This is a genomic window from Pedococcus sp. P2_E4 (genome assembly GCF_056403935.1).
In genome coordinates this window covers 56,010-111,262 of sequence record NZ_JBFUEO010000001.1, presented here as the reverse complement: position 1 = coordinate 111,262, position 55,253 = coordinate 56,010, and the positions used below count along the sequence as shown (strand labels likewise).

The 55,253-nt window shown below is 72.1% G+C and carries 54 protein-coding genes and 1 riboswitch (2 of these 55 cut by a window edge); of the genes, 14 read left to right on the top strand and 40 right to left on the bottom strand.

Annotated elements, in window-relative coordinates; translation table 11 throughout:
• On the top strand, positions 1-1,225 hold the 3' portion of the coding sequence (locus AC1DV7_RS00535) for an MFS transporter (protein ID WP_477593504.1). 161 nt of this gene lie to the left of the window's left edge; the window shows 1,225 of its 1,386 coding nt (coding positions 162-1,386); its start codon lies beyond the left edge, outside the window; its stop codon occupies positions 1,223-1,225.
• Between the two features lie 3 nt (positions 1,226-1,228).
• Here the strand turns inward: AC1DV7_RS00535 and purD are convergent, their stop codons facing one another.
• Entirely contained in the window at positions 1,229-2,512 is a 1,284-nt protein-coding gene (purD, locus tag AC1DV7_RS00530; RefSeq protein ID WP_477593502.1) for a phosphoribosylamine--glycine ligase, read from the bottom strand.
• A gap of 273 nt (positions 2,513-2,785) precedes the next feature.
• Here purD and AC1DV7_RS00525 point away from each other — a divergent pair, with 273 nt between their 5' ends.
• The gene (locus AC1DV7_RS00525) at positions 2,786-3,772 is read left to right on the top strand and encodes a helix-turn-helix transcriptional regulator (protein ID WP_477593846.1); all 987 of its coding nucleotides are present in this window, start codon (positions 2,786-2,788) and stop codon (positions 3,770-3,772) included.
• 78 nt (positions 3,773-3,850) lie between these two features.
• Here AC1DV7_RS00525 and AC1DV7_RS00520 read toward each other — a convergent pair whose 3' ends face one another.
• Positions 3,851-4,642: a GNAT family N-acetyltransferase gene (locus tag AC1DV7_RS00520; protein WP_477593500.1), complete on the bottom strand. Its 792-nt coding sequence runs from the start codon at positions 4,640-4,642 to the stop codon at positions 3,851-3,853.
• A 213-nt stretch (positions 4,643-4,855) separates the two neighbouring features.
• On the opposite strand from AC1DV7_RS00520, the gene AC1DV7_RS00515 reads away from it, so the two are divergent.
• On the top strand, positions 4,856-7,075 hold the full coding sequence (locus tag AC1DV7_RS00515; RefSeq protein WP_477593498.1) for a HelD family protein: 2,220 nt from the start codon (positions 4,856-4,858) through the stop codon (positions 7,073-7,075).
• 18 nt (positions 7,076-7,093) lie between these two features.
• Here the strand turns inward: AC1DV7_RS00515 and AC1DV7_RS00510 are convergent, their stop codons facing one another.
• The 8 genes from AC1DV7_RS00510 to AC1DV7_RS00475 form a co-directional block, all read right to left on the bottom strand.
• Complete coding sequence (locus AC1DV7_RS00510; RefSeq protein ID WP_477593496.1) at positions 7,094-8,395, bottom strand: adenylosuccinate synthase; 1,302 nt, start codon at positions 8,393-8,395, stop codon at positions 7,094-7,096.
• Positions 8,396-8,455: 60 nt separating this feature from the next.
• Positions 8,456-9,289, bottom strand: a complete 834-nt coding sequence (locus tag AC1DV7_RS00505) for a helix-turn-helix transcriptional regulator (RefSeq protein WP_477593495.1) — start codon at positions 9,287-9,289, stop codon at positions 8,456-8,458.
• A 252-nt stretch (positions 9,290-9,541) separates the two neighbouring features.
• Positions 9,542-10,591 carry a hypothetical protein gene (locus AC1DV7_RS00500; protein WP_477593493.1) on the bottom strand — a complete coding sequence of 350 codons (1,050 nt, stop codon included), beginning with the start codon at positions 10,589-10,591 and terminating at the stop codon, positions 9,542-9,544.
• A complete protein-coding gene (locus tag AC1DV7_RS00495) occupies positions 10,584-11,075 on the bottom strand; it encodes an RNA polymerase sigma factor (protein ID WP_477593491.1) in 492 nt (163 codons plus the stop codon). The genes AC1DV7_RS00500 and AC1DV7_RS00495 overlap by 8 nt, the downstream gene beginning before the upstream one ends.
• Before the next feature lie 79 nt (positions 11,076-11,154).
• Positions 11,155-11,559, bottom strand: coding sequence for a DUF3151 domain-containing protein (locus AC1DV7_RS00490; RefSeq protein ID WP_477593489.1), 405 nt, complete (start codon positions 11,557-11,559; stop codon positions 11,155-11,157).
• Positions 11,556-12,584, bottom strand: a complete 1,029-nt coding sequence (gene fbaA, locus AC1DV7_RS00485) for a class II fructose-bisphosphate aldolase (RefSeq protein WP_477593487.1) — start codon at positions 12,582-12,584, stop codon at positions 11,556-11,558. The genes AC1DV7_RS00490 and fbaA overlap by 4 nt, the downstream gene beginning before the upstream one ends.
• 106 nt (positions 12,585-12,690) lie before the next feature.
• Positions 12,691-13,377, bottom strand: coding sequence for a TrmH family RNA methyltransferase (locus AC1DV7_RS00480; RefSeq protein WP_477593485.1), 687 nt, complete (start codon positions 13,375-13,377; stop codon positions 12,691-12,693).
• Positions 13,370-13,780 carry a VOC family protein gene (locus AC1DV7_RS00475; RefSeq protein ID WP_477593483.1) on the bottom strand — a complete coding sequence of 137 codons (411 nt, stop codon included), beginning with the start codon at positions 13,778-13,780 and terminating at the stop codon, positions 13,370-13,372. The genes AC1DV7_RS00480 and AC1DV7_RS00475 overlap by 8 nt, the downstream gene beginning before the upstream one ends.
• A 21-nt stretch (positions 13,781-13,801) precedes the next feature.
• Here AC1DV7_RS00475 and AC1DV7_RS00470 point away from each other — a divergent pair, with 21 nt between their 5' ends.
• Both AC1DV7_RS00470 and AC1DV7_RS00465 read left to right on the top strand, forming a co-directional pair.
• Entirely contained in the window at positions 13,802-15,139 is a 1,338-nt protein-coding gene (locus AC1DV7_RS00470; RefSeq protein WP_477593481.1) for an acyltransferase family protein, read from the top strand.
• Between the two features lie 112 nt (positions 15,140-15,251).
• The gene (locus AC1DV7_RS00465) at positions 15,252-15,941 is read left to right on the top strand and encodes a DedA family protein (protein WP_477593844.1); all 690 of its coding nucleotides are present in this window, start codon (positions 15,252-15,254) and stop codon (positions 15,939-15,941) included.
• 37 nt (positions 15,942-15,978) lie between these two features.
• On the opposite strand, the gene AC1DV7_RS00460 is transcribed toward AC1DV7_RS00465, so the two are convergent.
• The 9 genes from AC1DV7_RS00460 to AC1DV7_RS00420 form a co-directional block, all read right to left on the bottom strand.
• Positions 15,979-17,421: a multicopper oxidase family protein gene (locus AC1DV7_RS00460; RefSeq protein WP_477593479.1), complete on the bottom strand. Its 1,443-nt coding sequence runs from the start codon at positions 17,419-17,421 to the stop codon at positions 15,979-15,981.
• Between the two features lie 37 nt (positions 17,422-17,458).
• Positions 17,459-17,944 carry a hypothetical protein gene (locus tag AC1DV7_RS00455; RefSeq protein WP_477593477.1) on the bottom strand — a complete coding sequence of 162 codons (486 nt, stop codon included), beginning with the start codon at positions 17,942-17,944 and terminating at the stop codon, positions 17,459-17,461.
• Positions 17,945-18,114: 170 nt separating this feature from the next.
• On the bottom strand, positions 18,115-18,741 hold the full coding sequence (locus AC1DV7_RS00450) for a response regulator (protein ID WP_477593475.1): 627 nt from the start codon (positions 18,739-18,741) through the stop codon (positions 18,115-18,117).
• On the bottom strand, positions 18,738-19,955 hold the full coding sequence (locus AC1DV7_RS00445; RefSeq protein ID WP_477593473.1) for a sensor histidine kinase: 1,218 nt from the start codon (positions 19,953-19,955) through the stop codon (positions 18,738-18,740). Before AC1DV7_RS00445 ends, AC1DV7_RS00450 begins: the two co-directional genes overlap by 4 nt.
• A gap of 7 nt (positions 19,956-19,962) precedes the next feature.
• Positions 19,963-20,766 (bottom strand): ABC transporter permease, encoded by an 804-nt coding sequence (locus AC1DV7_RS00440; RefSeq protein ID WP_477593471.1) that lies wholly within the window; start codon positions 20,764-20,766, stop codon positions 19,963-19,965.
• Positions 20,763-21,665, bottom strand: coding sequence for an ABC transporter ATP-binding protein (locus tag AC1DV7_RS00435; protein WP_477593469.1), 903 nt, complete (start codon positions 21,663-21,665; stop codon positions 20,763-20,765). The genes AC1DV7_RS00440 and AC1DV7_RS00435 overlap by 4 nt, the downstream gene beginning before the upstream one ends.
• Positions 21,666-21,753: 88 nt before the next feature.
• Positions 21,754-22,419: a LemA family protein gene (locus AC1DV7_RS00430; RefSeq protein WP_477593467.1), complete on the bottom strand. Its 666-nt coding sequence runs from the start codon at positions 22,417-22,419 to the stop codon at positions 21,754-21,756.
• A gap of 33 nt (positions 22,420-22,452) precedes the next feature.
• Positions 22,453-23,007 carry an orotate phosphoribosyltransferase gene (pyrE, locus tag AC1DV7_RS00425; RefSeq protein WP_477593465.1) on the bottom strand — a complete coding sequence of 185 codons (555 nt, stop codon included), beginning with the start codon at positions 23,005-23,007 and terminating at the stop codon, positions 22,453-22,455.
• A 29-nt stretch (positions 23,008-23,036) separates the two neighbouring features.
• A complete protein-coding gene (locus tag AC1DV7_RS00420; protein ID WP_477593464.1) occupies positions 23,037-23,804 on the bottom strand; it encodes an SDR family NAD(P)-dependent oxidoreductase in 768 nt (255 codons plus the stop codon).
• Positions 23,805-23,841: 37 nt separating this feature from the next.
• Between AC1DV7_RS00420 and AC1DV7_RS00415 the strand changes: the two genes are divergently transcribed.
• On the top strand, positions 23,842-24,627 hold the full coding sequence (locus tag AC1DV7_RS00415) for an exodeoxyribonuclease III (protein ID WP_477593462.1): 786 nt from the start codon (positions 23,842-23,844) through the stop codon (positions 24,625-24,627).
• 12 nt (positions 24,628-24,639) lie between these two features.
• On the opposite strand, the gene AC1DV7_RS00410 is transcribed toward AC1DV7_RS00415, so the two are convergent.
• The 6 genes from AC1DV7_RS00410 to clpB form a co-directional block, all read right to left on the bottom strand.
• The gene (locus tag AC1DV7_RS00410) at positions 24,640-25,044 is read right to left on the bottom strand and encodes a hypothetical protein (protein ID WP_477593460.1); all 405 of its coding nucleotides are present in this window, start codon (positions 25,042-25,044) and stop codon (positions 24,640-24,642) included.
• A gap of 12 nt (positions 25,045-25,056) precedes the next feature.
• Positions 25,057-26,706 carry an MFS transporter gene (locus AC1DV7_RS00405; RefSeq protein WP_477593458.1) on the bottom strand — a complete coding sequence of 550 codons (1,650 nt, stop codon included), beginning with the start codon at positions 26,704-26,706 and terminating at the stop codon, positions 25,057-25,059.
• Complete coding sequence (locus tag AC1DV7_RS00400) at positions 26,687-27,376, bottom strand: LppX_LprAFG lipoprotein (protein WP_477593456.1); 690 nt, start codon at positions 27,374-27,376, stop codon at positions 26,687-26,689. The genes AC1DV7_RS00405 and AC1DV7_RS00400 overlap by 20 nt, the downstream gene beginning before the upstream one ends.
• Positions 27,377-27,526: 150 nt before the next feature.
• On the bottom strand, positions 27,527-29,209 hold the full coding sequence (locus AC1DV7_RS00395; protein ID WP_477593454.1) for an alpha-amylase family protein: 1,683 nt from the start codon (positions 29,207-29,209) through the stop codon (positions 27,527-27,529).
• Positions 29,210-29,212: 3 nt separating this feature from the next.
• Positions 29,213-30,172: a TIGR03885 family FMN-dependent LLM class oxidoreductase gene (locus tag AC1DV7_RS00390; RefSeq protein WP_477593452.1), complete on the bottom strand. Its 960-nt coding sequence runs from the start codon at positions 30,170-30,172 to the stop codon at positions 29,213-29,215.
• 126 nt (positions 30,173-30,298) lie between these two features.
• The gene (gene clpB, locus AC1DV7_RS00385; RefSeq protein WP_477593450.1) at positions 30,299-32,896 is read right to left on the bottom strand and encodes an ATP-dependent chaperone ClpB; all 2,598 of its coding nucleotides are present in this window, start codon (positions 32,894-32,896) and stop codon (positions 30,299-30,301) included.
• Between the two features lie 226 nt (positions 32,897-33,122).
• On the opposite strand from clpB, the gene AC1DV7_RS00380 reads away from it, so the two are divergent.
• A complete protein-coding gene (locus AC1DV7_RS00380) occupies positions 33,123-34,646 on the top strand; it encodes a M28 family peptidase (RefSeq protein ID WP_477593448.1) in 1,524 nt (507 codons plus the stop codon).
• Between the two features lie 141 nt (positions 34,647-34,787).
• Complete coding sequence (locus tag AC1DV7_RS00375) at positions 34,788-35,186, top strand: nitroreductase family deazaflavin-dependent oxidoreductase (protein WP_477593446.1); 399 nt, start codon at positions 34,788-34,790, stop codon at positions 35,184-35,186.
• Between the two features lie 55 nt (positions 35,187-35,241).
• Here AC1DV7_RS00375 and AC1DV7_RS00370 read toward each other — a convergent pair whose 3' ends face one another.
• From AC1DV7_RS00370 to AC1DV7_RS00360, 3 genes are all read right to left on the bottom strand, one after another.
• The gene (locus AC1DV7_RS00370; RefSeq protein WP_477593444.1) at positions 35,242-35,508 is read right to left on the bottom strand and encodes a ribonuclease E inhibitor RraB; all 267 of its coding nucleotides are present in this window, start codon (positions 35,506-35,508) and stop codon (positions 35,242-35,244) included.
• A 68-nt stretch (positions 35,509-35,576) separates the two neighbouring features.
• Positions 35,577-36,029: a hypothetical protein gene (locus AC1DV7_RS00365; RefSeq protein ID WP_477593442.1), complete on the bottom strand. Its 453-nt coding sequence runs from the start codon at positions 36,027-36,029 to the stop codon at positions 35,577-35,579.
• Entirely contained in the window at positions 35,995-36,363 is a 369-nt protein-coding gene (locus AC1DV7_RS00360; protein ID WP_477593440.1) for a helix-turn-helix domain-containing protein, read from the bottom strand. Before AC1DV7_RS00360 ends, AC1DV7_RS00365 begins: the two co-directional genes overlap by 35 nt.
• A 168-nt stretch (positions 36,364-36,531) precedes the next feature.
• Here AC1DV7_RS00360 and AC1DV7_RS00355 point away from each other — a divergent pair, with 168 nt between their 5' ends.
• Positions 36,532-36,795 (top strand): helix-turn-helix domain-containing protein, encoded by a 264-nt coding sequence (locus AC1DV7_RS00355; protein WP_477593438.1) that lies wholly within the window; start codon positions 36,532-36,534, stop codon positions 36,793-36,795.
• A gap of 79 nt (positions 36,796-36,874) precedes the next feature.
• On the opposite strand, the gene AC1DV7_RS00350 is transcribed toward AC1DV7_RS00355, so the two are convergent.
• From AC1DV7_RS00350 to dnaK, 4 genes are all read right to left on the bottom strand, one after another.
• Positions 36,875-37,330, bottom strand: coding sequence for a heat shock protein transcriptional repressor HspR (locus tag AC1DV7_RS00350; RefSeq protein ID WP_477593436.1), 456 nt, complete (start codon positions 37,328-37,330; stop codon positions 36,875-36,877).
• Positions 37,331-37,335: 5 nt separating this feature from the next.
• Positions 37,336-38,337, bottom strand: a complete 1,002-nt coding sequence (locus tag AC1DV7_RS00345; RefSeq protein ID WP_477593434.1) for a DnaJ C-terminal domain-containing protein — start codon at positions 38,335-38,337, stop codon at positions 37,336-37,338.
• A 95-nt stretch (positions 38,338-38,432) separates the two neighbouring features.
• On the bottom strand, positions 38,433-39,125 hold the full coding sequence (locus AC1DV7_RS00340) for a nucleotide exchange factor GrpE (RefSeq protein WP_477593432.1): 693 nt from the start codon (positions 39,123-39,125) through the stop codon (positions 38,433-38,435).
• The gene (gene dnaK, locus AC1DV7_RS00335; protein ID WP_477593430.1) at positions 39,122-41,029 is read right to left on the bottom strand and encodes a molecular chaperone DnaK; all 1,908 of its coding nucleotides are present in this window, start codon (positions 41,027-41,029) and stop codon (positions 39,122-39,124) included. Before dnaK ends, AC1DV7_RS00340 begins: the two co-directional genes overlap by 4 nt.
• A 201-nt stretch (positions 41,030-41,230) precedes the next feature.
• Here dnaK and AC1DV7_RS00330 point away from each other — a divergent pair, with 201 nt between their 5' ends.
• Complete coding sequence (locus AC1DV7_RS00330; RefSeq protein WP_477593428.1) at positions 41,231-42,076, top strand: phosphotransferase; 846 nt, start codon at positions 41,231-41,233, stop codon at positions 42,074-42,076.
• 20 nt (positions 42,077-42,096) lie between these two features.
• Here AC1DV7_RS00330 and AC1DV7_RS00325 read toward each other — a convergent pair whose 3' ends face one another.
• The gene (locus AC1DV7_RS00325; RefSeq protein WP_477593427.1) at positions 42,097-42,624 is read right to left on the bottom strand and encodes a hypothetical protein; all 528 of its coding nucleotides are present in this window, start codon (positions 42,622-42,624) and stop codon (positions 42,097-42,099) included.
• A gap of 114 nt (positions 42,625-42,738) precedes the next feature.
• Between AC1DV7_RS00325 and AC1DV7_RS00320 the strand changes: the two genes are divergently transcribed.
• Both AC1DV7_RS00320 and AC1DV7_RS00315 read left to right on the top strand, forming a co-directional pair.
• Positions 42,739-42,879 carry a hypothetical protein gene (locus AC1DV7_RS00320; protein ID WP_477593425.1) on the top strand — a complete coding sequence of 47 codons (141 nt, stop codon included), beginning with the start codon at positions 42,739-42,741 and terminating at the stop codon, positions 42,877-42,879.
• 34 nt (positions 42,880-42,913) lie between these two features.
• Positions 42,914-43,555 carry a DNA-3-methyladenine glycosylase family protein gene (locus AC1DV7_RS00315; RefSeq protein WP_477593423.1) on the top strand — a complete coding sequence of 214 codons (642 nt, stop codon included), beginning with the start codon at positions 42,914-42,916 and terminating at the stop codon, positions 43,553-43,555.
• A gap of 109 nt (positions 43,556-43,664) precedes the next feature.
• On the opposite strand, the gene AC1DV7_RS00310 is transcribed toward AC1DV7_RS00315, so the two are convergent.
• From AC1DV7_RS00310 to AC1DV7_RS00300, 3 genes are read right to left on the bottom strand one after another with little or no spacing between them, the layout of a single operon-like run.
• Positions 43,665-45,761, bottom strand: coding sequence for an elongation factor G-like protein EF-G2 (locus AC1DV7_RS00310; RefSeq protein ID WP_477593421.1), 2,097 nt, complete (start codon positions 45,759-45,761; stop codon positions 43,665-43,667).
• A 44-nt stretch (positions 45,762-45,805) separates the two neighbouring features.
• The gene (locus AC1DV7_RS00305; protein ID WP_477593419.1) at positions 45,806-48,172 is read right to left on the bottom strand and encodes an ATP-binding cassette domain-containing protein; all 2,367 of its coding nucleotides are present in this window, start codon (positions 48,170-48,172) and stop codon (positions 45,806-45,808) included.
• Complete coding sequence (locus tag AC1DV7_RS00300) at positions 48,126-48,791, bottom strand: ECF transporter S component (RefSeq protein ID WP_477593417.1); 666 nt, start codon at positions 48,789-48,791, stop codon at positions 48,126-48,128. The genes AC1DV7_RS00305 and AC1DV7_RS00300 overlap by 47 nt, the downstream gene beginning before the upstream one ends.
• 93 nt (positions 48,792-48,884) lie before the next feature.
• Positions 48,885-48,987: riboswitch (TPP riboswitch) on the bottom strand.
• Positions 48,988-49,077: 90 nt separating this feature from the next.
• On the opposite strand from AC1DV7_RS00300, the gene AC1DV7_RS00295 reads away from it, so the two are divergent.
• The gene (locus AC1DV7_RS00295) at positions 49,078-49,356 is read left to right on the top strand and encodes a DUF4235 domain-containing protein (RefSeq protein ID WP_477593415.1); all 279 of its coding nucleotides are present in this window, start codon (positions 49,078-49,080) and stop codon (positions 49,354-49,356) included.
• A gap of 93 nt (positions 49,357-49,449) precedes the next feature.
• Here the strand turns inward: AC1DV7_RS00295 and hutI are convergent, their stop codons facing one another.
• Genes hutI through AC1DV7_RS00280 form a run of 3 tightly spaced genes read right to left on the bottom strand, consistent with a single transcriptional unit; the run spans position 49,450 to position 53,149 of the window.
• Complete coding sequence (hutI, locus tag AC1DV7_RS00290) at positions 49,450-50,631, bottom strand: imidazolonepropionase (protein WP_477593413.1); 1,182 nt, start codon at positions 50,629-50,631, stop codon at positions 49,450-49,452.
• Positions 50,631-51,959, bottom strand: coding sequence for a formimidoylglutamate deiminase (locus AC1DV7_RS00285; RefSeq protein WP_477593411.1), 1,329 nt, complete (start codon positions 51,957-51,959; stop codon positions 50,631-50,633). Before AC1DV7_RS00285 ends, hutI begins: the two co-directional genes overlap by 1 nt.
• Positions 51,956-53,149 (bottom strand): allantoate amidohydrolase, encoded by a 1,194-nt coding sequence (locus tag AC1DV7_RS00280; protein ID WP_477593842.1) that lies wholly within the window; start codon positions 53,147-53,149, stop codon positions 51,956-51,958. Before AC1DV7_RS00280 ends, AC1DV7_RS00285 begins: the two co-directional genes overlap by 4 nt.
• Before the next feature lie 143 nt (positions 53,150-53,292).
• On the opposite strand from AC1DV7_RS00280, the gene AC1DV7_RS00275 reads away from it, so the two are divergent.
• On the top strand, positions 53,293-53,763 hold the full coding sequence (locus AC1DV7_RS00275) for an aminoacyl-tRNA deacylase (RefSeq protein ID WP_477593409.1): 471 nt from the start codon (positions 53,293-53,295) through the stop codon (positions 53,761-53,763).
• 122 nt (positions 53,764-53,885) lie between these two features.
• Here the strand turns inward: AC1DV7_RS00275 and hutU are convergent, their stop codons facing one another.
• Positions 53,886-55,253: the 3' portion of a urocanate hydratase gene (gene hutU / locus AC1DV7_RS00270; protein WP_477593407.1), read on the bottom strand. 291 nt of this gene lie beyond the right edge of the window; 1,368 of the gene's 1,659 nt are visible here — the last part of the coding sequence; the start codon falls outside the window, past its right edge — the gene reads right to left on this strand; its stop codon occupies positions 53,886-53,888.

Genomic DNA, 55,253 nt, shown 5'->3' with positions numbered 1-55,253 from the left:
GTTCGGCGCCGCGGCCGCCGCGCCGCTGATCTCCTTCGTCGTGTCGACGGCCCTGGGTGGGGTCTGGGCCGACCGCCGCGGCCCGGTGCCGGCGCTGCGTGTGGGGATGCTGGTCTTCGTCCTCAGCCAGCTGGCCCTCGGACTCGCCCCCGGCATGCCGGTGTTCGCCCTGGCCCGCCTGGCCTCCGGCTTCGCCGAGGGACTGCTCGACATCGGGCTGACCGTGCTGCTCGCCCGCACGCTGCCGGTGGAGCTGCGAGCCAAGGTGTTCGCCGCGTTCGCCGCCGCATGGGTGCTGCCCTCGTTGCTCGGGCCGTCGATCGCCGGGGGCCTGACCGAGTGGGTCCACTGGCGGGCCGTCTTCCTGCTGGGGGCCGTGTTGCTCGTCCCCGCCGCCCTCGCGCTCCGCCCGTCGATGCGCCAGGCGCGTCGCTCGACCGCACCTGCCACCGCGTGGACCCCCGACGAGCGCCGCACCCTGCAGACGGCCGTGGCCGTCGCCGTCGCTCTCTCGGTGCTCACGGCCGGCGGCGCCATGCTGGCCGGGGACGGCCTGGTCCCGACCCTCGGGATGTCGCTCGTGGTGCTGTCCAGCATCGCGACCGTCCCCCTGCTACGCGCCCTCCTGCCGGCCGGGACGCTGAGGATCGCACCCGGCATACCGGCAGTGGTGGCCCTGCGCGGGCTGGTGGCAGCCGCGTTCGCGATGGTCGGCGCGTTCATGCCGCTGATGCTGACCACGATCCACCACTACGGGCCGGCGGCCGCCGGCCTGAGCCTCACCGTCACCGGGGTCGCGTGGGCAGCCGGCTCGCAGCTGCACGGCCTGCGGGTGGTGCAAGCGCGCACCGGTCCCGCGACCCGGCTGCGCGTCGGGTTCGCCCTCATCGCCGTCGGTGCAGCCGGGCCTGCGCTGACCTCGCTGGAGGTGCTGCCCGTGTGGGCCGGGCTGGGCCTGTGGGCCGTCGCCGGTGTCGGCATGGGCGTGACGTCGCCGACCCTGTCCACCCAGATGCTGGCGCTGTCGCCGGAGGACTCCCAGGGGCGCAATACGGCGGCATCCAGCCTCACCGGCTCGGTCACGCAGGCGGTCGCCCTCGCGGTCGTCGGCGCGGCGATCGCCTGGCTCGAACCATCGCTGCCGGGCTGGCTGTTCGCCGCCGTCATGCTCGCCGGCGCCGGCGTGGCCTTGTGGGGCACGGCGACCGCCCACCGCGCCGGGTGACGGTCAGCCGACGTGCAGCTCGTTGCGCTCGGCGGCCAGCGCGATGTCGGTGCGGTGCTGTGAACCGTCGAGCTCGATCCGCTCGACCGCGTCGTAGACCCGTTCGCGCGCCTGCGTGAGGCTGTCGCCGAGGGCGACGACCGACAGCACCCGGCCACCCGCCGACACGAGCGTCCCGTCCGCGTCGCGCGCGGTGCCAGCGTGCAGGACGTATGCCGTGGGCACGTCGGCGACGTCGTCGATCCCCCTCACGGGGTCTCCGGTACGAGGGGTGTCGGGGTAGTCCTGCGCGGCCACGACGACCGTGACGGCGTGCTGGTCCGACCAGCGCAGTGGACCCAGGCTGTCGAGGCGACCGAGCGCCGCGGCCCGCAGCAACCCGCCGAGGGGCGTCTCGAGCCTGGCCAGCACCACCTGGGTCTCGGGGTCGCCGAACCGGGCGTTGAACTCGATGACCCGGGGCCCGCGCGGGGTCACGGCCAGCCCGATGAACAGGAGCCCGACGAACGGCGTGCCGCGACGAGCCATCTCGTCGATGGTCGGCTGAGCCACCCGGGACACGATCTCGTCGACCAGTGGGCCCGGCGCCCAGTCGAGCGGGGAGTAGGCGCCCATGCCGCCGGTGTTGGGCCCTTCGTCGTTGTCGTGGATGCGCTTGAAGTCCTGGGCGGGGGCCAGCGGCAGCACGGTAGTGCCGTCGCAGACGCAGAACAGGGAGATCTCCGGCCCGTCGAGGTACTCCTCGACGACGACGGCGGCGCCGTCCTTGTCGAGGCACGCCCGCGCGTGGGCCAGCGCCTCCTCACGGTCCTCGGTGACGACGACGCCCTTGCCGGCCGCGAGCCCGTCGTCCTTGACGACGTGGGGGGCACCGAGGGCGTCGAGGGCGTCGGCCACCTGCTCCACGGTCGTGCAGACGTGGGCCAGCGCGGTGGGGACGTCGGCGCTGGCCATGACCTCCTTCGCGAAGGACTTGCTGCCCTCGAGCCGGGCCGCCTGCGCCGAGGGGCCGAACACCGGGAAGCCCGCCTCGCGCACCACGTCGGCGACCCCGGCCACCAGCGGCGCCTCCGGGCCCACGACGACGAGGTCGACCGCGTGGCGCGCAGCCAGCGCTGCGATGCCAGCGCCGTCGAGCATGCCGTCGGGCAGGGCCTCGCAGAGGGCCACCGTGTCCATGCCCGGGTTGCCCGGTGCGACCACCACGGCGTCCACCTCGGAGTCCGCGGTCAGGGCCTTGACGAGGGCGTGCTCACGGGCGCCGGAGCCGATCACGAGTACCTTCACGCGCCCAGCGTATTGAACCGCGCCGCAATGGAGTGCGCGGCGTCCCGGGGAGGCAGGGGGGACATCTCCCGGGGACGCCGCGCAGCCGACGTGCGGTCGCCTGGCGGGGGAACCTGCAACCATGCACGTGGGTCGACCGAAGTCGACTACGACCAGAGTGGACCATAGGTGGCCTATGGGTAAAGCCCGGACATGGCGGGCTTTCGACATTGACGGATATTCGCCACGCCGCGACGATTGGATCGACGCCGGAGGGAGCGCGGGGTGGATCGCATGGAGGGTCAGGCCCACACGGACGAAGACCGTGACGAGGCCCTGCGGACCAGGGCCTACCTCGCGGTGTTGCACCACCCCCAGCCGTCCCGCTCGCTCCTGGTCGCGCAGGGAATGCCTGCCGAGCACCTCGACCGTGCCCTCGCGACGCTGGAACGCCAGGGGCTGGTGCGACTGCGCACCGGCGGTGGCATCGAGGTGCTGCCGCCCGACATCTCGCTGTCCGCCCTGGCGGCCAGCTACGAGGCGCGGGCGCGCGAGACCCGCTCCGCCGCCCACGAGCTCGCCCAGATCTTCTTCCAGGTGCGCAACGCGACCTCGGTGCCCGACCCGGCGACCGTGCGCATCCTGGCCTCGCTCGACGAGATCGCCGCAGCGACGGCGGAGATCGTCGCGGCCGGCAATGAGCAGGTCCGCACCTTCCGGTCGATGTCGCCACGCACCGTGGCCGTCCTCGACAGCCCGCAGCACAGCCACGAGCAGCCGACGACGGGCGTCCGGGGCGTCACGCTGGTGCCGACCACCGTCTACGACTCCCGGGTGCTGGAGCTCGACGGGGCCCTCGAGACGCTGACCGCGCGCGAGCGCGGGGGCGAGCGGTTCCGGTTCACGAGCGACGTGCCGTTCTCGGCCGTGATCGTCGACGACGTCGCGGCCGTCGTCGACGTCAGTGCCTTCGACGAGAGCGGATTCGGCTCGGCACTGGTGCGGGCGCGGTCGATGGTGCTGGCCCTGATTGCGCTCTACGACCACCTGTGGAGCCTGGGCTCACCCCTGCAGCACGGCAGCGGCCGGACCGCCGGCGAGCGACGGGACCAGACCATCCTGGCGCTGCTGGGGGCGGGGGCGTCGGACGCGACCATCGCCCGGCAGACCGGGGTCTCCCAGCGCACCGTCGAGCGCCGCGTCCGGGCGCTCATGGACCAGCTCGGGGCGGGCACGCGCTTCCAGGCCGGGGTGCAGGCGGCACGGCGGGGCCTGATCTAGGCGGTCCCCACACGACTCGTGGCACTCAACTGGTCACGGCTGCTTCGCGTGCCGCGGCCAGCCCGTCCGACTGCGGGTCTATCGCCCCGTTTCCTCCGATGGAAGCCAGACGTACTGGTGGACGTCGGTGACGTGCTCGAACCCGATCCGCTCGTAGACGGGGTAGCCGAGGGAGCTCGAGTGCAGGATCGCGGAGTGGCAGCCGAGCTCCACCCCCCTCTCGACCAAGGCGCACGTCACCGCGGCCCCCACCCCGCGTCGACGGGCCGCGGGCAGGACCCCCACGTTGTAGACCCCCATCACCCCGTCGAGCGCCACCCCCGCGGCGCAGCCCACGAGCTCACCGTCCAGCTCGGCTGCGAGCTGGACGGTCCCGGCGACCCCGCGCCATACGTCCACGAACGTCGACGCGAGCTCCGCAGGCAGTTCGAAGGCCTCCACGAAGACCTCGTTGGCCCGGAGCCACTCGTCCGGCGTCTGGCACGGACGGACCACCACGCCTTCGACGGGCGGAGGCACGACCCAGTCACGCAGGGGAAGGTGCATGCCGGGCGTGGGGCCGTCGGACACGAGTTCGCGCGCGACGAGCACCTCTGCGACGGGGGCGGAGAGGGTCAGCGGCCCCATCCACCAATGGAACGGCGACCCGTTGGCGAAGAGAAGGTCCAGGACGTCTTCGGTGCGCTCCCGCTCCCCACCAGCCGCGAACCGCGGGGCGATCGCGCCACTGAAGAGCGGCAGCGGCACGTCGGAGGTGAAAGCGATGACGTCCGTCTCGGGCAGGCGGCGGATCAGCGGGCTGTCGACCAGCTCGAACAGGCTGACGAAGTGTCGTTCGACCATCGCGACCCTCGGGTCCGGTGCATCCATGCTGCGATGGTCCACCCCCGAGGGGGTCGGTGTCCGAGGGTCCGGCCAAGTCCGTCGAGGACCCCACGGAGAGGGCGCGCTGACCCGGCGGGGCCGGGCGCCCGTCAGGCGCCGTGACGCAGCCGCGCCCGGTGGTCGGGATCCTGCACCGGAGCACCCCGGCGACTGGCTAGACTCGTGCGTTCTCCGTTGGGGACGAGCAGAGAGATCACCGTGACCGGTCAGGACCACCCGACCAAGGCAGACAGCGCCGAGGTAGCCCGAGAGATCGCCGCCGAGCAGGCGCACGTCGACGTCGTCTACGCCGAGCTGGCCAAGGCCCAGGCCCGGGCCGGACTCGTCGAGGCCGACGGGCTCGCACGGGGTCGCACGGACCGCACGGGCGACGTCCGCGACGAGGAGCTCACCGGCCTCTTCGAGCGCGACGCCCTGGTGTTCAACGCCGCTCGCCGCCGCTCGACGCTCGACACCCAGTTCGAGGGGCTCGTGTTCGGCCGTCTCGACATGGACCACAACCTCGATCGCGAGCCGGCGTCGCCCGACCGGGAGGTCCGCTACATCGGGCGCCTCGGCATCCGCGACGACGACTACGAGCCGCTCGTGGTCGACTGGCGCGCACCCGCAGCCGCGGCCTTCTACCGCGCCACCCCGGTCGAGCCGCTCGGGGTCGTCCGCCGACGGGTGTTGCGCTGCAAGGGATCCGATGTCGTGGGGATCGAGGACGACCTCATGGTGGCCGAGGCTCCCGACGACATGGTGGTCGTCGGTGACGGGGCCCTGCTCGCCGCCCTCACCCGCAGCCGCGGCGCCCAGATGCGCGACATCGTCGCCACCATCCAGCGCCACCAGGACGAGGCGATCCGCGCCTCGGCCCGCGGCGTCACCGAGATCACCGGCGGTCCCGGCACCGGCAAGACCGTCGTCGCACTGCACCGGGCGGCCTACCTGCTGTACTCCGACCGCCGCCGGTTCGAGAGCGGGGGCATCCTCGTGGTCGGCCCCTCGGCGGCCTACACCGCATACATCGAGCGGGTGCTGCCCTCCCTGGGCGAGGAGTCGGTGACGCTGCGCTCGCTCGGGGACGTCATCGACGGCGTCTCGGCGGTCCGCCTCGACACGCCGGACGTGGCGGCGCTCAAGGGGTCCCTGCGGATCCGCCGGGTCCTCGCGCGGGCCGCAGCCGACGCTGCCCCGGACTCCCCCGACAGCTTCCGCGCCTTCGTCGGCGGCCACGCGGTGCGCGTCGACCGACCGGCCCTCGACCGGATCCGGGCCCAGGTGCTGCGCAACCACCAGCGCAACCTTGCCGCGAAGGCGGTCCAGCAGGCGCTGGCCGAGGCTGCGTGGGCCAGCGTGCGCGAGGGGGACCGCGCCGAGTTCATGGACCGCTTCGAGGACCACCTCGAGGTCGACGCCTTCCTCGAGCTCTGGTGGCCCCAGGTCGACCCGCGCGAGGCCCTGTTGTGGCTCACCGACTCCGACCGCACCCGCCGCTACGGACACGGGGTGCTCTCGCCGGCCGAGTGCGACGCCCTCGCGGCATCCCTGCGCACCGCCCTCGAGACGGGCACCTGGTCGGTGGCCGACGCCGCCCTCGTCGACGACCTCGCGGCGCGGCTCGGACCCGTCCAGGAGGGGCCGTCCGAGGAGCGCGGCTTCTACGAGATCGAGGAGCTCGACGACCTCTCGCAGTACGGCGTCACCGAGGTGCAGACCGGCCGCGCGGCCCGCAGCCGCCCTGGCGCCCACTCGCCCCGCACCCCCACCGACGCCCGCGAGCGCCTCCTCCAGGGTCGCATCGAGACCCCCGGCGAGTACGCCCACGTGCTGGTCGACGAGGCCCAGGACCTGTCGCCCATGCAGTGGCGCATGCTGGGCCGCCGCGGCCGCTACTCCTCGTGGACCGTGGTCGGTGACGCCGCCCAGGCCTCGTGGCCCGACGCCTTCGAGGCCGGCCGCGCCCGCGAGGAGGCGTTCGGCTCGCAGGAGCGGCGCCTGTTCCACATGGACACGAACTACCGCAACGCGCGCGAGATCTTCGCGTATGCCGCGCGCGTCGTCCGCGCGCAGGTGCCGGATGCCGACATCCCCGTGGCCGTGCGCGACACCGGCGTCGAGCCGGTCGACCTCACGGCGGCTCCGGGACGGTGGGCCGCAGTGGCAACCGACGCCGTCGAGTCGCTGCTCGCTGAGGTCGAGGGTTCCATCGCCGTCGTGACGCCCGCTCTGCACGCGGCCGAGCTCGCGCGGGTGTCCGAGCTCAGCGACCGGGTCGTCGTCATCGACCCGATGTCGACCAAGGGCCTGGAGTACGACGCCACCGTCATCGTCGACCCGGACGAGATCACCGCGGAGTCGCCGGGCGGGGTACGCGTGCTCTACGTCGCGCTCACCCGTGCCGCGCACCGCATGACGGTGGTCCGCCCGGCCTGACGCCGCTCGAGGGGTCGGTCAGGCTCCGAGCAGCGAGTGGCGGCTGATGATCTCGTCGCGCCCGGGGCCCACACCGATGGCGGAGACGCGCGCACCGATGAGCTCCTCGAGCCGCAGCACGTACGCCTGCGCGTTGGCCGGCAGCTCCTCGAACGTGCGGCAGGTCGAGATGTCCTCCCACCAGCCGGGCAGCTCCTCGTAGATCGGCTTGGCGTGGTGGAAGTCGGTCTGGTTCACCGGCATCTCGTCGTGCCGGACCCCCTCGACGTCGTAGGCCACACAGATCGGGATGGTGTCCAGTCCCGTCAGCACGTCGAGCTTGGTGACGACGAAGTCGGTGACGCCGTTGATCCGCGTGGCGTACCGGCCCACCACGGTGTCGACCCAGCCGCAGCGACGCGGGCGCCCGGTCGTCGTGCCGAACTCGGCACCCGTCTTGCGCAGGAACTCACCGTTGGCGTCGAACAGCTCGGTGGGGAACGGGCCCTCGCCGACGCGGGTCGAGTAGGCCTTGAGGATGGCGATCACGGTGTTGACCCGGGTCGGGGGGATGCCCGACCCGGTGCAGGCCCCACCGGCGGTCGCGTTGGACGACGTGACGAACGGGTAGGTGCCGTGGTCCACGTCGAGCAGGGTGGCCTGCCCGGCCTCGAGCAGCACCGTCTTGCCCTCGTTGAGCGCCTGCTCGAGGACCAGTGAGGTGTCGGCGACCATGGGACGCAACCGCTCGGCATACCCGAGCAGCTCGTCCATCACCTCGTCGACCTCGACGGCACGGCGGTTGTAGATCTTGGCGAGCACCTGGTTCTTGAGCGCGAGGGCGGCCTCGACCTTCTGGCGCAGGATCTTCTCGTCGAACAGGTCCTGGACGCGGATGCCGTTGCGCGCCATCTTGTCGGCGTAGGTCGGGCCGATGCCGCGACCCGTGGTGCCGATCTTGCGCGACCCGAGGAACCGCTCGGTGACCTTGTCGAGCACACGGTTGTAGGGCGCGATGATGTGGGCGTTGGCGCTCACCAGCAGCCGTGAGGTGTCGACGCCACGCGCCTCGAGTCCGTCGAGCTCCTGGAAGAGGACCGCGAGGTCGACGACGACGCCGTTGCCGATCACGGGGGTGCAGGTCGGCGTGAGGATGCCGGAGGGCAGCAGGTGCAGCGCGTACTTCTCGCGCTTGCCGTCCTTCTCGATGACGATCGTGTGGCCGGCGTTGTTGCCGCCGTTGAACTTCACGACGTAGTCGACATCGCTGCCCATAAGGTCGGTCGCCTTGCCCTTGCCCTCGTCGCCCCACTGGGCACCCACGAGCACGATTGCCGGCATACACACACCTCTCCTGGTGGACGCGCTGTGGTGCGGTCCGCTCGAAACGACTCCCGAAGGCTACCGGTCGCCCCGGCCGGTCAAGGCGACGAGATCCTCCCTGGCCGCCGCCACCCCGAGCTGGAACCGCGTCTGTGCACCGTGGGCGACCATCAGCGCGGCGATCCGCCGGCGCACCGTGCGCAGGCTGACCCCGAGGTACCGCGCGATCGACTCGTCCTTGAGCCCGAGGCCCAGCAGCCGGATGAGCGACAGGTCGCCCTCGTCGCTCCCGTCGAACGGCGTCACCGGCAGCGCGCGGGCGTAGGCACGGTCGAACAGGGCGGTGAAGGCGCTGATCAGCATGGGGTCCCGGATGAGGACGTAGTCGGCGGCGGGGTCACCCCAGCGGGCGACCGCGACGACGGCGTGCTGGTCGAAGATCGCGAAGTCGCTCGGCGGCGCCAGGCTGAGCCGCTGCTCCTCGCCGAAGGCTCCCCACGCGGCGACCCACTGGCGTCCCACCTCGGTCTCGAGGACGTCCATCGGGTACAGCGTCCGCTGCCGGATCCTGCGCCGGGCCAGCAGGTCCTGGCTCTTGCGGATGCTCTCCTCGTCGAGCCCGGACCCAGCCTCCAGGCTGACCACACAGGACCGCACCATGCCCACCGTCTCCTCGGTCAGCTGGCGCAGCAACGGCGGCGCGAGGTCGGCCGAGAGGTGCTGCCAGACGGGCACCTGGCCGGTGGGAGCCGGGGCGCTCGAGCGACCCCGCAGCTGGACGAGGGCGTGCCGCACCTCGGCGAGCTCGGCGCGGCGACCCTCCATCGCGGCCTCTCCGTGCTCGAGGATCCGCTGGAGCCGGTCGAGGGGGTCGATGAACAGCCGCTCCGCCTCGGACGGCTGGGGGTGCACGGCGCCTCCTGTCCCCTTCAAGGGGTTGCCTGTCATCATCTGGCCTTTGGCAGCATACTGCCAGAATTCGTGCACCTCCCGGGGCAGAATGACCGGGGTCGGAGGTCATCGATGGCAGGGGACGGTCGGACTGAAGACACATGAGTAGGCCCGCGAGGGTCTGCGCAGGGGGCGCCGCCGGGGGCCGGATTCGCAGGGATCCGGCCCCCGGCAGCACACTGTCCGGGGCCGTCAGCCGCCCCTACGACCCGCTCAGCCGACCGGCCAGGTCGCCCAGTCCGCAGGCAGGCTGCCCCCGGAATCGACGCCGTCCGGGACCCGGCGGACCTGCCAGGTGACCCCGTAGTCCGTGCTGATGTGGGCTACGCGAGGCCGTGCATAGTGCTCGACCACCGCCATGGTGCCGGGGCGCCCAGCCACCAGCATCCCGGACCCACCCTCACTCTCGGGGATCGGCAGGATCCTCACCGCGAACGCACCGTCGGGCCCGCGCCACAACGCCGCCTGGCGCGTGACGGTCACACCCTCCACCAGCGAGGCCGTGCCCCAGAACCACGTGTCCCCTGATCCTCCCCACTCCCAGAGGGCCTCGTTGCCCTCCTGCTGGACCTGGTGCAGAGTCCGGCCCGTCAGGTCGACGAAGGTCAGCCCCATCCGTCCATGGATGAGGGGACCCGAGACGTCGGCCATGGGGACAGGCGCGCCGTACTCCAGGGGGCGCCGCTGTCCGCGCGAGTTCACGAGCCAGGGGCCGTGGAAGTCCTCGGTGAAGAACCAGTCGTCCACGACGTGCGAAGCGTCCCCGGCCGCGTCCAGCTCGTAGAGGGCGCTGGAGGCGAAGCCGTCGTGGCTCACCTCGAGGGCCTTCTGCACCTCGCCGGGGACGTACTCGGTCGCCCGGTTGCAGTCACTCAGACAGGCCGTCCAGACGCGGGCCGTGACCCCAGCCGGTGCGGCGGTCGTCGCGATCAGGGAGTCGGCATCGAGCTTCGCCGTGGGGTGCCGCCGGATCGCCTCGGCGCTGAGCGCCGGGTAGCTCGCACTCGGGTCCGGCTGGGGAGCGGTCCTTGTCGAGGTCGGCGTCGACGACGTCGTGGGCGGCCCGACCGGCAGTGGAGCCGCCCCACGCTGACCGGAGACGCTGCCTGCGACCAACGCCACGACGACCAGGGTCGCGGCCACGGCACCGCCCAGCGCGGCCGCGGCTCGCCGTCGGCGGCCGTCGGCGAGGTCCGCCAGTTCGGCCAGGTCCGGCGTGCGGACCTGTCCGGCGAGCTCGTGGAGCTGGTTCAGGTCAGGCATCTTCGCGCTCCTCCTCGGCGAGCAGGGGGGCGAGCCGGTCGCGGCTCCTCGACAGCCGCGACTTGACGGTGCCCTCGGCGATGCCGAGCGTGGCGGCGATCTCGGACACGGGCAGGTCGACGAGGTAGTGCAGGACCACGACCTCACGGTGCGTCCGGTCGAGCCCGGCTAGCGCGGTCATGATCGCCACGTGGTCGGGGCCCAGCTCGAACGCCGACTGTGGCCCGGGCACCCTGCCGAGCAGCCGCCGCACGGTCTCGTGGTGCCGCCAGCCGTTGCGCAGGTGGTTCAGCGCGACGGTGCGCAGCCAGGCCTCGGGGTGGTCGAGGCCGAGGAACCCCCTCTGGTTGCGCAGGGCCTTCGTGAAGGCCTCCTGCACGGCATCCTCCGCGTCCGCCTGGTTGCCGCACACGGCATACAGGTGCACCACCAGGCGCGGGTAGGCCGCGTGGAAGATGTCCGCGACGGCTGCCGAGACGTCCACGAGCCCCACCTTCCTCTCCGGCCGATCCGAACAGAAGACACCTGAGTGCCCCGGTCGGTTCCCTCGGGGAGGGTGCGGATCAGAACCCGAGCTCGCGCGCCCCGCTCGCCGAGGAGTCGCGCAGGAACTGCGCGCACCGCTGCTGCTCGTCGCCCTCGCCGATCTCGCCCGCCGCCCGGGACAGGGCCGCCAGTGCGCGCAGGAAGCCGCGGTTGGGCGCGTGCTCCCACGGGACGGGGCCCTGGCCGCGCCAGCCGTTCTTGCGCAGCGAGTCCAGGGCGCGGTGGTAGCCCGTGCGTGCGTAGGCGTAGCCCTCGACGGTGCGTCCGTCCGCAAGCGCGTCCTCGGCCAGGGTCGCCCAGGCCAGCGACGACGTGGGGTATGCCGCGGCCACCTGGTCCGCGGCGACGCCCTCCTCGAGCTTGGCGGCAGCGGGGTCGACGGGGAGCTCGGTGGGCGGGATGCCGAGGAGGTTGTCGCTCACGCGTGGGTCCCGGCCGAGCGCAGGTTCTCGCAGGCCTCGACGACGCGCGCCGCCATCCCGGCCTCGGCCTCCTTGCCCCACGCGCGGGGGTCGTACACCTTCTTGTTGCCGACCTCGCCGTCGACCTTGAGGACACCGTCGTAGTTGCCGAACATGAAGCCCGCGACGGGACGGGTGAAGGCGTACTGGGTGTCGGTGTCGACGTTCATCTTGACCACGCCGTAGTCGACGGCTGCCGCGATCTCCTCCGCGGTCGAGCCGGAGCCGCCGTGGAAGACGAGGTCGAACGGTCGCGCGTCGGCGCCGAGCCCGAGCTCGCTGGCAGCGGCCTCCTGGGCGGCCTTGAGGATCTCGGGGCGCAGCTTGACGTTGCCCGGCTTGTAGACGCCGTGCACGTTGCCGAACGTCAGGGCCGTCAGGTAGCGGCCGTTCTCGCCGGCACCGAGCGCCCTGATCGTGGCGACCGCGTCCTCGGGCGTCGTGTAGAGCTGCTCGTTGATCTCGTTGGCGACGCCGTCCTCCTCGCCACCGACCACGCCGACCTCGATCTCGAGGATGACGTTGGCGGCCTTGGACAGGGCCAGCAGCTCACGGGCGATCTCGAGGTTCTCGTCGAGCGGCACGGCCGAGCCGTCCCACATGTGCGACTGGAACCACGGCGTCCCGCCTGCCTTGACGCGCTCGGCGCTCGCCGCGAGCAGTGGGCGGACGAAGCCGTCGAGCTTGTCCTTGGGGCAGTGGTCGGTGTGCAGGGCGATGTTGACGTCGTACTTCTTGGCGACCTCGTGGGCATAGGCCGCGAGCGCGATCGACCCGGTCACCATGTCCTTGACGGTCGGGCCGGAGAGGTACTCCGCGCCACCGGTCGACACCTGCACGATGCCGTCGCTGCCCGCCTCGGCGAAGCCGCGGATGGCGGCGTTGAGGGTCTGGGAGGACGAGATGTTGATGGCGGGGTACGCGAAGGAGCCGGCCTTCGCGCGGTCCAGCATGTCGGCATACACCTCAGGGGTGGCGATGGGCATGGTGTCTCCTTCGAGCACTGCGATCGGGTGACGTCGTCGTCGCGCCCGATCCTTCCACGCCGGTCGCACCCACCGACACCCGCGTCTCGCGCTCGCGCGACTGGCCCTAGTCGGCGGCCGGGCGGGGAACCCGGAGCTGGCCGAGCTCCTGGCCGACGCCCTGGTCGAACACGTGACGGCGCACCCACGCGTGCATCGCCACCGCCGCCGCGGCGCCGGCGTTGATCGAGCGGGTCGACCCGAACTGCTCGATGTGCAGCACCACCTCGCAGGCGGCCCGCATGTCGGGCGAGAGGCCAGGCCCCTCCTGTCCGAAGACGAGGACGCACTCCCTGGGCAGGTCGGTCGTCTCCAGGGGGACCGAGCCGGGCAGGTTGTCGATGCCGAGGAGCGGTATGGCGGTGCCCCCGGTGCCAGCCGTGGCAGCCCAGGCCACGAGGTCCTCCACCGTGGCGTGGTGGTGCTCGTGCTGGTAGCGGTCGGTCACCATCGCGCCGCGACGGTTCCAGCGCCGTTTGCCGACGATGTGGAATGCCTTGGCGTTGAACGCGTTTGCCGTCCGGATGACCGAACCGATGTTGAAGTCGTGACCCCAGTTCTCGACCGCGACGTGGAAGCCGTGCCGACGCGTGTCGAGGTCGGCGACGATGGCCTCGTGCTGCCAGTAGCGGTAGCTGTCGACGACGTTGCGCCGGTCGCCCTCCTGCAGGAGGACCGGGTCCCACTGGTCGCCGACGGGCCACTGCCCCGGCCACGGCCCGACGCCGACCTCCTCGTCGCGGACGTCAGCCATCGAGCTCCTGGAACAGCGTGAGCTGGACCCCCGCCGGTGCGTCGAGCCGTGCGTTGAGCGAACGCCAGGGCGTCTCGGTCGGCGGGGCGATCAGCTCCGCGCCCCCGGCGACCGCCGAGGTCGTGGCCTCCTGGGCGTCGTCGACCTCCAGCGCCACCCGGAAGTGGGGGGCCACCCGACGGCCCACCTCCACCTCGTCGATCATCGCGACCTGCGCGGTGTTGGACAGCTCGAGCGTGGCGCGTCCCGCGTCGAGGATCGCGACGAGCGCACCGCCGTCACCGGCATACGACTCCTGCTCGGGCATCCCGAGGACGTCCCGGTAGAAGCGCAGCGCCTCGTCGTAGTCCTCCGCGTGCACCACCAGCCGCAGCTGGCGGACCCTTCCCTGGTCGGAACCCATGGTGCAAGCCAACCACGCAGCATGGGGGTCCGTACTCAGGTGCACGGGCCCCAGGCTGCGCGACGCTGGGGCATGGACCTGCGCGCCCTCGCCTCAGCCACCCCCGCCGACCGCAACCGGGTCGTCGACCTTCTGCGCGCCGCCGCGATCCTCACCGTCGTCCTCGGCCACTGGCTGATGGCGGCGGTCATGGTGCGCGACGGCGACCTCGTCCCGAATGCCGTCCTCAACATCGCCTCGTGGAGCCACCCGCTGACCTGGGTCTTCCAGGTGATGCCGCTCTTCTTCATCGTGGGCGGCTACGCGAACGGCCTGTCCTGGCGGTCAGCCCGTCGCCGTGACGAGACGTATGCCGTGTGGCTGCGGGCGCGGCTCCAGCGGCTGGCCGCCCCGGTGGTTCCCCTCCTGGTCGTGTGGCTGGGGATCGCGTCGGTCGCGTTCGCTGCGGGCGTGCCCGGGTCCACCCTGCGCACCGCCTCGCAGGTGGCACTCGTGCCGACCTGGTTCCTCGCGGCCTACATCCTCGTCGTCGCCCTCGCGCCCCTCCTGCTGCGCCTGTGGGAGCGGTTCGGCTGGTGGAGTGTCGCCGGTGGGCTGCTCGTGGCGGGGCTCGTCGACGCCATCAGCATCGGCGCGGCCAACCCGTGGGTCGGGTTCCTCAACTACGTCGTGGTGTGGGCGACCGTGCACCAGCTCGGGTTCGCCTGGCTCGACGGGTCCCTCGCCGGCGCGCGTCGTCGGGTGGCCCTGGCTGCGGTCGGCCTCGCTGGCCTCGTGGCACTGGTGTGGGCGGGGCCGTACCCGGTCTCGATGATCGGCGTCGACGGCGCCGCCCTCAACAACTCGTACCCGACGCGGGTCACCCTGGCCTTCCTGGGCATGTTCCAGGCCGGGGTGGTGCTGCTCGCCGAGGGCCGGCTCTCGAGGTGGCTGCAGCGCCCGCGCGTCTGGGGGGCGACCGCCGTCGTGAACCTGCGGATCATGTCGCTGTACCTCTGGCACCTCACGGCCATGGTGCTCGTGATCGGCGGCTCGCTGCTGCTCGGCGGTTTCGGCCTCCGTCCCGCGCCACTGACCACCGCGTGGTGGGCGACCAGGCCGGTGTGGTTCGCGGTTCTCGGTGCCGTCACGCTCGTCCTGGTCCTGGCGTTCGGGCGGTTCGAGAAGCCGATCCGCGACCTGCGCCCCGCCCCGTCCCTCTGGCGGCCGGCTCTCGCGACGCTGACCCTGTGCGGCGGCCTGGGCGCCATGGCCGGCTCCGGGCTCGTGTCGGCCGACGGGGTGCGCTGGGTGTGGCCCCTCGTCCCTCTGGGTGGGTTGCTCGTGACCGGGGTCCTCCCGGCCCGCAGCAACCCGTAGGTCGAGTGCCTGAGGCTGCACCGTGGCCCCGCCTCGGGCACTCGGCCTCCTCAGCGGGCGCTCAGGTGAGGATTAAGGGATACCCGGCACGGCGGCATACCCTTGGCGCGTGATGACCCCCACCCTCGGCCCTGACTGGATGGACCCCCAGTGGCTGCTCGAGCGCTTCGGCTCGCAGTTCTTCTGGGTCAGCGCCGCCATCGTGTTCATCGAGTGCGGCCTGCTGTTCCCGATCCTGCCCGGTGACTCGCTGCTGTTCGCGGTGGGGCTGTTCATCGCCGAGGGCTCCCTCCACGTCAACATCGTCGTGGCCTGCCTCCTGCTCACCGTCGTGGCCTTCGCCGGCAACGTCGTGGGTTACGAGATCGGCCGGGCCGTGGGGGCGCCGCTCTACCAGCGTGAGGGCAGGTTCCTCAAGAAGAAGTACTTCGACCAGACGCACGCGTTCTTCGACAAGTACGGCGCGAAGGCGCTGGTGCTCGGCCGCTTCGTGCCGATCGTCCGCACCTTCATCACGGTCGTGGCCGGCGTGGGCCGCATGGACCGCAGGCACTTCTTCGTGTGGAGTGGCGTCGGCGCCGCCCTCTGGGCCACCGGGGTCACCCTGCTGGGCTACTTCCTCGGCAACGCCTTCCCCGTCCTCAAGGACCACCTCGAGGCCGCGATCCTGCTGATCGTGCTCGTGTCCGTCATCCCCATGGTGGTCGAGGTCATCCGCGCGCGCCGAGGCCACACGGCCAGCGAGGTCGTCCTCGACGAGACCGCAGAGGCCGTCGAGGACCTCCGCGACGGCCGCGCCTGACTGACGCTCCGGCGCGAGCCGCCGCCCGTCGCCTGGGCTACTCGGGGCTGTTGGGGGTGTCGCGGCCCAGCCGGAACCGCGTCGTGACTCCCTCGTACATGAGGTGGGCGACCAGGCCCTCCTGGGCGTGCGGCAGGTTGTGGCAGTGGTCCATCCAGATCCCCGGGTTGTCGGCGACGAACGCCACCTCGACCACCTGACCGCTGCCGACCTCGAGCGAGTCCGTCCACCAGGGGCTGCCCGTCGACTTCACGCCGTCGCGGGACAACACCAGGACGTGGTGGCCGTGCAGGTGCATCGGGTGCGTCTCGCCTGAGTGGTTGTCGATCCGCATCACGGCCACGTCACCCTCGGCGACCATGAACATCGGGACGGCGGGGAACAGCTTGCCGTTGATGGTCCACTGCACCCCGGGGCGTCCGTTCACGAACCCGGGTCGCCGGCCGATGCTGTACTCGAAGCGCCGGTCGGGCCGGCTCGGGTCGAAGTCGAGCGTCGCGGGGGTGCCGTAGCCCAGCAGGTCGACGGACTCCCGTGGCGCGCGGGTGGGCGCGGTGGTGCTGCCCGCCGGACCCACGACGAGTGCAGCCCCTCCCATCTCGACGCGGACCGCCCCGCCCCCCGCCGGGACCTGGACCAGCAGGTCGACCCGGCCACCCCCGGGCAGCAGCACCTTCTTCCCCGAGACCGGGGTGGGACCGTGCAGGTCGACGCCGTCGACCGCAACCACCTGGAACGACGCACCGCTCACCCACACCGGCATGATCCCCGCGTCGGTGTTGACGATCCGGACCCTGGCTGTGCGGCCCGCGGCCGCCGCCACCGGGACGTCGCCGACCCGACCCTGCACGGTCCGCCTCCCCGAGTACAGGTGAGCGAGCCCGACCACGTCGACGTCTGCTCCGATGCCGGCCCTGGGCGTCACCACGACGGCACCGAGCAACCCCTTGATCACCTGCTCGTGCGACACCTGGTGCGAGTGGTACCAGTACGTGCCGACCTGGTCCGCCGTGAACCGGTAGACGTGCCGGCCCCCCACCGGCACCGCGTCCTGGGTCACCCCCGCGACGCCGTCGACCGCGCCCGGCACGGAGAGGCCGTGCCAGTGCAGCGTCGTGCCACCCGGCACGGACTCGTTGACGAGGGTCACCTCGACGAGCTGTCCCTCGGTCGCCCGGATCGTGGGTCCGGGCGTGGCGCCGTTCAGGGTGTATGCCGTGAGGGTGGGTCCGCCCGGGATGGTGACCTTCTGGCGGCGGGCGACGAGCGTCACGGCCACGTCGGGCGGCCCCTGGGCGGGGTCCACCAGGGTCGTGACGTCCCGGTCGCCCGGCGAACCGGGCAGGTGGGCGTGGCGAGCCGCGACCCCGCCCGTGTCGGCCGGTCCCATCCGCAGGATCGAGTAGGACGAGGGCATCAGGCTGGCGGCCCACATCCAGCCGATCGGCACGACGAGCGCCGCGGTGGCCAGGACCGCCACGAACAGGCGACCCCGGCCACCCCGGAGGAAGCGCGCGTCAGGCGGCAACGCGCTCGGCAGGTGCGCTCTCCGTGGCCCGCTTGGGGGCGACCCGAGCCACCCGCAGGCCGGTCCAGGCCGCCGTCGAGAACAAGGCCAGGGCGTTGAGGCCGTGCAGGGCGCCCAGCGCGGCGATGCTGTGGCCCATCAGGCCGAGGGTCACCTGCAGGATGACCAGCGCGAGCACGCCGAACGCGAACGCGACGCCCCGCGGGACCTTGGCGAAGAACGAGGAGATCACCAGCAGCAGCGCCAGGGCGGGGATCACCATCATCCCGTTCATGCCGTGCAGGATGAACGCCTGGAACTCGGGGAACGGCGCCTCACCCGACTCGAACGCGGTCTCGAAGGTCGCCTTGTCGACGACTCCGCCGTCGTTCTCGATCCACAGCCCCAGGCCGGCGTCTCCATAGACGATGAACATCGCCTGCAGGGCCACCTCGAGCGCCACCAGGAAGGCCAGCCCACGGTAGACAGTGCGCATTCCGATCCCCTCTCGTGTCGGGCGCAGCGTGCGGCTACGCCCTGCCAGTCGCCCCATCGTGACGGGTCACACCGGTGGCCGACACCGGTTTTCCGTACTAGCGCAGGTGTACCGGACAGACGGGACGAAACAGGCGGAACCAGCGCGAACCGCCACGATCCGGGGCCCGCTCAGAGCTGGATCAGCCCTGCGCGGTAGGCCGCCGTGACCGCCGCCGTGCGGTCGGTGACCCCGAGCTTCTCGAAGGTGCGCAGGAGGTGGGTCTTCACGGTCGCCTCGCCGATGTGCAGCTCGCGGCCGACCTGGGCGTTGGACAGTCCCCGGGCCACGCACTGCAGCACCTCGGACTCCCGGTCGGTCAGCGTCGGCCCGATCGGCGCACGCATCCGGTTGGCGAGCTTGGCCACGACCGGCGGGGCGAGCACGGTCTCGCCGCGGGCCGATCGGCGGATGGCATCGGCGAGGGTCGCCCGGGGCGCGTCCTTGAGCAGGTAGCCCGTGGCACCGGCTTCGACCGCCCGCACGATGTCGGCGTCGGTGTCGTAGGTGGTCAGCACCAGGACCGCCGGGGGGTTGGTGGACGCGCGCAGCCGGGCGGTCGCCTCGGTGCCGTCCATGCCGGGCATCCGCAGGTCCATGAGGACGACGTCCGGCGCCAGGGCGGCCGCGAGCGCCACGGCCTCGGCGCCGTCGGCGGCCTCGCCGACCACCTCGAAGTCCTCGTGCTCGGACAGCATGGCCACGAGGCCCATCCGCACCACCGGGTGGTCGTCGACCACGAGCAGTCGCAGGGTCATCGGGGGACCTCCACCCGCAGGCGCGCACCGGATCCCGGCGTGCTGTCGATCTCGAACCGTCCTCCGACCTCGGACGCACGGGCACTCGCGCCGTCCAGCCCGTACCCCCGCGCCCCGTCCTCGGGGGCGAAGCCGACCCCGTCGTCGGTGACGGTCATGGCCACCGGCCCCTCCGCGGCATACGAGAGGTTGACCTCGAAGGAGTGCGCCCCACTGTGCCGGCGCACGTTCGCCAGCCCCTCCTGCGCGGTGCGCAGCAGCACCACCTCGGAGTTGGCCGGCAGCACGAGGGGCTCACCCTCGACCCGGAGCCGGCCACGCATCCCCGTCTCGATGGACACGGCGTCGACGAGGCGCTGGAGGGCCTCGGTGAGGGTGCGCGACTGGAGGTGGCCGGGGGTCATCTCGGCGACGATGAGCCGCGCCTCCGAGAGGTTGTCGGCAGCGGTCTGCTCGATGAGCCGCAGCCGCTCGCGGACGGCGGCCAGGTCACCACGGTCCAGCGCCGACTCGGTGGCCCTCGCCAGGGTCACGACCGACGTGAAGCCCTGCGCCAGGGTGTCGTGGATCTCGCGGGAGATGCGCTCGCGCTCACCGGCCACGCCCTGGGCACGTTCGGCGGCGGCGAGCTCGTCCTGGGTGCGGTGCAGCTCGTCGATCGTCCGGGCGCGGCTGTCGGCCTCGGCGACGATGCGGTCGATGAACAGGCCAAGCGTCAGGGAGAGGGCCAGCATGATCGCGGTGCTGATCGCGATCCCCACGAACTCCTCACCGGTGTGCTGGCTCTGCCACACCCGGACGCCGCCGATGCCGACGACGGCCACGACCACCGTCGCGGCCGCCTGGTTGCGCGGCAGGATCGCCCAGGTCTGGGGGAACAGCCCGAAGGTGAGGATCCACGCCGTGCCGGTGCCGTCGAGGGCCATCAGCACGATCATGAGCCCCCACGCGACGACGACGTAGGTCACGGCGGCGCGGTGGTCACGCTGACCCATGCCACGACGGCCCCACACGACGTAGGCGGCGCCGATCGCGAGCACACAGGCCAGCTGCCACCCGAGGTGCTCCATGTCCTCGGCCAGCATCACGACCAGCGTGGTGGCGACCAGCACGGCGAACAGCCCGTGCCACCACCGCATCTGGCTCTGCCACATCTGGTCCAGGCCGTCCGACGAGGCGCCCTGTGGCGGGCAGTCGGCCCTGTTCTCGCTCACGGGACCATCATGTCGTGCCGCGCTTGGTCCAGCGGAAGGTCCGCGCACAGACCACCAGGCCGGCGACGAACCACGCCGCGAGCACGATCGCTGTCCGGCCGTGCTCCCAGGTGCCTGCCATCTCCTGGCTCTGCCAGGTGTCGGGGAAGAAGACCGACCGCATGCCCTGGGCGATCCACTTGAGCGGGAACACCGACGCCACCTGCTTGAGCCACTCGGGCAGGTCGGTGAACGCGAAGTAGACGCCGGAGATGAACTGCAGGATCAACATGGGGGCGATGACGATGGCCCCGACGGACCGTGCCGAGCTGGCCAGCGACGAGTAGGCGATACCGAGCACCGTCCCGCCACCGACCCCGAGGAGGAAGGTCCACAGGAAGGCCACCCAGCGACCGGGGTCGGTGGGCAGGTCGACCCCGAAGGCGAACCGAGCCACGGCCAGGAGCAGCAGGAGCTGGGCCAGCGACGTGAGGGCGACGAGCCCGACCTTCCCCAGGAAGTACGCCACCGGTGGCATCGGCGTCGACCGCAGCCGCTTGAGCGTCCCGTCGTCGCGCTCCGCCGCGACGGACAGCGCCATGGACTGGAAGCTGGTGAGCATCACGCCGGCCGCGACCATGCCGGGCAGGAAGAACTGGGCGGCGCTCACACCGTCGGCCTCCTCCGGGGTGATCTGGTCGCCGAAGATCACCGAGAACAACGTCAGCATGAGGATCGGGAAGGCGAACGAGAAGAAGACCGCCTCCTTCTCCCGGAAGTACATCTTGAGCTCGAGGACGGTGCGGTCCCAGCCGATGACGAGCGTCCTCATCGCGCTACCTCCACTGCGGCCTTGGCCTCGACGACGTCCACGACGTCGAGGTGCGGTGCGATGAGCGACAGGTAGGTGTCCTCGAGCGACGGGCGGCTGACGACCAGGCCGGGGACCTCACCGCCGTATCGGGCCGCGAGGTGCGCCACGAGTGCCGTGGGACTGGCGGTCGCCTCCCTCTGCCGTATGCCGTGCTCGTCCTCCCAGGCGACCGTCGCCTCCTCGGTGGCGCGGCCACCCAGGTTGGCCGGGGTGTCGAGGGCCAGCATCCGGCCCGCGGCGATGACGCCCACGCGGTCGGCGAGGTGCTCCGCCTCGTCGAGGTAGTGCGTGGTGAGCAGGATTGTCGTCCCGCCGTCCGCCAGGCCCTTGATCAGCTCCCAGAAGTCACGGCGCGCCTGCGGGTCGAACCCGGTGGTCGGCTCGTCGAGGAAGAGCAGCTCCGGTGACCCGACGATCCCGAGGGCTACGTCGAGCCGCCGGCGCTGGCCGCCGGAGAGCGTGCTGATCCGGTCGTCGGCCTTGTCGCCGAGGGCGACTGCGTCGAGGACGTCATCGGCGCCACGCCCCCGGGAGTAGACCCTGGACGTGCTCGCCAGGACCTCCCTCGGCGTGAGCAGGTCCAACCCCGTGGACGTCTGCAGCACCACGCCGATCCGGTCGCGCCAAGCCAGGCCTGCCCGTCCGGGGTCCTCGCCGAGGACCGCCACGTCGCCGCCGTCGCGCTGCCGGAACCCCTCGAGGATCTCGACGGTCGTCGTCTTGCCCGCGCCGTTGGGGCCGAGCAGGGCGAAGACCTCGCCACGCTCGATGGTCAGGTCGAGCCCGTCGACGGCCTCGCGGTCGCCGTAGGTCTTGTGCAGGCCGCTGACCTGGATGGGTGCGTCGTGTGCTGGCATGGTCCCAGCCTGTCGGATCCGCGCCCGACCCGGCAGCACCAGGCGGTGGGTCCTGGGTCCACCGTCCGGTGGACCCTGCTGTCGATGGCTACGGCGCCTGGGGCGGCTCGGTCGTCGGCGGGGGCGCGGGGGCGGGCGGGGCACCTGCTGGCGTGCCCCCGGCATACCCACTGGGCGGGGGGATCGTCGCGTCCCGCTGGCCGAAGTCCACCTTGGGGGCCTCGCGCTCGAGGCCCTCGACCTCGAAGTACTCGGCGCGCCCGATGTTGAACATGCCCGCGACGATGTTGGACGGCACGGTCTCGACCTTGGTGTTGAGCTCACGCACGTTGGCGTTGTAGTAGCGCCGGGCCGAGGCGATGCGGTCCTCGGTCGCGGTGAGCTCCTGCTGCAGGGCCAGGAAGTTCTGGTTGGCCTTGAGGTCCGGGTAGGCCTCGGCGACAGCGATGAGGCGACCGAGCGCCTGGCTCAGCATGCCCTCGGACTGCGCCTGCTGCGCTGGAGACTGCCCGCCGGCCATCGCGGCGGACCGCGCCTTCATGACGTCCTCGAGCGTGCCGCGTTCGTGCGCCGCATAGCCCTTGACCGTCTCGACGAGGTTGCCGATCAGGTCGTGGCGCCGCTTGAGCTCGACGTCGATCTGGCGCCAGGCCTCCTGCACCAGGTTGCGCAGCTTGACGAGCCCGTTGTAGACGCCGACCGCCCAGAGGACGAGCAGCAGGACGATGGCGCCGACGACGATCAGCCAGATCATGGGACTCCCCTGTCTAGGTCAGTGCYGCTGATCCTAGGCCAGTCCCAGCTCGTCCAGCCCGAAGACGAACCGGTACTCGTAGCCGGCGTCGGCGAACTTCTCCGCCGCCCCGGTCGCGCGGTCGGCGATGGTGGCGACCGCGACGACCTCGGCACCGGCCTCGCGGACGGCTGTGGCGGCATCGAGGGGCGAGGCCCCGGTCGTGGAGGTGTCCTCGACCACGACGACGCGCCGGCCCTGCACCGAGGGTCCCTCGATGCGCTGCTGCAGGCCGTGGGCCTTGCCGGCCTTGCGGACGACGAACGCGTCGGTGCGGTCGCCGGCAGCGGCGCTCGCGTGCAGGATCGAGGTGGCCACCGGGTCGGCGCCGAGGGTCAGCCCGCCCACGGCGTCGTAGTCGAGGTCGGCGATGAGGTCGCGCATGACGATGCCCACCAAGGGGGCCGCTTCGCCGTCGAGCGTGACCCGGCGCAGGTCGACGTAGTAGTCGGCCTCCTTGCCTGAGGAGAGGGTCACCCGGCCGTGCACGATGGCCTTCTCCTTGATGATCTCGAGCAGGCGAGCGCGGGCGGCAGCAGTGTCGGTCACGGTCCGTGAGCCTACCGAGGACCCGTGGGCTACTTGCCCGGGCGGTGGACGGTCCTGGCGCGGGAGCGCACCAGCCCACGCGGGACGAGCCGCAGCCCGGCGACGATCGCCTTGTACTGCGCACCGGGCACGGAGACGACCTTGCCCCTGGAGACGTCCGCGAGGCAGTCGCGGACCAGGCGGTCCGAGTCGAGCCACATGAAGTCGGGGATGCGTGACATGTTCACGCCGGCACGCTGGTGGAACTCGGTGTGCGTGAAGCCGGGCAGCAACGCCGTGGCGGTGACCCCAGTGCCCGCCAGCTCGGTGGCCAGGCCCTCGGTCAGGACGGTGACGAAGGCCTTCGCGGCCGAGTAGGGGCCGGAGGCGATCTGGCCGGCCACGGACGAGACGTTGACGATCGCGCCGTGCCCGCGCACGCGCATGGCCCCGGCGGCGGCGTGGGACAGCACCAGCACCGCCCTGGCCAGGACGTCGAAGACGGCCTCCTCCTCGCTGATGTCGTTGTCGAGGAAGCGCCGCTTGAGCGAGTAGCCGGCGTTGTTGACGAGCAGGTCGACAGGGCGGGCCTGGTCGGCGAGTCGCTCGGCGACCTTGCCGGTCTCGGCGCGGTCGGCCAGGTCCGCGACGAGGATCTCGGTGCCCACGCCATACTTCGCAGCGAGCTCGTCGGAGACGTTCTCGAGCCGCACCCGGTCACGGGCGACCAGGACGACGTCGTGGCCGCGCTCGGCGAGCTGGTGGGCGAAGGACAGGCCGATGCCGGCGGTGGCGCCGGTGACGAGGGCGGTGCTCATGGCCCCAGCCTACGGGCGCTCGCCTAGGGTTGCCCTCGTGCGCATCGCGACCTGGAACGTCAACTCGATCCGATCCCGCGTCGACCGGGTGGAGGCGTGGCTGCAGCGCAGCGACGTCGACGTCCTGGCCATCCAGGAGACCAAGGCCACGGATGCGCAGTTTCCCTTCGCCCGGCTGCAGGCCCTCGGCTACGAGGTGGCGCACCACGGGCTGAACCACTGGAACGGCGTGGCGATCCTGTCCCGGGTCGGCCTGACCGACGTGACGCCGTCCTTTGCCGACGCACCCGCCTGGGGCGAGCCGCCGGTGGTGGAGGCCCGTTCGCTGACGGCGACGTGCGGAGGGGTCCGGGTCACCTCGGTCTACGTCCCGAACGGCCGTCACCTCGAGGACCCGCACATGGCGTACAAGCTGTCGTGGCTCGCCCGGCTCGAGGCGCAGGCCCGGCAGTGGGTCGCCGCCGGTGAGACCGCGGCCCTGATGGGCGACTGGAACATCGCCCCGCAGGACGAGGACGTGTGGTCGATGGAGTACTACCTCGACAAGAGCCACGTGTCGCCCGGAGAGCGCGCGGCGTTCCAGGCGTTCCTCGACGCCGGCTTCGTCGACGTGGTGCGGCCGCACACCCCTGGCCCTGGGACGTACACGTACTGGGACTACAAGATGCTCAGCTTCCAGAAGCGCCGCGGGATGCGGATCGACTTCGTCCTCGGGACGCCGGCGTTCGCTGCCCGGGTCGCCGGGGCCGCGATCGACCGCAAGGAGCGCAAGGGTCAGGGCGCCTCCGACCACGCGCCCGTGGTGGTCCAGCTCGACGACTGACCACGGGAGGGCTCAGGGGCGGACGGACAGGCGCGCCTGGTATGCCGTGGGCGGGCAGCCCTCGCCGTTGGGCTGGACCCGGCTCGCCGCGGCGATGACCTCCTGGGTGGGCACGACGACCGCTCCTGCCTGTGTCCGCACCGTGACCCGGTAGGTCAGCTCCGCGACGGAGTCCACTGCCGGCAGCTCGACGAAGGTCTCGGGCGGGCCGTCGACGAACAGCGGCGCCGAGACGCACTGCCCCTCGAGACAGACCTCGACGTCCAGCTGCTCGCTGCGCACCAGGTCGAGGACATCGACCGCGACGCCGTTGGACGCCCCGATCTCGGTGCAGGCCCTCGGCTGCTGGACACAGCCCGCGAGGCCGGACAGCGCGACGAGCGCGAGGAAGACGGTGGCAGGGGGCCGGGTGGTCATGTCGGTTGGAGGCTAGCTCTCGCCGGATGGTTCCGGCCGTCGGTGGGCCACTCCCAGCCCGATCGCGCCGGCGGCACCCAGGGACGCTGCCACGGCAGCGCCGAGGAAGACCGTCTGCACCTGGACCAGCCCGGCCGCGAGCAGCGCCGTGGTGTCGGTCTGGTCCGGCAGGGCGGCCACGGTGTCGTAGTAGCGGTGCAGGCCGATGGCGGTGAGCAGGGCGAGCCCGACGACCATGCCCACCATCCGCGCCACCACCACGAGGGCGCTCGCCACCCCGTGCGCGTCGTGGGGGGCGTCGGCGAGCGCCGCGTTGTTGACCGGGGCCAGGGCCAGGCCGATGCCCAGGCCGACAAGGACGAGGACGACCGTCGAGCTCGGGCGGTCGAGCGCGCCGTCGCCCCATCCGCTCATGGTGAACAACCCGACCGCGGCCACCAGCAGGCCGCCACCTGCCACGACTCCGTCGCCGAGGCGCCGCAACGACCAGCCGCCGAGGACCGCGCCGACCGGGACGGCCACGAGGAACCGCACCAGCACGAACGCCGCGACCGTCTGCGAGTCAGTCAGGGTGAGCCGGGCCAGCACCGGCACGTCGACGATGACAGCCACCAGTGCGGCGCCGACGCAGAGGCTGACCACGAGGGCGACCCGCGCCCTGCCGCGCACGACACCACGGGCGACGAGCGGCTCGTCGCCCGTGTGGTGGCGCCACAAGTAGAGACCGAGCGCCACGGCCCCGACCGGCAGGAGCGCGAGCCCCAGGGGGCCCACCACCTCCTTCTCCGGGTCGCTGACCGCGAACGTCAGCACGACACAACCGAGGGCCGCCCCGAGCAGCACGGCGCCGAGCAGGTCGGCCCGACGCAGCAGGGGCCACCACGTCCGGGCCGTCGACCCGAACCAGAGGAGCGAGACGACGCCAGCCACGACGCCGATCGGAGTCAGGACCCTCGAGGTCGACTCGCCGAACGGGACGAAGGGCAGGCCGAGCGTGACGTCCGACGCCAGCCGGGCGGGCGCGGCGAGGGCGAGCCCGCCGAGCGTCAGGGCCAGCACCCCGAGGACCAGCGCAGCCCCACGGGGTCGCCGCAGCGGGAGGCCTCCGACGGCGACGACGGCGGCTGCGATCGCGAGGCCGACCGCGACGTTGAGCCAGAAGATCATCCGCCAGTCGGAGACCGCCAGCACCGCCGCGCCGAGGACCGGGCCCAGGACGCTGCCGAGCTCCTGCACCGCACCGACGACGCCGAGCGGTGCGCCGCGGCGGCCGGCCGGCCAGAGGTCGGCCACGATCGCCAGCGTCGCGGGGACGAGCCCTCCCCCGCCGACGCCCTGCAGGACCCGGCCGGAGACCAGGACGGGCAGCTCCACCGCCAGCGCGGTGATGGCCGACCCGACGACGAAGATGGCCAGACAGGCGAGCAGGATGCGTTGCCGTGCAACGAGATCCGCAAGACGCCCGATGAGCGGCAGCACGGCGATGTAGCCGAGCAGGAAGCCGGAGATGATGGGGGTGGCCTTCTGGAGGGCGTCGATCCCGAGACCGACACCGGTCATCATGTCGGTGAGCGCCAGGACGACGACATAGGTGTCGGCGGCAGCGAGCGCGACCGCCACCGATGCGGTGGCGAGCAGCGCCCTAGGGGCGGGTGATCGCAACGGGCTGCGCCAGGCTCTTGAGACCGAGGGTGTAGGTCGCCGTCGAGCCGGCGTAGAACGGCCCGGAGATGATGACGCTGCGCAGCTGCTTGCCCGGTGTGGTGACGCCGTAGGTGACGTCGAAGGTGCCGGAACGGACGCCGATCACGAGGAGGTCGGCGATGGCCGAGCCGGGCAGCGTGCCGGTGAAGGTCTTGAGGACGTCGGAGCCCTCGCGCTTGTCAGGGCCTGCCGCGACCTTGGCGGTCTTTCCGATGAGTGCCGTGATGCCCGTCTGGGTGTTGAACAGCTGGGCCGGGTTGGGGGCGCCGTAGTCCGCGGGGTCGATCTTGTTGTAGGTCGGCGTGAAGAACTTCATGAAGACGTCCTGCTCGACCGCGATCACGTCGACGGTGCCGGTCACGCCGCTCACCGTGGCGTTCAGGGTGCCCTGGAACGACGGCGGTTTGAACAGGCCTGTCCCCTTGGCTCCCGAGACCCCGACCGCCTTGCTGGGCAACCCGGTCGAGGTGAGCGTGAAGGCGACTGCCGGGCTCTTCTCGAGGTTGGCGCGCGCTGCCGCCAGCTGTTCGGCCGGTGGCGCCTCCGGGGCGTCGGACGACGAGCCGCCGCTGCAGCCGACGAGACCAGCCACGACGAGACCGACGGCGGCCAGTGCCCTGATGCGCATGCGCCCCACGGTAGTCGGCGTGGCCTGGTCCCCACGGTCGCCGCACCGAGCGTTCGCGACGACGAGCGGCCGCGTGGGCGCACCCACCGCAGGGGTATGCCGGGTGGTCGCCACCCGGCATACCCGCGCTGCGGTGCAGGCGCGCCCCGATCAGGGCAGCCGTGCGGCCCCGGGCGGGTGGACCCGCAGCCAGCGGAAGCCGTACCCGGGGAGGGCGAGCTCGACCCGGCCGCGCTCGTCGGCGGTCACGTCGTCCGGACCCAGCAGGTCGGCCAGCTCGACCGGGCCGTCCGCGACCGTCAGGGACACGGTCACCGGCTCCGCACCCAGGTTGTGCACCACCACCACCGCGGCGTCCTCCCAGGCGCAGCGGTGGGCGAGGACCTGTCGGAACGGCTGGTCGAGCAGCTCGAACCCACCCCATCCCAGCTCGGGGCAGGACCGGTAGGTCGTGATGAGGTTGCGCATGAACATCCACAGGGACGTGGGGTCGCGTCGCTGCTGGGCGACGTTGACGTGCTCCGGTCCGAGGCCGCCGGGCACGACCCTGGTGACGAGCTTGCGCGGTGGCGCGGTGGAGAACCCGCCGTTGGGCCCGTCGGTCCACTGCATCGGCGTCCGGACCGCCATTCGTCCCTCCTGCTCCAGGTCCTCGCCCATCCCGATCTCCTCGCCGTAGAAGATCGTGGGCGTGCCCGGCAGGGAGAACAGCAGGCTGTAGACCATCCGCAGCCGACGGGGGTCGCCCCCGAGCATCCCCGGCATGCGTCGCTTGAGGCCCCGCCCGTAGATCTGCATCTGCGGCTCTGGCCCGAAGGCGTCGAAGACCTCCTGGCGCTCGGAGTCGCTCAGCTTGTCGAGGGTGAGCTCGTCGTGGTTGCGCACGAAGTTCGCCCACTGCGACGAGGGGTGCAGGCGGGGACGCCTGCTCAGCGCGCGGACCAGGGGACGCGCGTCCTCCCGCGCCATCGACAGGTAGAGGTTCTGCATCGTGATGAAGTCGAACATCATCTGCAGCTCGTCGCCGGCGTCGCCACCGAAGTACTTCTTCTGGTCCTTGTGGGGCAGGTTGACCTCGCCGAGCATGATCGCGGTCCCCTTGCGTCGCGTGATGAACGCACGCAGGTCCCGCAGGTGCTGGTGCGGGTCGGCAGGGACGTCAGGTCGCGCGGGGTCCTCGGCGGCGGTCTCCACGTCGTCGATGAAGAACGGCACGGCGTCGACCCGGAAGCCGTCGAGGCCGACCTGGAGCCAGAAACCCATGGTGCGGGCGATCTCGTCCCGGACCTGCTGGTTGGCGACGTTGAGGTCGGGCTGGTGCTTGTAGAAGTGGTGCAGGTACCACTCACCGGTCTTGTCGTCGAGCTCCCAGATGCTGTCCTCCTTGTCGGGGAAGACGACCTGGTCCGAGGTGTCCGGCGGCGCGTCGGAGCGCCACACGTAGTAGTCCCGCATGGGGTTGTCGGTGCTCCGCCGGGCCGCCTTGAACCACGGGTGCTGGTTGGACGTGTGGTTGATGACCACGTCCGCGATGACGCGGATGCCGCGGTCGTTGGCCGTGCGGATCAGCTCGACGAGCTGTCCGTGGGTGCCCAACCGGTGGTCGACCCCGTAGAGGTCGGTGACGTCGTACCCGTCGTCGCGGTCAGGCGTGGGATAGAACGGCATCAGCCACAGGCACGTGATGCCCAGCTCGGCGAGGTAGTCGACCCGCTCGGCCAGACCACCGAGGTCGCCCGTGCCGTCGCCGTCCCCGTCGTAGAACGTCTCCACGTCGAGGCAGTAGATGACGGCCGTCTTCCACCACAGGTCACTGGTGTCGGTGATGCGCATGGCTCAGCTCCTCAGGGCGGGCAGCACGTGCTCGCCGAACGTGTCGATGAAGGCGTCCTGCTGTTGCCCGACGTGGTGCAGGTAGAGGTCGTCGAAACCGAGGTCGGCGTACTCCTGGAGCCAGGCGCGGTGCTGCCCGAGGTCGGCGGACACGCGCACGGGTCCGCGGGCCGCATCGTCGGGGAGGGCGGCGGAGATCGCGTCGAAGCCCTCGACGGTCTCGACGTCCCAGGACAGCGGCGGCCCGACCGCGTTCGCCGCCCACTGGTCCCGGGCCAGCGCCAGCGCCTCGTCGTCGCTGCCCGCCCAGCTCAGGTGCACCTGCAGGGCCAGGCGACCGCGGCCACCAGCCCCCCTGTACGCCTCGACGACCCCGCGGAGGGCATCCAGCGGCTGGTTCACGGTCACCAGCCCGTCCGCCCACGTCGCGACCCGTGCCGCGCTGTCGGCGGAGACGGCCGGACCGATGAGCAGGGGCACCGGGTCGGCCCGCTCCCACAGCCTGGCCCGGTCGACGGTCACGAGACCGTCGTGGCTGACCTCCTCGCCGGCGAGCAGCCGCCTGATGACGTCGACGCACTCCTCGAGGCGCTCCGTGCGGACCTCCTTGCGCGGCCAGCCGTCACCGGTGATGTGCTCGTTGCTCGCCTCCCCACTGCCGAGGGCCACCCAGAACCGGCCCGGGAACATCTGACCCAGGGTCACGATCTTCTGGGCGACGACGGCCGGGTGGTACCGCTGGCCCGGCGCGCAGACACACCCCAGGCTCAGCTCGGTGGTGGCCAGGGCGGCACCGAGCCACGACCACGTGTAGCCCGAGTGCCCCTGGGCGCTCGTCCACGGGGAGAAGTGGTCGGAGCACATCGCCATGTCGAAGCCCGCCTGCTCGGCCCGTTGGACGTCGGCGAGGAGCTGGCGGGGGTCGATCTGCTCGTGCGAGGCGTGAAATCCGATACGGGTCACGCCCCCACCTAACCGGAGGTGGGGGCGCACCGCACCTGACCAGCGGGTATGCCGGGTGGTCGCCACCCGCGCAGACGTGCCGGGGGTGACCACGCGGCATACCCGTGGGCCCGCTCCTTGCGCGCGCTAGGCGATCGTGAGGGAGTCGCTCGCAGGGTCGAGGTCGACGGTCACGGTGTCGCCGTCGCGCACCTGCCCGGAGAGGACGGCCCTGGCCAGCCGGTCGCCGATCTCCTTCTGCACCAGGCGACGCAGCGGTCGCGCGCCGTAGGCAGGGTCGAAACCGGTGATGGCCAGCCACTCGCGGGCGGCATCGCTGACCTCGAGGGTGATCCGACGGTCGACGAGCCGGGTGGCCAGCTGGCGCACCTGGAGGTCGACGATGTGGGCGAGCTCGGCGGACGTCAGCGGGTCGAAGACGACGACCTCGTCGAGCCGGTTGAGGAACTCGGGCTTGAAGCTGGCCCGCACCACCCCCAGGACGGCATCGCGCTTCGCGGCGTCGTCGAGTGTCTCGTCGATGAGGAACTGGCTGCCGAGGTTGCTGGTCATCACGAGGATGACGTTGCGGAAGTCGACCGTGCGTCCCTGGCCGTCGGTGAGCCGGCCGTCGTCGAGCACCTGCAGGAGGATGTCGAAGGTCTCGGGGTGCGCCTTCTCGACCTCGTCGAGCAAGACGACGGAGTACGGCCGCCGTCGCACCGCCTCGGTGAGCTGGCCGCCCTCGTCGTACCCGACGTACCCGGGCGGCGCACCAATGAGGCGGGCGACGGAGTGGCGCTCGGAGTACTCGCTCATGTCGATGCGAACCATGGCCCGCTCGTCGTCGAACAGGAAGTCGGCCAGCGACTTGGCGAGCTCGGTCTTGCCGACACCCGTCGGCCCCAGGAACAGGAACGAGCCGGTCGGCCGGTCCGGGTCGGCGAGCCCGGCACGCGAGCGGCGCACCGCGTCGGACACCGCCTGGACCGCCTTCTCCTGACCGATGAGCCGCGCCCCGATGATCGACTCCATCGAGAGGAGCTTCTCGGTCTCGCCCTGCAGGAGCCGTCCGGCAGGGATGCCGGTCCAGGCCGAGATCACCTCGGCGATGTCGTCGGCGCCGACCCGCTCCTTGACCATCGGGTCGGCAGAGCCAGCCGAGCCGTCAGAGCCGTTCGTCCTCGCGCCGGAGACCCGGGCGGCCTCGGCCTCGCTGGCGGCTGCCAGCTGGTCCTCGAGCTCGCGGATCTCGCCGTACTCGATGCGGCTGGCGGTCTCGAAGTCGTAGTCGCGGCGAGCCCGCTCGAGCCTCGTGCGGGCCTCGTCGATCTGGGACTTGAGCTCGCCGACCCGGTTGAGGCCGGACTTCTCGGCCTCCCAGCGGGCGTTGAGGGCGGCCAGCTCCTCGGTCTTGTTGGCGAGGTCCTCGCGCAGCCGGGCCAGCCGCTCGGCCGAGGCCGGGTCGGTCTCGCGGGCCAGGTGCAGCTCCTCCATCGTGAGCCGGTCGACCGCTCGCCGGAGCTGGTCGATCTCGACCGGGCTCGAGTCGATCTCCATGCGCAGCCGGGACGCCGCCTCGTCGACGAGGTCGATCGCCTTGTCCGGCAGTTGCCGGCCGGTGATGTAGCGGTCGGACAGGGCGGCGGCCGCCACCAGCGCGGCGTCCTCGATCTCGACCTTGTGGTGCGCCTCGTAGCGTTCCTTGAGGCCGCGCAGGATCGCGATGGTGTCCTCGACCGACGGCTCCCCGACGAAGACCTGCTGGAAGCGGCGCTCGAGGGCCGCATCCTTCTCGATGTGCTGGCGGTACTCGTCCAGCGTGGTCGCACCGACGAGCCGCAGCTCGCCGCGGGCCAGCAGCGGCTTGAGCATGTTGCCCGCGTCCATGGCGCCCTCACCGGTCGCCCCTGCGCCGACCACGGTGTGCAGCTCGTCGATGAAGGTCACGACCTGGCCGTTGCTGGCCGTGATCTCCTCGAGGACGGCCTTGAGGCGCTCCTCGAACTCACCGCGGTACTTCGCGCCGGCGACCATGGCACCGAGGTCGAGGCTGATCAGCCGCTTGTCCCGCAACGACTCCGGCACGTCGCCGTCGACGATGCGCTGCGCCAACCCCTCGACGACGGCAGTCTTGCCGACGCCGGGCTCACCGATCAGGACGGGGTTGTTCTTGGTCCGCCGGCTCAGGACCTGGACCACGCGACGGATCTCGGCGTCGCGGCCGATGACGGGGTCGAGCCGGCCCTCCCTGGCCATCTGGGTGAGGTCGGTGCCGTACTTCTCGAGCGCCTCGGCGCTCGACTCAGGGGTCTCGGAGGTGACCTTGCGGCCTCCGCGCAGCACTGCGATCTGGGCCTCGACGGCCTTGGGGTCTGCTGCGACCGCCCCCTTCTCGACGAGCGCGAGCAGCAGCACGTCCGTGGAGAGGTGGCTGTCGCCCATGGCCTGCATGAGGGTCTGGGCGTGTTGGAGGACGGCGAGGGTGGCCGAGCCGAACCCGGGCGTCTGGACGCTGCTGCCCCTGGTGCGCGGGAGGGTGGCTGTGCTGCGTCGGGCTGCAGCGGCCACGGCCTCTGCCGTGGTCCCGCCGGCCGTCAGCAGCGCGGCAGTCGTCGTGTCGGGCTGCTCGGCGAGGGCGAGCGTGAGGTGCGCGGGCGTGATCTCGGGGTTGCCGTCGGCCTGGGCGGCTCGTTGGGCGATGGCCAGGGCCTCGGCGACCTTGGCGGTCGGCTTCAACTCCATTCGGCGGGTTCTCCTGTGCTGGTCGGGACGGGTTCGGTGCCATCGGTGACAACCGTCGTAAAGTTGAGTGTATTCCGCTCAAGTTTGCCTCGTCACCCCCGTCCGAAACGGGGAACCATGGCAATTGGGGCGAAGCGATCCGCAGGGCTGGCAGGGCGCTCGGGGCAGCCGTACTGTCGGAAGATTCGGGCGTCCGCAGGCCCGGAACACCCCCAGGAGGATCACCGTGCGAGTACAACGCAAACCCGTCGTCGTGGCCGCCGTCGCCGCCGCGTTGGCGACCGCCTTCGCCGCAGCCCCGGCCCAGGCCGGCAACTCCAACAACTCAGCCAAGTTCCGCAGCGCGGTCACGGTGGCTGGCATCATGCACCACCTGCAGCAGCTGCAGGCCGTCGCCGACGCCAACGGCGGCAACCGGGCCGCGGGCACCAGCGGCTACGCCGCGTCGGGCGACTACGTGCAGGGCGTCCTCGAGGCGGCGGGCTACACCGTCACCCGCCAGGTCTTCAACATCGCCTACCAGGCCCCCGGCCAGCTCCAGCAGATCTCGCCCAACGCCGTGAACTACCCGACCGACTCGTTCACCGGGTCGGGGGCGGGCGACGTGACCGGCACCGTGAGGGCCGTCGACCTCCAGCTGGGCCTCGGCAACACCAGCAGCTCCGGCTGTGAGGCCTCGGACTTCGCCGGCTTCCCTGCCGGCAGCATCGCGCTGATCCAGCGCGGCACCTGCACCTTCGCGGTCAAGGCCGTCAACGCCCAGGCCGCCGGCGCCACGGCGGCCATCATCTTCAACCAGGGCAACACCACAGCGGCCGACCGGCAGGACCTGATCGTCGGCACGCTCAACCCGTCCACCGCGCCCATCACCATCCCCGTCGTCGGCGGCTCGTACTCCAACGGCGTGGACCTCGCCGACCCGCCGGGCACCGTGGCCCGTGTGTTCGCCGCCCCGATCGAGACCCGACCGACCTTCAACCTCCTCGCGGAGACCAGGACCGGGCGGCCCGACAACATCGTCATGCTCGGCGCCCACCTCGACAGCGTCGAGGCCGGACCGGGCATCAACGACAACGGCAGCGGCTCCGCCTCGATCCTCGAGACGGCCGTCCAGCTCGCCAAGGTCAACAAGGTCAACAACAAGGTGCGCTTCGCCTGGTGGGGCGCCGAGGAGGCCGGACTGCTCGGGTCGACGCACTACGTTAACGACCTCGTGGCCAACGCCCCCGCCGAGCTCGCCAAGATCGCGACCTACGTGAACTTCGACATGGTGGCGTCGCCGAACTACCAGATCGGGGTCTACGACGCGGACCAGTCGACCTTCCCGGCGCCGACCGGCGTGCCGATCCCGCCCGGGTCGATCGAGACCGAGGACGTCCTCACGGACTACTTCGACTCGGTCGGGCAGCCGTGGGTCGACACACAGTTCTCGGGCCGCTCCGACTACCAGGCCTTCATCGTCAACGGCGTCGCGGCGTCCGGGTTGTTCACCGGCGCCGAGGTGCCCAAGCCCGCGGAGTTCGTCCCGCTGTTCGGCGGGACCGCCGGCGTCGCCTTCGACGTGAACTACCACGGCGCAGGCGACACGATCGGCAACGTCAACACCACCGCGCTGGACATCAACAGCGACGCGATCGCCCACCTGGCGATCACGCTGGCCCAGAGCACGGAGTCCATCAACGGGGCACGGAGCGCCGGCAAGTCCGGCAACCCGCACCCGATCCAGGACGGCCTGCAGCCGGCAGCCTGACCTGCACCACACCCGGCGCCCCGGCCCACCACGGACCGGGGCGCCGGTCCGTGCGGAGGGCGCCGGGCGGGTGGTTGGCCCGGACGCGGGGCGCAGGTATGGCGAGTGCGCATGGCGCGTGGCGCGGCATACGGTGGGCTCGTGCCCATCCCCCTCGCGGTCGGGCGGTGGAACCGGGTCGGGTTCAACCGGTTGAGCACCCCTGTGGCACGGCGCCTGCCCGGCTTCGCCGTGGTGCACCACCACGGACGCCGCAGCGGCAGGGCGTACCGGACGCCGGTCAACGTCTTCCCGGTCAGTGGCGGCTTCGTGGTCGCCCTGGCGTACGGTCCGCACACCGACTGGGTCCGCAACGTCGTGGCGAGCGGCGGCTGCACGCTCGAGACCCGCGGCCGGATGGTCGCCTGCGGGGACCCGCGCGTCTACCGCGACCCCGGACGGCACTGCATCCGGCCGCTGGAGCGCGCGGCGCTCAGGGTGATCGGCGTCGAGGAGTTCCTGTCACTGACCACCCTCGAGTCGCTCGCAGCGAGTCCCTGACCTCGTCGGCAGCGTCCGCCTGGCACGGTCGGTGGGCTCGTTCGCAGGGCAGGGGTCAGGTGCGGGGCTCGGGGTCGTACCAGCCGCCGCGCTCCTCGGCGAGCGCCGCGAAGCGGTCGCGCAGGCCGCCCTCGACGGCTCCCGACTCGTCGGCAACCATCTCCTCGACGACGTGGACGGCCCACTCGTGTGACTCCGAGTCGTCCTCGCCGGCCAGCGCCTCGCGCACCACCCGCACCTGCGAGAACCCCTCGTGGGCGAGGTCGGCGGCGATGTCCTCGGCGGTCTCGCGGTCGGGAAAGACCATCAGGTGCTCACTCACGGGCACGAGTATGCCGCCTTGTCGGCCCCTCGGCGTGGGCGCGCCGGGCGGCCGCGTCCCGTGCCTGCCTAGGCCGAGAGCGTCCAGTCCGACCACCGGCACGCGAGGTCCAGTCGCGCGTGGTCAGCCGGACGGATGAGGGACACCCGGAACCGGACCCACCACTCGGGCACCTTCATGTGCCACACGAAGTCGTCCCAGTCGCTGGCGACGGCCAGGCGTTGCTCCATGACCGCGAGGGGCATCGCCCGCCGGGCCGCCTCTCGCTCGACGCTGCGCTCGGTGGCGGACCTGACCCACCCCGAGCACTCGCGGTCGCCTCGCTCGGCGTGGACGAGCTCGTGCCAGAGGCAGCGTCGCTCCTCCTCGAGGCTGCGCCCTGACCGGAGGACGATCGCCCGTCGCCCGTGGTAGTAGCGGGCCGGCTCGGCGATCGGCTGGCGCAGCAGGACGACGTCCCGCATCTGGGCCAGCACCGCCCAGGGGTCAGGAACCCCGGATACGGCGCTCGATGACGTCAAGCCTGCTCCTCATGTCGTCGATGAGCGCGAGGACCTCCTCGTCGCTGACCCCGGACTGGACTCGTGGACCGGGGGCGGTCACGAAGCCGCCATTGTGTGACGACGCACCGACAGGCTCGCCCCGGTCGTCGAGGGCGAGCACGTCGAGCACGGCGGCGCGCTTGACGTCCTGGACGCCGAGGCCGTCCTCGACCCGCTTCCACGTGATCGAGGAGATCCTGGCCTCGCGGGCCGCCTGCTCCTTGCTCCAGCCGTGGGCCAGGCGGGCGCGCTCGACGCGGCGCCCGAGTTGCTTGAGCTGCTCGGGGTTCATGCGACGCATCTTGCCAGTCATATCCAGTCACTTCTAGTCCTGCTCAGTCACACTTTGTCGCCGCTAGCCAGCCTTGCCCTGACCCTTGCGACGACCCGGGGTCGTGGTGACCAAAGACCGACACAGACACCTGCGTCCTCCATGGCTGGGTCCTTGCCTGACTGACAGTTTATGACTAGATTCATGGACATGCCTAGGGGGACACCGCCATCACAGCGGGTGGTCGAGGTGCACGGGTTCGCGCTGCGGGTCATCCGCCAGGCCCGCGGGCGTGGCGTGGCCGACCTGGCTGCGGCGCTCGACGTCGACCGCTCCTACATCACCCACCTCGAGAACGGCAGCAAGTTCCGGGTGAGCCCCGAGCTCTACGCGGCGCTCCTGCACGAGCTGCAGATCGAGGACTACCGCGCCCTGCTGGCCACCGCGCCGATCCGCGAGCAGGCCTCCGCCTGACCAGCAGCCAGCCTGTCGGGCGTCACCCGGGCCATCGCGACGTGCACCCGGCGCGCGCCCGTCCCGCACCGCGCCGCCGTCACTGCGATGAGGGGCGCCAGACGACCAGCGCCTGGTTGCGGGCCACGCGCGGCCTCTGACCGGCCCGCACCGCGATGACGTCGCCGGTCGGCCCGACTGCGAAGACCCTCGAGCCGGAGCGCGACTGCGCCGCCTGGGCACGGGCTTCGCCGAGCTCGTCCGTCAGCTCGCCGACGCGCGCCCGCAGTGCTGCCACCTGGTTCTCGAGCTCGAGGATGCGCTGGATCCCCGAAAGGCTCACGCCCTCCTCCTGAGAGAGCCGCTGCACCTCACGCAGCAGGGCGACGTCGCGGCCGGAGTACCGCCGACCGCCGCCCCGGGTGCGCGACGGGGTGACAAGCCCCAGGCGGTCGTACTGCCGCAGGGTCTGGGCGTGCATCCCGGCGAGCGTCGCCGCCACCGAGATGACGAAGATCGGGTCGTCGTCGTCGGGTTGGAAGCCGAGTCGTGCCATCGGGGTCAGTCCTTCGCCGCGATGAACAGCTCGGCGCGCGGGTCGTGCCCGGCGTCCTGCGCCTTGAGCACCTCGACGGCGGCCTGCGCCTCGTCGGTCAGCCGCTGCGGCACGACGACCGACACCTTGGCCAGCAGGTCACCCGGGGATCCCTTGCGTGGCACCCCACGTCCCTTGACCCGCAGCACGCGCCCGCTCGGCGTTCCGGGCGCGATCCGGACCTTCACCGCCGAGCCGTCGAGGGTCGGCACGGGCACCGTGGCACCCAGCGTGGCCTCGGCGAACGTCACGGGCAGGTCGACGGTGAGGTTGTCGCCGTCGCGGCCGAAGACCGGGTGCTTCTCGACGGCAACCGTCAGCATGAGGTCACCGGCAGGGGCACCGGCCTCGCCGGGCTGGCCCTTGCCCCGGAGCCGGATCTTCTGACCGTCCTTGACGCCCGCGGGGATCCGCGTGGTGATCGTGCCGCTGCCGGTGCTGAGGGTGACGGTGGCCCCCTCCACGGCCTCACGGAAGGACAGGGTCGTGCGGGCGGTGAGGTCCGCGCCACGGCGCGGGCCCTGGGGTGCGCGGAACCCCGCACCCCCGTATGCCGGGCCGGCACCGCCGCCGAACATGCCGCCGAGGATGTCCTCGAGATCCGGCTGGGCGCCGCCGGTGGAGTACCTCACCCTGGTGCCGCCCCCGCCACCGCCGAACATCGAGGAGAAGACGTCCTCGAACCCCCCGTTGCCGCCACCGGGGCCCCCCGCGGTGAAGCGGGCGCCGCCGCGGGACATCTGGCGGACCGCGTCATACTCCCGGCGCTTCTCGGGGTCGGCGAGGACCGAGTGGGCCTCGCCGACCTCCTTGAAGCGCTGCTCGGCAGCGGCGTCCCCGGCGTTCTGGTCGGGGTGGTGCTGGCGCGCCAGCTTGCGGTACGCCTTCTTGATCGCGGCCTGGTCGGCATCCTGGGGGACGCCGAGGATCGCGTAGAAGTCCTTCTCGAACCAGTCCTGGCTAGCCATGTCGACGTCCTCCTCTCAGCTGAATCGTGCCGGGTTCGCCGCCCTCGTGGCGACTGCCGGCGCTCGTGTCGCGGTCCGGGTGCTCGGCCGCAGCCTCACTCGGGGTCYGCGACCGCCACGCGCGCCGGGCGGAGCACCTGCTCGCCCGCCCGGTAGCCGGGCTGCAGGACCTGGATGACGGTGGTCGAGCCGGTCGAGGAGACCGAGCCGTCGGCGGGCCAGGCGGTGTGCATGAGCGCCTCGTGCAGCATCGGGTCGAACTCCTCGCCCGCGGCGCCGTAGCGCTCCAGGCCGAACTTGCCGAGCACGCCCTCGAGCTTGTCGGCGATGGCCGCGAACGGGCCCCCGTCGAGGTCGCCGTGCTCGCGGGCCGCGTGGATGTCGTCCAGCACCGGCAGGAGCGCCTCGATCACGGACTGGGCGGCGCGCTCCTGCACGACGGCCCGGTCGCGGTCGACGCGACGCTTGTAGTTGACGTACTCCGCCTGCAGCCGCTGCAGGTCGGACAACCGCTCCGCGGCCAACACCGTGTCGGGGTGCAGGTCGTCTGCGGCCGCACCCCCGGCCGTCGCGTCGTCCGGGGTGTCTGTCGCGCCATCCCTCGACTCGGCCGGCTCTGCCTCCGCGGTCATGGCGGCGTCCTCGGACGAGTGCGCGCCCGCGGTGGCGGGTGGCGCCCCCTCGGCGGTGGCGGGCGGTGCCCCCTCGGGGGTGGTGGGCGCGGCCTGCTCGGCCTGCGCGCCCACCACCWCCTCGGCGGACTCGGCAGAAGGGCTCTGCTCGGTCACTTGGCGTCCTTGGCGTCGTCCTCGTCCTCCACGACCTCGGCGTCGAYGACGTCGTCGTCCGCGCCGGAGTCGCCGGACGGGGCACCGTCGCCCGCACCCGCGTCGTCACCCGAGGTGCCGGCCTGGTCGGACTCGGACGCCGCGGCATACATGGCGGTGCCGAGCTTCTGGGACTCCTCCGAGAGCTTCTTGCTCTTGGTGGAGATGTCCTCGGGCGTGGCGCCGGACTCGGGCTTGAGGGCCTCCTTGAGGTCGGCGAGCGCCGCGTCGACGTCACCGCGGCCGTCGGCCGGGATCTTGTCGGCGGAGTCGGACAGGAACTTCTCGGTCGAGTAGACGAGCTGCTCCGCGGTGTTGCGGGCCTCGGTCTCCTCGCGCCGCTTCCGGTCCTCCTCGGCGTGCTCCTCGGCCTCCTTGACCATGCGCTCGATGTCCTCCTTGGGGAGGGCCGAGCCGCCGGAGATGGTGATCTTCTGCTCCTGGCCGGTGCCGCGGTCCTTCGCCGACACGTTGACGATGCCGTTGGCGTCGATGTCGAAGGTGACCTCGATCTGCGGCACGCCGCGCGGCGCGGGGGCGATCCCGGTGAGCTCGAAGGTGCCGAGCTGCTTGTTGTGCTGCGCGATCTCACGCTCGCCCTGGAAGACCTGGATGAGCACGCTCGGCTGGTTGTCCTCGGCGGTCGAGAACACCTCGGAGCGCTTGGTCGGGATGGCGGTGTTGCGCTCGATGAGCTTGGTGAACAGGCCACCCTTGGTCTCGATGCCCAGGCTGAGCGGCGTGACGTCGATCAGCAGGACGTCCTTGCGCTCACCCTTGAGGACGCCGGCCTGCAGGCTCGCGCCGACGGCGACGACCTCGTCGGGGTTGACGCCCTTGTTGGGCTCCTTGCCGCCGGTGAGCTCCTTGACCAGCGAGGTCACGGCGGGCATGCGGGTCGAGCCGCCGACGAGGACCACGTGGTCGATGTCGGACAGGCTGATGCCGGCGTCCTTGATGACGTTCTGGAACGGCTGGCGGGTGCGGTCAAGCAGGTCCTTGGTCAGCTGCTCGAACTGCGCGCGGCTGATGGTCTCCTCGAGGTGGATCGGGCCGTTCTCCGACATCGAGAGGTACTGCAGGCTGACGTTGGTGGACGTCGAGCTGGACAGCTCCTTCTTGGCTTGCTCGGCGGCGTCGCGCAGTCGCTGCATGGCGATCTTGTCCTTGGACAGGTCGACGCCGGAGGTGTTCTTCACGGTCGTGAGCAGGTGGTTGACGATGCGCTCGTCCCAGTCGTCGCCACCGAGCTGGTTGTCACCGCTGGTCGCGCGCACCTGGATGGTGGAGAAGCCGTCGTCGGGGTCCTTGCCGACCTCGAGGAGGGACACGTCGAAGGTGCCGCCACCGAGGTCGAAGACGAGGATGAGCTCGTCCTCCTTGCCCTTGTCGAGGCCGTACGCGAGGGCCGCGGCGGTGGGCTCGTTGATGATGCGCAGGACGTTGAGGCCCGCGATCTCACCGGCCTCCTTGGTGGCCTGGCGCTCGTGGTCGTCGAAGTACGCCGGCACGGTGATGACCGCGTCGGTGACGTTCTCGCCGAGGTACGCCTCCGCGTCGCGCTTGAGCTTCTGCAGGATGCGGGCGCTGATCTCCTGCGCGGTGTAGGTCTTGCCGTCGATCTCGGGCGACTGCCAGTCACGGCCGATGTGGCGCTTGACGGAGCGGATCGTCCGGTCGACGTTCGTGACGGCCTGGCGCTTGGCGATCTCGCCGACCAGCACCTCACCGCCCTTGGAGAACGCCACGACGGACGGGGTTGTGCGACCGCCCTCCGCGTTGGCGATGATCGTCGGCTCCCCGCCCTCGAGGACGGCGACGGCCGAGTTGGTGGTACCGAGGTCGATGCCGACCGCACGTGCCATGGTGAATCTCCTGGTGTTCTGGGTTGGGTCCCGGTTGAGTCTGGGTTGAGTTGCCTGCACTCAAGTTAGGAGCCGGTATGCCGTGTGGCAAATCGGGGCCGCCAAACTTGCGTTCACCTGACTCAACTTCGTGCGGTGCGGACGTGTTCCCGGTCCGGCGAACTTTTCTCCGGCACGCCCGGCTGGCTAGGGTCGCGCACCATGACCTCGGGCACGGACCAGCTCTCGGCACGCCAGCGGGAGCTCGTCGAGTCGTGGCTGCCCGGCCTGCGCATCGAGCGCGACCACAGCTGGGGACTGGTCGGGACCACGGTGCTGGAAGTGACCAGCGCCGGGGGCCGGTTCATCGTCAAGGCCGGGGACGAGCACGACCACCACCTCGCCCGCGAGCTGCGGGCCCACCGCGAGTGGCTGGCTCCGTGGACCGACCTCGGGCGGGCGCCGGCCCTCGCCTTCGCCGACGGCGACGCGAAGGTGCTCGTCACCCACCACCTGCCCGGGAGGCTCGTCCAGGGGCACCCCGCGGCCGACGAGCCCGGCACCTACCGGCAGGCGGGGGACCTGCTGCGACGGCTGCATACCCAGTCCTCGGTCGTCGACCACGACCACGAGGCGCGCGAGAACGCTCGGTCCCTCACCTGGCTGGCGAAGCCGCACCGGATCGCGCCGGCGGTCGAGGCGGCGCTGCGTGCCGAGATCGCGTCCTGGCCGACCCCCGCGGCCGCGCTCGTCCCGACCCACGGCGACTGGCAGCCGCGCAACTGGCTGGTCCACGACGGCACGGTCCGCGTCATCGACCTCGGCCGCGCCGACCTGCGTCCGGCCCTGACCGACTTCGCCCGGCTCGCGGCGCAGGACTTCGCCCGCGACCCGGCGCTGGAGGCTGCCTTCCTCGAGGGCTACGGCGACGACCCGCGCGAACCGGGCGCCTGGCACCGGGCACGGGTGCGCGAGGCGATCGGCACGGCTGCCTGGGCGTACGAGGTCGGCGATGAGGAGTTCGAGGCCCACGGCCACCGGATGATTGCCGAGCTGCTGGCCGGCTGACGGGGGTCGCGGCTGGTGGGTCAGTCCTCTCCGCGGGCGACGCCGTGCCAGTACGCGGCGATCTCGCTGCCCTGGCGCACGATGACGTCGGTCGACTCCGGCGCCGGCCACAGCTGGAGCAGGTAGCGGTCCGGCGCCACCTCACCCTCGTCGGGGGTGTCGAGCTCCTGGCCCTCGTCCATCCCCGACACGCAGTAGCGCGCCCGGTGCCAGCCGTCCTGCGGGACCTGGCACCCGTAGGCGTTGTCGAACGTGGCGAGCGTCAGGTCGGGCGTGCTCAGGTCGACCGACACCTCGACGACATCCTCCCAGTCGTCCTCGAGCGCGGGCTCGGTCTCGGTCCACGTGACGACAAGGGGCACCTGACCGGTGTGGAGCCCGGTGACCATGCCCAGCTGGTGGGGGACCCGGGCCCCGACCAGCCCGTTGGCCTGGCCCCGACGGGCTCCCACGAGGTCGTCGGCCTCGTCGCCGCTGCCGTCAGGGTCCGAGTACAGGTCGATGAAGCCGTAGTGCACCTCGACGCCACCCGCGAAGACCTCCGTCATGCGGGCAGCCTCTCGCGGCGTCGTGCGCGAGGGCAATCCGGGGTCCCCGGGGAGTCTTTGGAGCACCAGGCGTCGGAGCGTCCCCTGTCGGTGGTCGGTCCTACCGTGTGCGACATGGCCGAGAAGCGTTCACCGCACCTGCGGGTCGTCGACCCGGGGCGTGCCACCGGGCCGGCTCCGCAGGACTCGCGCGCCGACTACTGGGCCCAGGTCCAGGCACTGCGCGACGAGCGACAGCGGCTGCGCGCGGGCTGACCTGCCCCGCCGAGCCTCGGGTAGCGTCACCGCGATGGACGACGAGCTCTTCGCGCGGTCGGTGGCAGAGCTGACGGCCACCGACCCCCGCCTCGCCCGGCTCGTCGCGGCCCACGGCACACCAGCGCTCTGGCTGCGCCCGGCGGGATTCGCCAGCCTCGTGCTGTTCATCCTCGAGCAGCAGGTGTCACTCGCCTCCGCGGCGGCGGCCTACCGCAAGGTCCTCGACCGCCTCGGCACGATGACGCCCACCCAGCTGCTCGCGAGCACCCCCGAGCAGCTGCGGCAGGACGGGGTGTCCCGCCAGAAGGACCGCTACCTGCGAGCGCTGGCAGCCGCGGTGGAGTCGGGCGCCCTCGAGCTCGACCACCTCGCGGCCCTCCCCGACGAGGACGTCCGGGCGGCCCTCACGGCCGTGCCGGGCATCGGGCGATGGACTGCCGACGTCTACCTGTTGGCCTGCTTGGGCCGTCCCGACCTGTGGCCCGTGGGCGACCGGGCCCTGCAGGTCGCCGCGGCCGAGGCCCTCGGGCTCGACACGGTCCCTGACCAGGCGACCCTCGAACAGCTCGGCGAGCGGTGGCGCCCCTACCGGTCCACGGCGGCCCGGTTGCTGTGGCACGGCTACCTCGCCCGGCGAGGCCGGCTCGAGACCCCTCTGACGACCCTCGGCTGACTCTTTCGCCAACCCCTGCTAGCAAGCCTTGGCTGAGTCCGGACAGGTTGCACGCTGTCCGGATTCGGCTAACCCCTGCTAGCAGGGTTTAGCCAAATGGGGGGAGAGGTCAGCTGGCGGGGGTGACCTCTCTGGCCAGGGCGGGCGGCATGTAGTCGTACCGGACGAAGGAACGGCTGAAGGTCCCCGTTCCGTGGGACACCGAACGCAGGTCGACGGGATACCGGGACAGCTCGTGGGCAGGGACCTCGGCGTGGATGACGGTGCGCCCCTCGACCTCGGCGGGCGCGGTGCCGTGCACCTGTCCACGCCTGCCCCGAAGGTCGGCCAGGACGCTGCCGACGGAGTCGTCCGAGACCTCGATGTGGACCTCGTCGACGGGTTCGAGCATCGACACGGTGGTGTCGTTGGCGGCCTCGCGCAGCGCCATCCCGGCGGCGGTCTGGAACGCCATGTCCGAGCTGTCGACCGAGTGCGCCTTGCCGTCGAGCAGGGTGATCCGCACGTCCACCACCGGGTACCCCGCGAGGACCCCGCGCTCGAGCTGGGCGCGGGCGCCCTTCTCGACCGAGGGGATGTACTGACGCGGCACGGCCCCACCCACCACCTTGTCGACGAACTCGATGCCGGCGCCGCGGTCGAGTGGCTCGATCTGCAGGTGGCAGACGGCGTACTGGCCGTGGCCACCCGACTGCTTGACCAGTCGGCCCTGCACGGTCGTGGGCCGCACGAAGGTCTCGCGCAGCGAGGTCCGGAACGGCTCGACCTCGACCACCACGTGGTAGCGGCTCTCCAGGGTCGAGATGAGCTGGTCGACGTGGGCGGGACCCATCGCCCAGATCACCAGCTGGTGCGTCTCGGAGTTGTGCTCGAGCCGCATGGTGACGTCCTCGGCCACCAGCCGCTGCAGGGCCGCGCCGAGCTTGTCCTCGTCGCCCTTGGACTTGGCGTGGATCGCGACGGGCAGGAGCGGCACCGGCAGCACCCAGGGTTCGACCAGGGCCGGCTTCTCCTTGCGCGACAAGGTGTCCGACGTCTCGGCACCGGCCAGCTTGGAGACCACGACGATCGACCCGGCGATGCCGGCGGAGGTCGGTCTGGTCTCGTCACCGATCGGCGCGGCGAGGGGCCCGATCCGCTCGTCGTCGCTGTCGTGGTCGGCGTGCTCGTCGACCAGGTGCGTCGCGAAGTGCTGCAGGTGGCCCGAGATGTGCACGGGCTCGTCCGGACGCAGCGTGCCCGAGAACACCCGCACCAGCGACTGGCGGCCCACGAACGGGTCGGTCGTCGTGCGCACGACCTCGGCCACCAGCGGACCGCCGGGGTCGCAGCTGACCGGACCGAAGTCGCCCCCGGCCGGGGTGAAGACCTTCGGCACCGCCGAGACGTCAGGGGCGGGAAACCCCTTCTCGCACAGCTCGATCAGTGCCTCGACGCCCACCCCGGCGGGCGCATGCGTGGGGATCACGGGGAAGAAGCGCGCCGTCGCGATGGCCAGCCGCAGGTCCGTCGAGATCGAGTCGGTGTCGACCTCCTCGCCCTCGAGGTAGCGCTCGAGCAACCCCTCGTCCTCGGACTGCTCGATGACCGACTCGATGAGGTCGCCGCGGGCGGCGTCGATCAGCTCGGCCTCGTCTGCGCTGGGCTCGCGGTCCACGACGGACCCGCCGGAGTGGTCGGTGACGGTGCGCCGCAACAGGTTGAGGATCCCTTGGACCGTCCCGTCCTCGGTCAAGGGCAGGGCCAGCGGCTCCGCATCGCCGAACGCGCGCTGGCACGCCCGCACGGTCGCGTCGAAGTCGGCCCGCGCCTGCTCGAGCCGCGTCACGGCGACGGCGCGCGGCATACCCAGGACCGCACACTCACGCCACAGCAGGCGGGTCGGCTCGTCGACCCCGTCGGCGGCGGACACCACGAACAGGGCCGCGTCGGCTGCCCGCAACCCTGCACGCACGTCGCCCACGAAGTCCGGGTGACCCGGGGAGTCCAGCAATGTCAGCGTCACGTCACCCACCGGGACGGTCGCGGCGCTGAGCGCCAGCGTGGCGCCCGGGGAGTCCCCCTCACGAGAGCGGCGGCCCGGAATCCGGGCCGCCACCATCTGCTCGAACAGAGCCGTCTTGCCAGCCCCGCTCGCCCCCACCAGGACCACGTTGCGAATGGCCGCCGGAGAGCCAGGTCCGTCAGCGTCATTGGGACGGTTCATGTCCACACCTTGCTCCCGACGTGCCAGCGGCACAAGAGGGAACCTCAGGCGAGGACGGCGACCGCGGCCGGGACCAGTCCGAGCACGACGAGGAGCGTGTCCGCGGCCCGCCAAGGCGCGGGGGCAGCCCACGTGCGCCGGTATGCCGTGGCGAAGCCACGTGCGTCCATCGCCACCGCGAGCGTCGCCGCGGCGAGCAGTGAGCGGACCAGGATGCCGACGGTCAGGGCCCACAGCTCGGCGAGGACGGACCGGGGCGACCGCGCCGTCGCGCCGATGCCGCGGACGCGCCGAGCCCGCGCGATCTCGGTCCACAGGTCGCCGAACGTGTGCACCCGCTGCAGGGCGGCGGCCAGCGCGACGACGGGTCTGGCCGGCAGCCGCAGCTGCTGGGCCAGGTGGTCGCCGAGCGCGTCGGCGTCGACGTAGCGCACGAGGACCGCAGACGGCAGCACGATGATGAGCACCCGCAACCCCGCCGTGCAGGCCGTGGAGAGGTCATGGCCCCCCAGCAGCCACGTGGACCACGCCACCGAGAGGGCTCCCACGAGCCCGGGGAGCAGGCGCACCGCCACCGCCCTCGCACGCCCGGTGGGAGCGGGGTCGCCTGCGACCGCACCCCTCGCCGGAGCCCAGAGCCCGACCATCGCGAGGACCGCCTGAACGGCGAGCACCACCAGGCTCGTCGACCAGTGCGGCGACAGGACCCCGGCCGGGATGGCGAGCGCGGCCGTCGCCAGCAGCGCGAGCGGCCCGCACCGGGCCACGAGCGGTCGCCGCGGAACCGGCCGCTCGGCAGGCTGGTCGGGCCGGGTGACCGCGGTCGTGCGATCCGCGAGGGCAATCACGTCGTCGTCGTGGGTGGTGAGCACCACGGCGGACCCCGCATCGCGCAGCGCCGTCACCACCCCGGTGACCGCGGCCCAGGTCAGCCGGTCCTGGCCGACCGTCGCCTCGTCGGCGAGCAGCACCGTGGGCTGGTGCACCACAGCGGCCACCATCGCGAGCCGGCGCTGCTCACCCCCGGAGAGGTGCCGCGGGTCGACCTGCTCGAGGTGGGCCAGGCCGAGCGCGTCGAGCAGCGCTCGGGCCCGCGAGAACGCCTCGTCCTCCACGAGGCCGAGGGCGCGCGACGTGGTCATCGCCTCGTCGAGCACCGTGTGCGCCACCAGGGTCGAGCTCGCCCACTGGGGCACCCAGGCGAGTGCCCGCGCGACGTCCGGAGAGCTCCACGTGGCCGGGTCGCGCGAGCCACCGCGCGCGGCGGCCGGCGTCAGGTCGGTGTGGGCGACGACTGTGCCCGAGTGGTCGAGCAGCCCGGCCATCGCGAGCAGCAGCGTGGACTTGCCGGAGCCGCTCGGTCCGACGAGGGCATGCACCTGCCCGGCACGTGCCGCCAGCGACTGGTCGCGGACCGCCGTCGTGGTGCGCGTCGAGCCGTCAAGGCGGCGGACGCTGCGCTCGACCGTGACCTCCTGGGCGGACAGGGCGACGACGTTGGCCCCGATCGGGTTGGTGGTGAACGTGCCCACGGGTATGCGGTGGGGGTGCGGAGCGGGGATGCCCGGCACCCAGATCCCCTGCGCTGCAAGGGAATTGCCGTGGACCGCGAGGACCTCACGGGGCTCGCCGTCCGCGGCGACGGCGCCGGTGCGGTCCAGCACCACGAGCCGGTCCGCGAAGTCGAGCCACGGCCCCAGCCGGTGCTCGACGACGACCGTCGTCAGGCGCCGGGCGTCGGCCACCTCCGCGACACTGGCCCGCACCGACGCGGCACTGGCCGGGTCGAGCATCGCGGTCGGCTCGTCGAGCAGCAGGAGCGAAGGGCCGAGGGCCAGGGCACCGGCGAGCGCGAGCCGCTGCTGCTCGCCCCCCGAGAGCGCGTGGGTGGGGGTATCCAGCGGCATGTCCAGGCGGACTGCCCGGAGGGCCTGCGCGACCCGGGCCGGCATGTCGACCCGAGGAACCGCGATGTTCTCCAGGCCGAAGGCGACGTCACGGCCGACGGTTGCCGACACGACACCGGCGCCGGGCTCCTGCAGCACCAGGCCGACCGCGCCCGCCCGGGACCCGGGCTCGACGCCGTCGAGCAGCACCGTCCCGGACCGCTCGCCGGAGTCGGCCACCTCGAGAACTCCGGCGAGCCCGCGCAACAGGGTGGACTTGCCCGAGCCGCTCGGACCGACGAGCAGGACGCGCTGGCCGGCAGGGATGTCGAGGTGGACGCCCGGGATGACGGGCGACCGACGACCGAACGGGCGCCAGGTGAGCGCCCGGACCTCGACGGCGCCCCGGGGCGCCTCGGCGCCGTCGGGGTCGGTCGAGGCGTCCGACCGACCCCGTCCGTCGCTCGCCCCGACGCGCTCAGACAGCGCGTGACTCCCGTTCCTCCTGGCCGGCCGGGAACGCACCGAGCGCCCCTGCCCTGGCCAGCGCGGTGGTGACGAGCCAGCCACCGGCGCCGGCGAGGACCGCGCCGCTGGCGGTGAGGATCCCGGCATACGCGAGCTTCCAGGTCAGGGCCCAGTCCTTGATCCAGTTGGTGGACTCGTAGCCGGCCTCGAGCGGGCCGGCGAGCCCGCCCGCGACGATGGCGGCGAGCAGCCCGAAGGCGCCGTAGCCGAAGAGGGCGAAGCCCAGCTCGGTGCCGACGCCCTGGACGATGCCGGAGACCAGGGTCGTGGCGCCCCACTGGGTGCCGGGGAGCATCGAGACGAGGGCCGCGACGACCTCGCAGGCGAGGGCGGCGCCGGGTCGGCGGACGACCAGCCCCCCGACTACTCCTGCCATGAACCACGGGCCGGCGAACAGGCCGGACAGCGGCGGGAAGCCGGCGCTGATGGCGTTGGCCGGGGCTTCGTAGGCGAGCCCCCAGCCCCAGTAGGCGATGCCGAAGGCGGCGCCGAGGAACGCCACGGTCAGCAGGTCGACCGTGCGCCAGCGGGTGAGTGGTGCCGACGCGCGGAGACTTCCGCGTCGAGGCGTGGAGGTGGTGGAGGCCGAGGTGGCCGGGGTGTTGGTGGTGCTCATGTGTTCCTTCTCCCGTGGAATCCGTGGATACCTCGGGGAGACCCCTCGCCGGACGACCTCACCCCGTCACTGCGGGACGCAGTCGCCCGACAGGTGCCTGAGATCTCGACTCCCTACGCCGGTGCGAACCGGATCAGGTGTGAGGGTCTGCGGTCTCCCGCACTCTCAGCGCTCGCGCGCTCCCCTGTCGTTACAGGTGCCCACGCTACTCCACCGTGTGACAGGGTGGGGAGCAGGACCACGGTCAGTTCCGGACCATGGTCAGCTCACGGATGCGGAGGACACGATGGGCCCCTTGGTGTGGCGAGTGCTCGGGACGGGATCGGCGGTGCTGGCCGGGGTCGTCGCCAACAAGCTCGTGACGACGATCTGGAAGAAGGCCGGGCGCGACGCCGTGGTCGACCCCCGCGACCCGCGCACGCCGTGGCGGGACGCCGTCGCCTTCGCTGCCCTCACGGGGCTCGCTGCCGGGGCTGCCCGGGTGGTCGCCACGCGCAAGGCCGCGCAGTACTACGAGAAGTCCGCCGGGCACCTGCCCAAGGCGATGCAGCAGGGCGACGCCTGACCGTCTCCTCACGGTTCGCCGACGGCCCGCCGAGGCTGGCGGACGAGCCGTCGGCCTCCGCCGTCAGGCCTCCCGCCGTCAGGCCTCCCGCAGTCAGGCCGGCAGGTCGAGGGCACGGGCGATCGGCACGCCCGCGCGGTAGGACAGGTGCACGTGGGAGGGCGCCTCGAGGACGGTGAGGTCCCCGCGCGCACCGACGGCGATGCGGCCGATGTCGTCGCGCCGCAGCGACTTCGCAGCCCCTCGCGTGGCGGCGAGCACAGCCTCGCCCGGGGTGAGCCCCATCTCGCGGACGGCGAGGGCGATGACGAACGGCATGGACGACGAGTAGCAGGTGCCCGGGTTGCAGTCGGTGGCCAGCGCGACCGAGACGCCGGCCCGCAGGAGCGCCGCGGCATCGGGGTAGGGCGACCGCGTGGAGAACTCGACCCCCGGCAACAGGGTCGCGACCGTCGTGTCCGCGGCTCCCGAGAGCGCCTCGACGTCAGCAGGCGACAGGTAGGTGCAGTGGTCGACGCTGGCGGCCCCGAGCTCGACGGCCAGCTGGACCCCGGGCCCGTGGCCGAGCTGGTTGCCGTGAACCCGCAGCCCGAGCCCCGCGGCGCGGCCCGCGAGCAGCACCGCCCTCGCCTCGTCGTGCGTGAACGCGTGCGCCGAGTGCGGCTCGCAGAAGACGTCGACCCACCGGGCGTGCGGCGCCGCCGCCTCGAGCATCGGCCCGGTCACCAGGTCCAGGTATGCCGGCCGGTCACCGGCGTACTCGGCCGGCACGACGTGGGCGCCGAGGAAGGTCGTCTCGTCGGTGAGCTCGCGTGCGATCCGCAGCGCCCTCGCCTCGTCGTCGACGGTGAGGCCGTAGCCGCTCTTGATCTCGACGGTCGTGGTCCCCTGGGCACGCATCTCGGCGACGCGGGCGGCGACGAGCCCCCGCAGCGTCTCGTCGTCGGCGGCACGGGTCGCCGCGACGGACACGCCGATCCCACCACCGTCGTAGGGCGTTCCTGCCATCCGGGCCGCGAACTCCGCTCCCCGGTCTCCGGCGAAGACGAGGTGCGCGTGCGAGTCGACGAAGCCGGGGACCACCGCCCGGCCCTCGACGTCGACCCGGTGGTCGGCGGCCGGTGCGTCTGCCGCCGGGCCCAGCCAGACGACATACCCGTCGTCGACCACGACGGCAGCATCGCGGCGCAGGCCGAGGCGGTCGGCGGCCGGACCGTCCGCGGGGCCGTCGCAGGTGACGAGCTCGCCGATGGTGGTCACCAAGGTCGACGTCATCAGTGGTGCTCCCTCACGTCGGCGAGTGCCTTGCCCAGCAGGGCCGCGGTGTCGCCGAGGTGGTGCCGGCCCGCCTCGACGATCTTGCGCCCGGCGACGACGACGGTGTCGATGTCGGACCGGGTTGCGCTGTAGAGGATCTGGCCGGCCCGCGACCCGATGGTGTTGACCGTGTCGGTGCGCACCATGACGAAGTCGGCTGCCTGCCCGTCGGCGATGGTCCCGGCGTCGGCCCAGCCTAGGCTGCGGTAGCCGGCGACGCTGGCGGCCTCGAGCAGCTCGTCGGGGGTGAACCGCCCGCGTTCGTTGCTCACCAGGCGCTCGTGCATCTCGAGCCCGCGGATCTCCTCGAACGGGTCGATCACCGCGTGCTGGTCCGACCCGAGCGAGAGCCTGGCGCCCGCGGCGACCAGCTCGTGGGCCGGGCCGATCCCGTCGGCGAGGTCGCGCTCGGTGGTGGGGCAGAAGCAGGCGGTCGACCGCGACGAGCCCAGCAGGGCGACGTCGTCGTCGGTGAGGTGCGTGGCGTGGACGGCCGAGAACCGCTCGTTCAGCAGGCCGGCCTCGCCCAGCAGCTGGGTCGGGGTGGCGCCGTAGAACATCTGGGCCGCGAGGTTCTCCGCGGGCTGCTCGCTCACGTGCGCGTGCACGACCCGACCGCGGGTCACCTCGGCCATCGCGGCGAGCTGGTCGCGCGGGACTGCGCGCACCGAGTGCACGGCGGCACCGAGCCGGGTGGTCGGGTCGGACTCGAGGGCTGCGACGCGCGCGGCCCACGAGTCGACGTCACCGTCGGTGAACCGGCGCTGGACGTCGTCGAGCTCCACGTGGCCCTCGCCCGTCAGCCCGCCGGCGAGGTAGCAGGTGTCGAGCAGGGTCAGCCTGATCCCGGCCTCCCGAGCGGCCTCGATGAGCGCCTTGCCCATGGCGTTGGGGTCGGCGTACGGCTTGCCGGCCGGGTCGTGGTGCACGTAGTGGAACTCGCCGACCACCGTGATCCCCGCGAGCGCCATCTCGGCGTAGACCGCGCGCGCCAGCGCGAGGTAGGTGTCGGGGTCGAGGTGGCGCGTCACGGCATACATCAGCTGACGCCACGTCCAGAAGTTGCCGCCGTCCCCGTGGGTGCGCCCGCGCAGCGCCCGGTGGAAGGCATGGCTGTGCGCGTTCGCCAGCCCGGGCAGGACCACCCCGCGCAGGTGCTCGTCGCCGTCGTGCGGGCGCGCCCTGGGCCGGACGCCGGTGAAGGTCCCCTCGGCCGTCACCTCGAAGCGCACGTCGCTGGCCAGTCCGGTGGGCAGCCACGCGTGCTCGGCCCAGTAGGTCGTCATGGTCCCTCGCTGGCGAGGTCTTCGAGGACGGCCGTGAGCGCCTCGACGCCCTCGAGGCAGTCCGAGAGCTCGGCGTGCTCGGAGGGTGAGTGGGAGACGCCGGTGGGGTTGCGGACGAAGAGCATCGCCGAGGGAACACCCGCGTTCGCGAGGATGCCGGCGTCGTGCCCCGCGCCGGTGCCCAGGACCGGTATGCCGCCCAGCCGGGTCTGCAGGCGGGCGGACAGGGCGCTGTCGAACGGGGTGGAGGGGGTCCAGGACTCCTCGGTCATCCTGCCGCCGGACTGCGCGACCATGGAGCCGATGTCGGCGACGGCGCGACGCACCGCGCGTGGACTGGCGCCGCGCGCGTCGAGCCACCCGGTCACCGCGCTCGGGATGGCGTTGACCCCACCGGGCGTGACGGCGACCTTGCCGATGGTGGCGACGCAGCCGTGGGTTATGGCGGCCTCGCGAGCCGCGAGGACGGCGCCGGCATAGCCGAGCATCGCGTCGTGCCGGTCCTCGAGCCGGGTGGTGCCGGCGTGGTTGGCCTCACCGGTGAAGTCGAGGCGCCACCGGCCGTGCGGCCAGATGTCCGACGCCACCGCGACTGGCTGCTCGAGGTCGACCAGCCCCCTGCCCTGCTCGACGTGCAGCTCGACGAAGGCGCCGATGCGGTTGACGGTGTCGTCGTCACGGCCGATCTGGTGTGGGTCGCGGCCGGCGGCCTTCAGCGCGTCCGCCATGGTCGTGCCGTCGGCGTCGGTGAGGCTACGGGCACGGCGAGCGGTCATCGCCCCGGTGATGACCCGCGACCCGGCACAGGCGACACCGAAGCGGGCGCCCTCCTCATCGACGAAGTTGACGATGCCGATCGGTCGGTTGGGCGCAAACCCCTTGTCCTGCAAGGCATCCAGGGCAGCGAAGGCACTCACGACTCCCAGCGGGCCGTCGAAGGCCCCACCGTCGGGAACGCTGTCGAGGTGCGACCCGGTGACGACGCCCTTGACCCCGCGACCGAGCGCCTCGTCGGGGTTGCCCCACCAGGCCCACTGGTTGCCCATGCGGTCCTCGGTGACATCGAGTCCACGGGCCGCGGACTCGCCGGAGAACCACTCGCGCAGGTCGTGGTCGGTCCGCGTCCACGCGAACCGCCGGTAGCCACCCGACCCGCCGTCGCGTCCGAGCGGCTCGATCGCCGTCCACATCGACTCGAAGCTCACATTGCCCTCTCTGGCTGGCGGTACGGGTGCACCGACCAGACCATTCCACACCAGACCCGGGCACACCGTCGGGGGACCGGGGCTTTCCGTCTCGGACCGGAGACTGCCGCCGTGCCTAGAGTGGGCGCATGGACGACGGGGCGGCGCGCGCTGCAGCGGCACTGCAGGACAGTGGCATCACGCACACCATCACCCGCCACGGTCGGGTGGGCTCGCTCGAGGAGGCCGCGGCGGCGCGAGGCGTCGAGCCACGCGACATCGTCAAGACGCTCGTGGTGCGCCGCGGCGAGGACGACTACCTGTTCGTCCTCGTGCCCGGCGACCGCGAGATCTCCTGGCCCAAGCTGCGCGCGCACCTGGGCGTCAACCGGCTGTCGATGCCCGACGCCGACACCGCCCGCGACGTGACCGGCTACGTGCGCGGCACGATCACGCCGTTCGGCTCGCTGACCGCGTGGCCGGTCGTCGCCGACGCCACCCTCACCGGGCGCCCGATCTCGATCGGTGCGGGGGGCCACGGGGTGGCGGCGACGGCGGACGCGGACGACGTCGTGGCCGCGCTGGCCGCCGAGGTCGCCGACGTCACCGACCCCGTCTAGCCGGACCGAGCGCACGTTGCCGCGGCTGTCGCACGCTGCCGCCTGTGCGCTCGCGGCACCGTGCGGCGACCGCGGCAACGTGGCGACCACCCGGCATACCCCTCCCTTGGCGAGGGGCCGAATCACCCCTCGCGCATGGGGATCCGAACGCCCTGCTCGACGGCGGTGCGCTCGGCGACCTCGTAGCCGGCGTCGACGTGGCGGATGACGCCCATCGCCGGGTCGTTGGTGAGGACCCGGGCCAGCTTCTGGGCGGCCAGGTCCGTGCCGTCGGCCAGTGAGACCTGCCCCGCGTGGAGCGAGCGACCGATGCCGACACCGCCGCCGTGGTGGATCGACACCCACGACGCGCCGGACGAGGTGTTGACGAGGGCGTTGAGCAGCGGCCAGTCGGCGATGGCGTCCGAGCCGTCGAGCATGGCCTCCGTCTCGCGGTAGGGGCTGGCCACCGAACCGGTGTCGAGGTGGTCGCGACCGATGACGATCGGGGCACTCACCTCACCGGTGCGGACCAGCTCGTTGAAGGCGAGCCCGGCCTTGTCGCGCTCGCCCTGCCCGAGCCAGCAGATGCGGGCAGGCAGACCCTGGAACGCGATCCGCTCCTGCGCACCGCGGATCCACTTGTGCAGCCGGTCGTTGTCCGGGAACAGGTCGAGGACTGCCTTGTCCGTGGCGGCGATGTCCTTGGGGTCAGCCGACAGGGCCGCCCAGCGGAACGGGCCCTTGCCCTCGCAGAACAGCGGCCGGATGTACGCGGGCACGAACCCCGGGAACTCGAACGCCCGCTCATAACCGCCCTGGCGCGCCTCGTCACGGATCGAGTTGCCGTAGTCGAAGACCTCGGCGCCGGCGTCCTGGAACTCGACCATCGCCTGCACGTGCTTGGCCATCGACTCGCGGGCCCGGTCGGTGAACTCCTCGGGCTTCTTCTCGGCGTACTCGTGCCAGTCCTCGACCGAGATCCCCTCGGGCAGGTAGGACAGCGGGTCGTGGGCCGACGTCTGGTCGGTGACGATGTCGATGGGGACCCCGCGACGCAGCAGCTCGGGGAACACCTCGGCAGCGTTGCCCACGACACCCACCGACCACGCGCGACGTTCGTTCTTCGCGGCGACGGCCTTGTCGATCGCCTCGTCGAGCGAGTCGGCGACCTCGTCGAGGTAGCGGTGCTCGACGCGGCGGCGCAGGCGGGTCCCGTCGACGTCGACGATGAGGCAGGCGCCCTCGTTCATGGTGACGGCGAGCGGCTGGGCCCCACCCATGCCGCCGCACCCACCGGTCAGGGTCAGGGTGCCGGCGAGGGTGCCACCGAACTTTTTCTCGGCGATGGCAGCGAAGGTCTCGTAGGTCCCCTGCACGATGCCCTGCGTGCCGATGTAGATCCACGACCCGGCGGTCATCTGCCCGTACATCGTGAGACCGAGGTGCTCGAGGCGGCGGAACTCCGGCCAGGTGGCCCAGTCGCCGACGAGGTTGGAGTTGGCGATGAG

What these genes read in the sequence shown, in the direction of transcription:
- AC1DV7_RS00330 (WP_477593428.1), top strand. Translation starts at nt 41,231, where the DNA reads ATGACCTCGGGCACGGACCAGCTCTCGGCACGCCAGCGGGAGCTCGTC.
- AC1DV7_RS00295 (WP_477593415.1), top strand. Translation starts at nt 49,078, where the DNA reads ATGGGCCCCTTGGTGTGGCGAGTGCTCGGGACGGGATCGGCGGTGCTG.
- AC1DV7_RS00525 (WP_477593846.1), top strand. Translation starts at nt 2,786, where the DNA reads ATGGAGGGTCAGGCCCACACGGACGAAGACCGTGACGAGGCCCTGCGG.
- AC1DV7_RS00410 (WP_477593460.1), bottom strand. Translation starts at nt 25,044, where the DNA reads ATGACCACCCGGCCCCCTGCCACCGTCTTCCTCGCGCTCGTCGCGCTG.
- AC1DV7_RS00345 (WP_477593434.1), bottom strand. Translation starts at nt 38,337, where the DNA reads ATGGCTAGCCAGGACTGGTTCGAGAAGGACTTCTACGCGATCCTCGGC.
- AC1DV7_RS00500 (WP_477593493.1), bottom strand. Translation starts at nt 10,591, where the DNA reads ATGCCTGACCTGAACCAGCTCCACGAGCTCGCCGGACAGGTCCGCACG.
- AC1DV7_RS00455 (WP_477593477.1), bottom strand. Translation starts at nt 17,944, where the DNA reads ATGCGCACTGTCTACCGTGGGCTGGCCTTCCTGGTGGCGCTCGAGGTG.
- AC1DV7_RS00285 (WP_477593411.1), bottom strand. Translation starts at nt 51,959, where the DNA reads ATGACGACCTACTGGGCCGAGCACGCGTGGCTGCCCACCGGACTGGCC.
- AC1DV7_RS00430 (WP_477593467.1), bottom strand. Translation starts at nt 22,419, where the DNA reads ATGATCTGGCTGATCGTCGTCGGCGCCATCGTCCTGCTGCTCGTCCTC.
- AC1DV7_RS00280 (WP_477593842.1), bottom strand. Translation starts at nt 53,149, where the DNA reads ATGTGGACGGCGATCGAGCCGCTCGGACGCGACGGCGGGTCGGGTGGC.
- AC1DV7_RS00420 (WP_477593464.1), bottom strand. Translation starts at nt 23,804, where the DNA reads ATGAGCACCGCCCTCGTCACCGGCGCCACCGCCGGCATCGGCCTGTCC.
- fbaA (WP_477593487.1), bottom strand. Translation starts at nt 12,584, where the DNA reads ATGCCCATCGCCACCCCTGAGGTGTATGCCGACATGCTGGACCGCGCG.
- AC1DV7_RS00350 (WP_477593436.1), bottom strand. Translation starts at nt 37,330, where the DNA reads ATGGCACGACTCGGCTTCCAACCCGACGACGACGACCCGATCTTCGTC.
- AC1DV7_RS00320 (WP_477593425.1), top strand. Translation starts at nt 42,739, where the DNA reads ATGGCCGAGAAGCGTTCACCGCACCTGCGGGTCGTCGACCCGGGGCGT.
- AC1DV7_RS00470 (WP_477593481.1), top strand. Translation starts at nt 13,802, where the DNA reads ATGGGGGTCCGTACTCAGGTGCACGGGCCCCAGGCTGCGCGACGCTGG.
- AC1DV7_RS00435 (WP_477593469.1), bottom strand. Translation starts at nt 21,665, where the DNA reads ATGCCAGCACACGACGCACCCATCCAGGTCAGCGGCCTGCACAAGACC.
- hutI (WP_477593413.1), bottom strand. Translation starts at nt 50,631, where the DNA reads ATGACGTCGACCTTGGTGACCACCATCGGCGAGCTCGTCACCTGCGAC.
- AC1DV7_RS00520 (WP_477593500.1), bottom strand. Translation starts at nt 4,642, where the DNA reads ATGGATGCACCGGACCCGAGGGTCGCGATGGTCGAACGACACTTCGTC.
- AC1DV7_RS00275 (WP_477593409.1), top strand. Translation starts at nt 53,293, where the DNA reads ATGGACGACGGGGCGGCGCGCGCTGCAGCGGCACTGCAGGACAGTGGC.
- AC1DV7_RS00300 (WP_477593417.1), bottom strand. Translation starts at nt 48,791, where the DNA reads ATGAGCACCACCAACACCCCGGCCACCTCGGCCTCCACCACCTCCACG.
- clpB (WP_477593450.1), bottom strand. Translation starts at nt 32,896, where the DNA reads ATGGAGTTGAAGCCGACCGCCAAGGTCGCCGAGGCCCTGGCCATCGCC.
- AC1DV7_RS00325 (WP_477593427.1), bottom strand. Translation starts at nt 42,624, where the DNA reads ATGACGGAGGTCTTCGCGGGTGGCGTCGAGGTGCACTACGGCTTCATC.
- AC1DV7_RS00440 (WP_477593471.1), bottom strand. Translation starts at nt 20,766, where the DNA reads ATGAGGACGCTCGTCATCGGCTGGGACCGCACCGTCCTCGAGCTCAAG.
- AC1DV7_RS00355 (WP_477593438.1), top strand. Translation starts at nt 36,532, where the DNA reads ATGCCTAGGGGGACACCGCCATCACAGCGGGTGGTCGAGGTGCACGGG.
- AC1DV7_RS00510 (WP_477593496.1), bottom strand. Translation starts at nt 8,395, where the DNA reads ATGCCGGCAATCGTGCTCGTGGGTGCCCAGTGGGGCGACGAGGGCAAG.
- AC1DV7_RS00360 (WP_477593440.1), bottom strand. Translation starts at nt 36,363, where the DNA reads ATGACTGGCAAGATGCGTCGCATGAACCCCGAGCAGCTCAAGCAACTC.
- AC1DV7_RS00465 (WP_477593844.1), top strand. Translation starts at nt 15,252, where the DNA reads ATGACCCCCACCCTCGGCCCTGACTGGATGGACCCCCAGTGGCTGCTC.
- AC1DV7_RS00480 (WP_477593485.1), bottom strand. Translation starts at nt 13,377, where the DNA reads ATGGCTGACGTCCGCGACGAGGAGGTCGGCGTCGGGCCGTGGCCGGGG.
- AC1DV7_RS00395 (WP_477593454.1), bottom strand. Translation starts at nt 29,209, where the DNA reads ATGCGCATCACCGACACCAGTGACCTGTGGTGGAAGACGGCCGTCATC.
- AC1DV7_RS00475 (WP_477593483.1), bottom strand. Translation starts at nt 13,780, where the DNA reads ATGGGTTCCGACCAGGGAAGGGTCCGCCAGCTGCGGCTGGTGGTGCAC.
- AC1DV7_RS00400 (WP_477593456.1), bottom strand. Translation starts at nt 27,376, where the DNA reads ATGCGCATCAGGGCACTGGCCGCCGTCGGTCTCGTCGTGGCTGGTCTC.
- AC1DV7_RS00310 (WP_477593421.1), bottom strand. Translation starts at nt 45,761, where the DNA reads ATGAACCGTCCCAATGACGCTGACGGACCTGGCTCTCCGGCGGCCATT.
- AC1DV7_RS00315 (WP_477593423.1), top strand. Translation starts at nt 42,914, where the DNA reads ATGGACGACGAGCTCTTCGCGCGGTCGGTGGCAGAGCTGACGGCCACC.
- AC1DV7_RS00450 (WP_477593475.1), bottom strand. Translation starts at nt 18,741, where the DNA reads ATGACCCTGCGACTGCTCGTGGTCGACGACCACCCGGTGGTGCGGATG.